48 protein-coding genes (2 of these 48 only partly in view) are annotated in these 57,671 nt (G+C 44.9%); 16 read left to right on the top strand and 32 right to left on the bottom strand.

Annotated elements, in window-relative coordinates:
• The 5 genes from IM792_RS03285 to IM792_RS03265 form a co-directional block, all read left to right on the top strand.
• Positions 1-346, top strand: the 3' portion of a protein-coding gene (locus tag IM792_RS03285; protein ID WP_194100246.1) for a cupin domain-containing protein. Its footprint begins 65 nt before the window's first position; the window shows 346 of its 411 coding nt (coding positions 66-411); its start codon lies beyond the left edge, outside the window; the stop codon is at positions 344-346.
• A complete protein-coding gene (argC, locus tag IM792_RS03280; RefSeq protein WP_194100244.1) occupies positions 324-1,340 on the top strand; it encodes an N-acetyl-gamma-glutamyl-phosphate reductase in 1,017 nt (338 codons plus the stop codon). Before IM792_RS03285 ends, argC begins: the two co-directional genes overlap by 23 nt.
• Positions 1,341-1,398: 58 nt before the next feature.
• Positions 1,399-1,719, top strand: coding sequence for a four helix bundle protein (locus tag IM792_RS03275; RefSeq protein ID WP_194100243.1), 321 nt, complete (start codon positions 1,399-1,401; stop codon positions 1,717-1,719).
• Between the two features lie 41 nt (positions 1,720-1,760).
• Entirely contained in the window at positions 1,761-2,888 is a 1,128-nt protein-coding gene (locus tag IM792_RS03270) for an aminotransferase class III-fold pyridoxal phosphate-dependent enzyme (RefSeq protein ID WP_194100241.1), read from the top strand.
• Between the two features lie 69 nt (positions 2,889-2,957).
• Positions 2,958-3,905 carry an N-acetylornithine carbamoyltransferase gene (locus IM792_RS03265; protein WP_194100240.1) on the top strand — a complete coding sequence of 316 codons (948 nt, stop codon included), beginning with the start codon at positions 2,958-2,960 and terminating at the stop codon, positions 3,903-3,905.
• A gap of 72 nt (positions 3,906-3,977) precedes the next feature.
• On the opposite strand, the gene IM792_RS03260 is transcribed toward IM792_RS03265, so the two are convergent.
• Positions 3,978-5,222 carry a sodium:proton antiporter gene (locus IM792_RS03260; RefSeq protein WP_194100238.1) on the bottom strand — a complete coding sequence of 415 codons (1,245 nt, stop codon included), beginning with the start codon at positions 5,220-5,222 and terminating at the stop codon, positions 3,978-3,980.
• 375 nt (positions 5,223-5,597) lie between these two features.
• Between IM792_RS03260 and argB the strand changes: the two genes are divergently transcribed.
• Positions 5,598-6,389, top strand: coding sequence for an acetylglutamate kinase (argB, locus tag IM792_RS03255; protein ID WP_194100237.1), 792 nt, complete (start codon positions 5,598-5,600; stop codon positions 6,387-6,389).
• A gap of 2 nt (positions 6,390-6,391) precedes the next feature.
• Complete coding sequence (gene proC, locus IM792_RS03250; protein ID WP_194100236.1) at positions 6,392-7,207, top strand: pyrroline-5-carboxylate reductase; 816 nt, start codon at positions 6,392-6,394, stop codon at positions 7,205-7,207.
• A 61-nt stretch (positions 7,208-7,268) separates the two neighbouring features.
• Here the strand turns inward: proC and IM792_RS03245 are convergent, their stop codons facing one another.
• From IM792_RS03245 to IM792_RS03235, 3 genes are read right to left on the bottom strand one after another with little or no spacing between them, the layout of a single operon-like run.
• Entirely contained in the window at positions 7,269-9,305 is a 2,037-nt protein-coding gene (locus IM792_RS03245; protein WP_194100235.1) for an alpha-galactosidase, read from the bottom strand.
• Positions 9,306-9,307: 2 nt separating this feature from the next.
• Complete coding sequence (locus IM792_RS03240; protein WP_194100233.1) at positions 9,308-11,644, bottom strand: glycoside hydrolase family 95 protein; 2,337 nt, start codon at positions 11,642-11,644, stop codon at positions 9,308-9,310.
• A 16-nt stretch (positions 11,645-11,660) separates the two neighbouring features.
• Entirely contained in the window at positions 11,661-13,619 is a 1,959-nt protein-coding gene (locus IM792_RS03235; protein ID WP_228084913.1) for an SGNH/GDSL hydrolase family protein, read from the bottom strand.
• A 253-nt stretch (positions 13,620-13,872) separates the two neighbouring features.
• Here IM792_RS03235 and IM792_RS03230 point away from each other — a divergent pair, with 253 nt between their 5' ends.
• Positions 13,873-14,790, top strand: coding sequence for an AraC family transcriptional regulator (locus IM792_RS03230; protein WP_194100232.1), 918 nt, complete (start codon positions 13,873-13,875; stop codon positions 14,788-14,790).
• Here IM792_RS03230 and IM792_RS21385 read toward each other — a convergent pair.
• The 10 genes from IM792_RS21385 to IM792_RS03180 all read right to left on the bottom strand — a co-directional run bounded on the left by IM792_RS21385 (position 14,783) and on the right by IM792_RS03180 (position 28,222).
• Complete coding sequence (locus tag IM792_RS21385) at positions 14,783-15,397, bottom strand: alpha-L-fucosidase (RefSeq protein ID WP_347343789.1); 615 nt, start codon at positions 15,395-15,397, stop codon at positions 14,783-14,785. The two genes, IM792_RS03230 and IM792_RS21385, sit on opposite strands and share 8 nt — an antisense overlap.
• Before the next feature lie 20 nt (positions 15,398-15,417).
• On the bottom strand, positions 15,418-16,065 hold the full coding sequence (locus tag IM792_RS21380) for an alpha-L-fucosidase (protein WP_194100230.1): 648 nt from the start codon (positions 16,063-16,065) through the stop codon (positions 15,418-15,420).
• Positions 16,066-16,113: 48 nt separating this feature from the next.
• Positions 16,114-17,283 carry a DUF4998 domain-containing protein gene (locus IM792_RS03215; protein ID WP_194100229.1) on the bottom strand — a complete coding sequence of 390 codons (1,170 nt, stop codon included), beginning with the start codon at positions 17,281-17,283 and terminating at the stop codon, positions 16,114-16,116.
• A 58-nt stretch (positions 17,284-17,341) separates the two neighbouring features.
• Positions 17,342-18,565 carry a DUF4959 domain-containing protein gene (locus tag IM792_RS03210; RefSeq protein ID WP_194100228.1) on the bottom strand — a complete coding sequence of 408 codons (1,224 nt, stop codon included), beginning with the start codon at positions 18,563-18,565 and terminating at the stop codon, positions 17,342-17,344.
• Between the two features lie 19 nt (positions 18,566-18,584).
• A complete protein-coding gene (locus IM792_RS03205; protein WP_228084912.1) occupies positions 18,585-20,504 on the bottom strand; it encodes a RagB/SusD family nutrient uptake outer membrane protein in 1,920 nt (639 codons plus the stop codon).
• Positions 20,505-20,516: 12 nt separating this feature from the next.
• Positions 20,517-23,810: a TonB-dependent receptor gene (locus IM792_RS03200; protein WP_194100225.1), complete on the bottom strand. Its 3,294-nt coding sequence runs from the start codon at positions 23,808-23,810 to the stop codon at positions 20,517-20,519.
• Positions 23,811-24,124: 314 nt separating this feature from the next.
• Positions 24,125-24,541, bottom strand: coding sequence for an L-rhamnose mutarotase (locus IM792_RS03195; protein WP_228084911.1), 417 nt, complete (start codon positions 24,539-24,541; stop codon positions 24,125-24,127).
• Positions 24,541-26,193, bottom strand: coding sequence for a sodium:solute symporter (locus tag IM792_RS03190; protein ID WP_194100224.1), 1,653 nt, complete (start codon positions 26,191-26,193; stop codon positions 24,541-24,543). Before IM792_RS03190 ends, IM792_RS03195 begins: the two co-directional genes overlap by 1 nt.
• A 12-nt stretch (positions 26,194-26,205) precedes the next feature.
• Positions 26,206-27,429, bottom strand: a complete 1,224-nt coding sequence (locus IM792_RS03185; protein WP_194100223.1) for an enolase C-terminal domain-like protein — start codon at positions 27,427-27,429, stop codon at positions 26,206-26,208.
• Between the two features lie 19 nt (positions 27,430-27,448).
• On the bottom strand, positions 27,449-28,222 hold the full coding sequence (locus tag IM792_RS03180; protein WP_194100222.1) for an SDR family oxidoreductase: 774 nt from the start codon (positions 28,220-28,222) through the stop codon (positions 27,449-27,451).
• A gap of 421 nt (positions 28,223-28,643) precedes the next feature.
• Here IM792_RS03180 and IM792_RS03175 point away from each other — a divergent pair, with 421 nt between their 5' ends.
• Positions 28,644-30,854: an alpha-galactosidase gene (locus IM792_RS03175; RefSeq protein ID WP_194100221.1), complete on the top strand. Its 2,211-nt coding sequence runs from the start codon at positions 28,644-28,646 to the stop codon at positions 30,852-30,854.
• 74 nt (positions 30,855-30,928) lie between these two features.
• On the opposite strand, the gene galK is transcribed toward IM792_RS03175, so the two are convergent.
• The 10 genes from galK to IM792_RS03125 all read right to left on the bottom strand — a co-directional run bounded on the left by galK (position 30,929) and on the right by IM792_RS03125 (position 40,176).
• Positions 30,929-32,092: a galactokinase gene (gene galK / locus IM792_RS03170; RefSeq protein ID WP_194100219.1), complete on the bottom strand. Its 1,164-nt coding sequence runs from the start codon at positions 32,090-32,092 to the stop codon at positions 30,929-30,931.
• A 99-nt stretch (positions 32,093-32,191) separates the two neighbouring features.
• The gene (locus tag IM792_RS03165; RefSeq protein WP_194100218.1) at positions 32,192-32,779 is read right to left on the bottom strand and encodes an LUD domain-containing protein; all 588 of its coding nucleotides are present in this window, start codon (positions 32,777-32,779) and stop codon (positions 32,192-32,194) included.
• Positions 32,776-34,158 (bottom strand): lactate utilization protein B, encoded by a 1,383-nt coding sequence (locus IM792_RS03160; RefSeq protein ID WP_194100216.1) that lies wholly within the window; start codon positions 34,156-34,158, stop codon positions 32,776-32,778. The genes IM792_RS03165 and IM792_RS03160 overlap by 4 nt, the downstream gene beginning before the upstream one ends.
• Complete coding sequence (locus IM792_RS03155; protein WP_194100215.1) at positions 34,155-34,895, bottom strand: (Fe-S)-binding protein; 741 nt, start codon at positions 34,893-34,895, stop codon at positions 34,155-34,157. Before IM792_RS03155 ends, IM792_RS03160 begins: the two co-directional genes overlap by 4 nt.
• A 12-nt stretch (positions 34,896-34,907) precedes the next feature.
• Positions 34,908-35,690 (bottom strand): SDR family oxidoreductase, encoded by a 783-nt coding sequence (locus IM792_RS03150; RefSeq protein ID WP_194100213.1) that lies wholly within the window; start codon positions 35,688-35,690, stop codon positions 34,908-34,910.
• A gap of 11 nt (positions 35,691-35,701) precedes the next feature.
• A complete protein-coding gene (locus IM792_RS03145; RefSeq protein WP_194100211.1) occupies positions 35,702-36,535 on the bottom strand; it encodes an amidohydrolase family protein in 834 nt (277 codons plus the stop codon).
• Positions 36,522-37,379: a fumarylacetoacetate hydrolase family protein gene (locus tag IM792_RS03140; RefSeq protein ID WP_194100210.1), complete on the bottom strand. Its 858-nt coding sequence runs from the start codon at positions 37,377-37,379 to the stop codon at positions 36,522-36,524. The genes IM792_RS03145 and IM792_RS03140 overlap by 14 nt, the downstream gene beginning before the upstream one ends.
• Before the next feature lie 15 nt (positions 37,380-37,394).
• Positions 37,395-38,159 (bottom strand): SDR family oxidoreductase, encoded by a 765-nt coding sequence (locus IM792_RS03135; RefSeq protein WP_194100208.1) that lies wholly within the window; start codon positions 38,157-38,159, stop codon positions 37,395-37,397.
• Positions 38,160-38,168: 9 nt separating this feature from the next.
• The gene (locus IM792_RS03130) at positions 38,169-39,833 is read right to left on the bottom strand and encodes an altronate dehydratase family protein (RefSeq protein WP_194100206.1); all 1,665 of its coding nucleotides are present in this window, start codon (positions 39,831-39,833) and stop codon (positions 38,169-38,171) included.
• Positions 39,834-39,843: 10 nt separating this feature from the next.
• Positions 39,844-40,176 carry an L-rhamnose mutarotase gene (locus tag IM792_RS03125; RefSeq protein ID WP_194100204.1) on the bottom strand — a complete coding sequence of 111 codons (333 nt, stop codon included), beginning with the start codon at positions 40,174-40,176 and terminating at the stop codon, positions 39,844-39,846.
• Between the two features lie 203 nt (positions 40,177-40,379).
• On the opposite strand from IM792_RS03125, the gene IM792_RS03120 reads away from it, so the two are divergent.
• Positions 40,380-41,246: a helix-turn-helix domain-containing protein gene (locus tag IM792_RS03120; RefSeq protein WP_194100203.1), complete on the top strand. Its 867-nt coding sequence runs from the start codon at positions 40,380-40,382 to the stop codon at positions 41,244-41,246.
• A gap of 67 nt (positions 41,247-41,313) precedes the next feature.
• Here IM792_RS03120 and IM792_RS03115 read toward each other — a convergent pair whose 3' ends face one another.
• Positions 41,314-42,864 (bottom strand): choice-of-anchor I family protein, encoded by a 1,551-nt coding sequence (locus IM792_RS03115; protein WP_194100202.1) that lies wholly within the window; start codon positions 42,862-42,864, stop codon positions 41,314-41,316.
• Between the two features lie 282 nt (positions 42,865-43,146).
• On the opposite strand from IM792_RS03115, the gene IM792_RS03110 reads away from it, so the two are divergent.
• Positions 43,147-44,130, top strand: coding sequence for an SH3 domain-containing protein (locus IM792_RS03110; RefSeq protein ID WP_194100201.1), 984 nt, complete (start codon positions 43,147-43,149; stop codon positions 44,128-44,130).
• 2 nt (positions 44,131-44,132) lie between these two features.
• Here IM792_RS03110 and IM792_RS03105 read toward each other — a convergent pair whose 3' ends face one another.
• On the bottom strand, positions 44,133-45,026 hold the full coding sequence (locus IM792_RS03105) for a pirin family protein (protein ID WP_194100200.1): 894 nt from the start codon (positions 45,024-45,026) through the stop codon (positions 44,133-44,135).
• A gap of 91 nt (positions 45,027-45,117) precedes the next feature.
• Between IM792_RS03105 and IM792_RS03100 the strand changes: the two genes are divergently transcribed.
• Positions 45,118-45,687, top strand: coding sequence for a hypothetical protein (locus IM792_RS03100; protein WP_194100199.1), 570 nt, complete (start codon positions 45,118-45,120; stop codon positions 45,685-45,687).
• 69 nt (positions 45,688-45,756) lie between these two features.
• Here IM792_RS03100 and IM792_RS03095 read toward each other — a convergent pair whose 3' ends face one another.
• The 5 genes from IM792_RS03095 to IM792_RS03075 form a co-directional block, all read right to left on the bottom strand.
• On the bottom strand, positions 45,757-46,101 hold the full coding sequence (locus IM792_RS03095) for a phosphoribosylpyrophosphate synthetase (protein ID WP_194100197.1): 345 nt from the start codon (positions 46,099-46,101) through the stop codon (positions 45,757-45,759).
• 148 nt (positions 46,102-46,249) lie between these two features.
• Entirely contained in the window at positions 46,250-46,684 is a 435-nt protein-coding gene (locus IM792_RS03090) for a c-type cytochrome (RefSeq protein ID WP_194100196.1), read from the bottom strand.
• Positions 46,685-46,761: 77 nt separating this feature from the next.
• Positions 46,762-47,607 carry an SDR family oxidoreductase gene (locus tag IM792_RS03085; protein WP_194100195.1) on the bottom strand — a complete coding sequence of 282 codons (846 nt, stop codon included), beginning with the start codon at positions 47,605-47,607 and terminating at the stop codon, positions 46,762-46,764.
• 49 nt (positions 47,608-47,656) lie between these two features.
• Positions 47,657-48,742 (bottom strand): DNA topoisomerase IB, encoded by a 1,086-nt coding sequence (locus IM792_RS03080; RefSeq protein ID WP_194100194.1) that lies wholly within the window; start codon positions 48,740-48,742, stop codon positions 47,657-47,659.
• Positions 48,743-49,391: 649 nt separating this feature from the next.
• Positions 49,392-50,501: a histidine kinase gene (locus IM792_RS03075; protein ID WP_194100193.1), complete on the bottom strand. Its 1,110-nt coding sequence runs from the start codon at positions 50,499-50,501 to the stop codon at positions 49,392-49,394.
• A gap of 145 nt (positions 50,502-50,646) precedes the next feature.
• Between IM792_RS03075 and IM792_RS03070 the strand changes: the two genes are divergently transcribed.
• The 4 genes from IM792_RS03070 to IM792_RS03055 all read left to right on the top strand — a co-directional run bounded on the left by IM792_RS03070 (position 50,647) and on the right by IM792_RS03055 (position 56,442).
• Positions 50,647-51,357 carry a LytTR family DNA-binding domain-containing protein gene (locus tag IM792_RS03070; RefSeq protein ID WP_194100192.1) on the top strand — a complete coding sequence of 237 codons (711 nt, stop codon included), beginning with the start codon at positions 50,647-50,649 and terminating at the stop codon, positions 51,355-51,357.
• 106 nt (positions 51,358-51,463) lie between these two features.
• The gene (locus IM792_RS03065) at positions 51,464-54,277 is read left to right on the top strand and encodes a TonB-dependent receptor (RefSeq protein WP_194100191.1); all 2,814 of its coding nucleotides are present in this window, start codon (positions 51,464-51,466) and stop codon (positions 54,275-54,277) included.
• A gap of 1 nt (position 54,278) precedes the next feature.
• Positions 54,279-55,076 carry a DUF4249 family protein gene (locus IM792_RS03060; RefSeq protein WP_194100190.1) on the top strand — a complete coding sequence of 266 codons (798 nt, stop codon included), beginning with the start codon at positions 54,279-54,281 and terminating at the stop codon, positions 55,074-55,076.
• A 16-nt stretch (positions 55,077-55,092) separates the two neighbouring features.
• Complete coding sequence (locus IM792_RS03055) at positions 55,093-56,442, top strand: NHL repeat-containing protein (RefSeq protein WP_194100189.1); 1,350 nt, start codon at positions 55,093-55,095, stop codon at positions 56,440-56,442.
• Positions 56,443-56,601: 159 nt separating this feature from the next.
• On the opposite strand, the gene IM792_RS03050 is transcribed toward IM792_RS03055, so the two are convergent.
• On the bottom strand, positions 56,602-57,671 hold the final stretch of the coding sequence (locus IM792_RS03050) for an amidohydrolase family protein (protein ID WP_194100187.1). It continues 2,170 nt past the right edge of the window; only the last 1,070 of its 3,240 coding nucleotides appear in the window; the start codon falls outside the window, past its right edge; the stop codon is at positions 56,602-56,604.

The raw sequence follows: 57,671 nt of genomic DNA, 5'->3' as shown, positions 1-57,671 counted from the left end.
TCCTATTTTTTCAAAAAGCGAATGCCTTAATCATTATACATGGGGCGATGATTGCCACGGCTGGACCTTTGTTGATACTGACGATTTATCCGTTAAACAGGAGCTGATGCCCCCTGATACTGCCGAACAGTTGCACTACCATGAAAAGGCAACGCAACTGTTCTTTATATTAAAAGGCAGGGCAACCTTTGTTATTGACGGTGCCGAGCATACACTGCGCGAGCAGCAGGGCATTGAAATTAAACCGGGTCAGCATCATTACATCAGTAATAAATGGGATGCCGACCTGGAATTTATTTTGTACTCATATCCATCTACAAAAAATGACAGAACAAACCTCGGTTAACATCCGTGCAGGAATCATAGGCGGTGCCGGTTATACCGGTGGCGAAATGCTACGTATACTCATTAATCACCCAAATGTTGAAATTGCTTTTGTGCATAGCAACAGCAATGCGGACAATTATGTATATGAGGTACACACCGATCTGTTTGGAGATACCGACCTGAAATTCGCATCCGAACTATTAACAGATATTGATGTGCTGTTTTTATGCGTTGGCCATGGCGATGCGCGTAAGTTTTTAGAAGCTAACCCTATCCCGGATACTGTAAAGATCATTGATCTTAGTCAGGATTTTCGTTTAAAGCCAAAGGCGACCATTGGCAGTAAAAACTTTGTTTATGGTTTACCTGAGCTTAACAGGGATGCCATACGCAAGGCTCAAAACATAGCCAACCCGGGTTGTTTTGCTACTTGTTTGCAATTGGGTTTGTTGCCGCTTGCATCAAAGGGTTTAATTACCAGCGAGGTTAATATTACAGCCACAACAGGTTCAACCGGTGCGGGGCAAAGCCTTTCAACCACCTCACACTTTAGCTGGAGAAATGACAACCTATCTGTTTACAAGGCATTTGACCATCAGCACCTAAATGAAATAGGTCAGTCGCTTGATCAGTTGCAGTCAGAGTTCACACCTACCTCAAACGGTTGGGGTGCATTGAATTTCATTCCTTATCGTGGTGATTTTACGCGTGGCATTATAGCCTCGATATATACTGACAGCAATCTTACGCAAGAGGAAGCATTGGCACTATATACAGACTATTACAAAGATCAGGAGTTTACGCATGTCGCTGATCGTAATATTGATTTAAAGCAAGTAGTGAATACCAACAAATGCTTTATTCAGGTTAAAAAACACGGCAATAAATTATTAATAATAAGCATTATAGACAATTTACTTAAAGGCGCGTCAGGCCAGGCAGTTCAAAACATGAACCTACTCTTTGGTCTGGATGAACGCGCCGGATTACGATTGAAAGCGATAGGCTTTTAAATGAGGCAAAAGGATATAGGTGAAAGGGAAAAGGTAGCTACAGGAATAAAAAAAGGTTATGAGAGATTATAAAAAACTGGATGTTTGGTTGAAAGCTCATTTGCTTACCAAACAAGTTTATACAGAGATCGTACCTAGACAATCAACTTACTCTATACCTTTAAATATAGTTGAAGGTTGTGGTAAGAATACCAATAAGGACTTTGCGCACTATCTTGATAATGCATTAGGTTCAGCACATGAAGTAGAATATACTTGTTATCTGATCTTCGATCTGGGATACATTCCTAAAGACAAGTATGATATTATTAATCAGGAGATAAATGAGGTAAAGGCGATGCTAATAGCCTTCATTAAGTTTTTACGAAACGAAAAATGACCCTTATCCTTTTACCTTTCTCCTTTAACCTTAATAGATAAATGAATCTGTTCGACGTATATCCTATCAACCCAATAAATATTATTAAAGGCACCGGCAGCCTTGTATATGATGACAAGGGCACCGAGTATCTTGATCTGTATGGTGGCCATGCCGTAATTTCCATCGGTCATACCAACCCGCATTATGTAAAGCGTTTGGAAGATCAATTGCACCAGATCGGTTTCTATTCAAACTCCATAGAGATACCATTGCAAAAGCAACTGGCCGAAAAACTGGGTCATGTATCGGGTAAGGAAGATTACCAGCTTTTCCTTTGTAACTCGGGTGCAGAAGCTAACGAGAATGCTTTGAAATTAGCTTCTTTCTACAATGGTAAAAAGAAAGTTATCGCATTCCGCAAAGCTTTTCACGGTCGTACATCATTGGCTGTCGCGGTAACTGATAATCCTAAGATTGTTGCCCCGGTTAACGAAACCGACAACGTGATATTTTTGCCCTGGTGCGATGAAGCTGCCCTGGAGCAAGCATTCGCCAATAACGAAATATCATCGGTAATAATTGAAGGCATACAAGGCGTAGGCGGCATACAGGTAGCAACCGAAAGCTTCCTGAAAAAGATCAGAACATTATGTGATGAGCATAACGCAGTATTTATAGCCGACTCGGTACAATGTGGTTACGGCCGCACAGGTAAATTCTTCTCGCATGATTTTGCCGGTGTTGATGCCGACATTTACAGCATGGCTAAGGGCATGGGTAACGGCTTTCCTATCGGTGGTATCATTATTTCGCCTAAAATAAAACCAGCCTATGGCATGCTGGGTACTACCTTTGGTGGCAACCATTTGGCTTGCGCTGCCGGCTTAGCCGTGCTTGAGGTTATTGAGCAGTATAACCTGTTGCAAAACGCAGCCGAAGTGGGTGGTTACCTGATACAAGAGTTAAAGAAATTTGAGCAGGTAAAAGAAGTTCGCGGTCGTGGTTTGATGATAGGTATTGAACTGCCTGAAGAATTAAGCCATGTGCGTAAAAATCTGCTTTTCAAGCATCACATATTTACCGGCGAGGCCAAACCGAACGTGGTAAGGCTATTACCGGCACTTAATTTAACCAAAGCACATGCCGATCAGTTTTTAGAGGTGTTTGCAACTGTTTTAAAAAATTAATTTTACTGTGCCTGTGGTGAGCAGCTCGCCACGGGCACAAGTTGTACCATATAAAAAGTCAACCCATACATGAAACTTTTCACTTCTGTTCACGATGTAACCGATGTTAATGCTCTTGTTGCCGAAGCTTTACAGCTTAAGCAAAACCCTTTTGCTCATCAGCATTTGGGTAAAAACAAAACTTTGGGGCTGGTATTCTTAAACCCGAGCCTGCGTACCCGAATGAGCACGCAAAAGGCCGCGCTTAACCTGGGCATGAACGTTATGGTGCTTAATGTTGACAAAGAAGGTTGGGCACTTGAACTAAAAGACGGCGCCATCATGAATGGCACTACCGTTGAACACATACGCGAAGCGGCCGCCGTAATGGGGCAGTATGTTGATATTATTGGTGTACGCTCGTTCCCGGGGCTAAAAGACCGTGAGGAGGATTATAGCGAAACCATTTTTAACAAATTTGTAGAGTTTTGTGGTGTGCCGGTTGTTAGTCTTGAATCAGCCACACGCCACCCGCTGCAAAGTCTGGCCGATCTGGTTACTATTCAGGAGTTAAAGAAAACCGAGCGTCCGAAAGTAGTTTTGGCATGGGCACCGCATATCAAAGCCTTGCCTCAAGCTGTGCCTAACTCATTTGCCGAATGGATGTGCAAGGCTGATGTTGATTTCACCATCGCTCACCCCGAAGGCTATGAGTTGAATACCGATTTCACTAACGGAGCTACTATCACTAACAACTTTAATGAGGCATTAAACGGCGCCGATTTTATCTACGTAAAAAATTGGTCGGCTTACGAGCCTTACGGTAAGGTATTGCCCGGCAATGAGCACTGGATGCTGAATAACCAAAAACTGCAATTAACCAATGATGCCAACGTTATGCACTGCCTGCCGGTGCGCCGTAACCTTGAGTTATCTGACGAGATATTGGACGGACCAAACTCCGTAGTGGTGCACGAAGCTGGCAACCGTGAATGGGCCGCACAGGCGGTATTAAAGCAGATGCTTGAAGCGCTTTAATTTACTGTTGAGTAAGATATTATCCCCTCCTTCTAAAATATAGAATGAGGGGATTTTTTATTCTACACGTGCTCAACTCTTATCGCCGTACCAGGCATTTATAACTTTGTTCAGGGTTAAGCCCTGTACAATTATCGAGAATATCACTATGAAATAAGTTGCCGAGAGGATAATCCCTTTATGCGCTGATGCCGGCAAGGTAAGCGCCAGCGCTATGGATATACCGCCCCTTACCCCTGCCCAGGTCATGATATTGATGCTACCATAATTTACATTGAGTGATCTGCGCAGAAAGGTTATCGGCAGCATAATACTCAGCCAGCGTGCCATCAGCAATATTACTATTGCTACACTACCTATGAGCCAGTAATTATCAATGGCCGGTATGTTGATCATTTGAAGCCCTATCATTACAAACAGGATGGTATTCAGCATTTCATCCACCAGCTCCCAAAAACTCTCAAGCTCCTGGTGCGAGCGTTCGTTTTTATCAATATTAATTGATCTGCTACCTGCAAATAACCCGGCGGTTACCACAGCCAGCGGGATTGAAAGGTGCCAATATGTAGAAATAACTGAAATACCCATAACCAGCGCGAATGATACCAGTACAATGGTTTGAAAATCGGTAATTGAACGCATCAACCTGAATGCCAGGTAACCGGTAAAAGCGCCCAGGGCAATGCCGCCAAATACCTCCTGTACAAACATTACAAAAGCTTTGTTAAAATCGGTATTCTTAACACCGGCGTCGGTTATTTCGAGCAGGGTTATAAAAAGCACCAGCCCTATACCATCATTAAAAAGCGACTCACCGGAAACAATGGTTTCGAGGTTCTTGGGTAGTTTTGATTCCTTGATAATGGCCGATACCGCTACCGGGTCGGTGGGTGAAACCAATGCGCCAAAGGTCAGGCAATACAATAACGGCACATTCAGATCAAGCAGCTGTGTAACATAATACATCAGGCAACCAAAAATAGCTGTGGATAGTAGTACACCAACTGTACTCAGTACCAGCACCGGCCTAAAGTATTGCTTAAGCTTAGCTGTATCTATCCTGAAAGCGGTTGCAAATAGTAAAAAACCGAGCATAATGTTGAGCACCGTACGCGAAAAGTCAATACTATGTGCCAATTCGGTTAAATGCTTGGCCAACGCAGGGTTCAGTTTATTGGTAATGATTATCCCTATTGAACCAACGATGGCTATAGCGATTACCCCAATGGTACCCGGTAGTTTAATAAACCTTGCATTGATGTATGAGTATACCGCGCTTAAAATAATGAGTAATGAAATAATTACAAATAGTTCCATTTAGCCTGATAGATGTTTAAACCCTAACATCATTATTGTTAAAAGGTTTAGCACGTAATACCCACGCTTTACTATATCGACCCAATACAAGCCATAAATATTGCCTAAATTATATTTTAATAGGTTTTAGCTACTTTTAATATAGAATTAACAAATCACAAGCATTTTTACTGAAATATTGACCTAATACGTAGATAATGTCAAACATACAGTTCAAAACAAGGTCATAATCTTCTAATTATCGTCATTTATTTATTGAAAACACCACATTTTATAATAAAATCATTCCATTTGTTATTTTTGCACATATATTTTTAATATTTTCAATACGGATTTCATTGTTATCACAGTGACCGTAAACAGCTTAGAAAAACATTGAGATCATTACATATAATAAAGATCGGCGGCAACGTTATTGATAACTCAGAAAACCTGCACCGCTTTTTAAAGGACTTTACAGCACTTGAGGGTGATAAAATATTGGTTCACGGAGGTGGCAAGGTAGCTACACAGCTATCAGAAACACTGGGCATTGAAGCTAAACTGGTTGACGGGCGCAGGATTACGGATATTGAAACCTTACGGGTAGTGACGATGGTATACGGTGGATTGATAAATAAGAATATTGTAGCGCAGCTGCAAATGTTCGGCACAAACGCTATAGGGCTTACCGGTGCCGATGGTAATTTTATCCGTACTAAAAAAAGGCCCGTAAAAACAATCGATTATGGTTATGTGGGTGATATTGATGCACAATCTATAAATCCTGACAACATCAGCCGATTGCTTGATGCGGGTTTTACACCCGTTTTTTGCGCCATTACGCACGATGGTGAGGGACAGTTGCTAAATACTAATGCCGATACCATAGCATCGGCATTGGCGGTATCGCTTGCCAAGCTTTACGATATAACGTTGATATACTGCTTTGAAAAGGCAGGTGTATTGCATGATATTAATGATGAGGATTCGGTGATCCGCGACATCAACCCTGAAAAATATCAGGAACTAAAGGAACAACAAATTATACATAGCGGCATGCTGCCAAAGCTTGATAATGCTTTTTCGGCCATTGCCTGCGGAGTAAGATCAGTGATTATAGGGAAGTCGGACGATTTAGGTCGTCTGCAAGAGAAACAACCATTTGGGACAAGGTTAAGTAATTAATTATGAATGCAAATCAGCAAATTGCCATTTTAGGCAGCGGTAATATTGGGTTATCATTAGCAAAGGGATTGGTTACCGCCAATATATGCCAGCCATCGCAGGTTATACTTACACGCCGTAATATTGAGGCGTTGGCGCAGTACGAAGAACAGGGTTATCAAACCACATCGGCCAATATAAAGGCCGTTAAAAAGGCTGATATTGTGGTATTGGCGGTTTTGCCACAGCAATTGAATAAACTGCTGGATGAGATAAAACCGGCCATTAAATCAGAGAAACAACTGCTGGTATCAGTAATATCGGGCGTTAGCTGTGATGATATTCGCCGTTACCTGGAATTGAACATACAGGTAGTAAGGGCCATGCCTAACACGGCCATTGCTATTGGCCAATCCATGACGTGTATCGCTACCGATAACGGTACACCTAAAAATGTTAATATTGTGCGCTCATTATTCAACACCGTTGGTGTTACCATACAGATCAACGAAGAATTGATGACCTCGGCCACGGCGCTTTGCGCTTGTGGTATAGCATTCTTTTTAAGGTCGATACGCGCGGCATCACAGGGTGGTACTGAGATCGGTTTCCATGCACAGGATGCTTTACGCATGGCCGCGCAAACCGCCAAAGGCGCTGCCGACCTGCTGTTGCAATTATCATCGCACCCTGAGCAGGAAATTGATAAGGTAACCTCACCAAAAGGCTGTACAATTGCCGGCTTAAATGAGATGGAGCACCACGGCTTCAGTTCGGCCATGATAAAAGGCATCAAGTTCTCAGCCGAAAAGGCAGGTGAACTTTACCACGAAGATTAACCTCACACCACAACTAAGATATTCATCAAGTCCTCCCCCTTCGGGGAGGATTTAGGAGGGGTTACTTGTCAGCATCAAACCTGTAAATAATAGCATCCGCAGGTAACAGCGAAACATTCATTTCACTCCTGAATGAACCTAACTTTTGCTTGCCCAATATCTCAGTAACCGTGCTTGCCGCCGGTATGCCCAAACGCTTGGCATCAAGATTCATATCGGTTTCCTTATCAGTATAATTGAACACCGCTACATAATATCTCTTGCCTATCTTATTTACAAATACCGCCGATGCGCCATCGCCAACATCGCCATCAACCGGTTTAAATGCCTTGCCATTTTTTACGATGGCTAATAATTCCGGGTTTTGCAGATACTCTCTGGCGCGTGCTTTCCAGGGGCCATTAGTTGAGTAGTCGTCCCCGGTAATTAATGTGCCTGTAATAATGCCTGATAATAAGCGGGCACGGTTGGCTCCCTCGCTTTCGGTAGAGAATACAATGTGGTCGGCATCTATGTAATCATACACATAACTTTGCCACCAGCCGTAGGTTACGCTGTTTAAGGTGTATCGGGTATCTTTTATGGATTTAAAGGCATCGCAGGCTATACGGCGTGTATGCACATATCTGCCACTGGCCAGGCTTGGCGATATAGCGGCATAGATGAGCATTTGTCCGTCTATCCGCTTGATCAAATACTCCATACCTTTACGATATGCCTGCATACCGGTGGTAACACTCTTATCATGAAAACCGGTTGACTCCACAGCTGCATGACCTAAAAAGTCGATCTTAATCATGGTAAAACCACATGCTTTAAAGTGATCTATCATGTAATTAATGCGTGCCTGCGTACCGGGATGCGTCGGGTCGATAGCACGGGCACCATCCAATTCATGATATTGATCCCCTGTCTTTGTCCAGGCTTCGCTCCAGGTATGGTCGCTGCCTTCCATTTTTCTGTCGGGGCCCGATTTAAAACCCCAGTCGGTAAACGGCGCCCAGTAGATACCCGGCTGCAAACCTTTGGCCTTACAATGGTCGGCAAACTCTTTCAGCTTTGAAAAATCGCGTTCGCCGTTCTTGTTCACCAGCATATTATCCCAGTACGAATCCAGATCGATATAAGCCGTGCTATCTATACGAAACCCTTTCAGGCTATCGGCAAAAAAGTCGGCCACCTTAATGGCCTTATCAAAGTTTATATCACCCTGAATAACACCCCAGCTGTTCCAGCCAACGGGTGTGGGTTTAGTCCATTTAGCTACAAAAGGCGGCTCGGCAGTGCGGTTAGCTTTGCCAAAATTTTCAAGCCCGGTTCGATAATCTGCAAAATCGCCAACAAATATTAGCGGCGAAGCAACCTCATTACCACTTATCATTCCGTGTGCTATTCTGTCGCGGGTTACAGCTTCTTCAGTGTATCCGGCAGTTACCTTTATGGCGTTATCATTCCCGGCAGTGGTGGTCACTCCCGTTTTCCATTGCATGTGTTCAACCGAGCCAACAACCAATCCGTTGCGTGAGGTATTATCATACACCACCCCCACCTCGGCACTGGTTACCTTCTCGCTACCTTTAAATGGCTTGGCATTATAACTGATAAAGGTATCGTTATCGAAAGGCATAAACAGTGAGTATACATCACCCTTAACTTGCTTAAAACCGCCTTCAAACGGCACCATATTATTGGATGATATGACTTTGCCTTTAAGTATCAGCTGTGTATAAAAGCTATCGGTATTATAGTTATAAAACACCTGTTGCATACTTGGTAATCCATTACCCGTTAAAGTAACTGTATGCTTTACGCCCTTGCCAAACCCGGTGGTTATAGCTGCCTTGGCGTATGTGCGGGTTGTATATTTCGCCGATGATAAGCTTTGCCCATTAACAATTACCGATGCTGATATATGCGTAAAGATCTTCTCCCCTTTTTGATAGACATCATACAAACCTGTTGTGAGGTTATAGCTGATGTATTTATTTGTACCATAAGGTATCTTTATGATTTTTGGTTGTGCATTAGCCAAAGCCGACAGCATCACAACACAGCAAATAAACGCCGCTTTTAATATATTTTTCAGGTTGATGAACATACTTAAGCCTTTACCGATTTTGTAGTGATGAATTTACCATTTACTTTAAGCTTTACCGCTTTTGGTGTTGCCGATGTTACTTTGTAGCTCACAACCTTGCCATCTTTCCAGGTAAAATTCACGGTGAAGTTGCCTCTTGCCTTAAAGCCCCTGGCTGTGCCCTCAGCCTTCCAGCTATCCGGAATGGCAGGTAACAGGTTGATATATCCTTCATGACTTTGGATCAGCATTTCGGCAATACCGGCCGTGGTACCAAGGTTACCATCTATTTGAAACGGTGGCCCGGCAGATAACAGGTTGGGATAAATACCACCACCCGCGCCATAGTTGATATCGGTACGCTCGGTTGGTTTCATAATTTCGGTAAACAGTTTATAAGCGCGGTTACCATCGTGCAGACGTGCCCAAAACAGGAGTTTATAGGCAATGGTCCAGCTTGGGCCATCATCTCCCCTAACTTCAAGCGTTTTTTTGGCAGCCTCGGCCCATTTTGGTGTGCCATCTGCCGTAATGAGTGATGCCGGGTACAATCCATACAGATGTGATATATGGCGGTGCTGCGGGTCGGTTTCCTTGTAATCTTCCAGCCATTCCATCACGCGACCATCCTTAGCGATATTTACCGCCGGGGGCAGACTTTTCAATTTTTCCTTTAATTGCGTACTGAAAGCGGCATCAATACCTAAAGTTTTTGAGGCTGTGATAACATTATTGAACAACTCGCGGATTATCTGATTATCAATAGTTGCACCTATACAAATACTGGCATGTTTACCACCTGGCAGGTAAAAACTATTTTCGGGCGATGAAGATGGCGAAGTTACCAGCCAGCCTGTTTTTTTATCTTTTGTGAGGATGCTGCTGTAAAATTGCGCCGAACCCTTGAGTATAAGGTATATCTTTTTCAGGTAGGCCTTGTCGTTACTGAAAGCATAATGATCCCACAAGTTATTACACAACCAGCCCGAACCTGCTTTGGTAATGCCCCATGAGGCACTTTCGCCGGGCTCGGTAAAACCCCATATATTGGTGATCACATGCGCTACCCATCCATCGGCATTATAATAGGCTTTGGCGGTGCGCTTACCCGGTTCTATCATACCCTCAACCAGATCGGCCAGCGGCAAATTAAGTTCCGAAAGATTGGCAACCTCAACCGGCCAGTGGTTCATTTGCACATTTACGTCGAGGTGGTAATCGCCATTCCACGGGGTTTGCACCTGATTGGCCCACAAGCCCTGCAAATTTGGTGGTAATAACCCTACCCTTGTGCTACTGATAGACAAGTATCGCCCGAACTGAAAGAACAGCACCGGCAGCCCTTTATCAGCCGCGGGATCTTTATGAAAAGCTAATAAACGCTGGTTGGTAGGCAAGTTGTCAGCCTGCTTGCTTTGCCCCAATGTAAGGTTAAGGCGACCGTATATTTTTTGATACTTAGCTACATGCTGTTGTTTTTGCAATTCATAAGGCTTTTTAATGGCAGCATCTAACAACGCGTTCAGTTTATTTTTATAGGCCGGATTTTTATAATCAGTGCCCATTGATATAAAAATAGTAACCTCATCGGCATCCTTTATCTCAAGCGTATTGTTTGCGGCACTTTGTGTGCCGCCTTTAAGTACAGCTTTTACCTTAGCTAAAAACTGCATGCCGGGTTTGTCTGTACCGCTTTTGACGCCACCCTGCATTTGCAAGGTATTATCGTTCACGCTTACCTCTGCGCGTTCGGGTCTGCTTAACGATATACTTAAATTAAGCATACCCTTTTTATCTGTCGTAAGGCGGATTACACTTACATCGGTACCAAAGCCGGTAAAATACTCGCGCGTATAGGTTACACCGTTTACTATGTAGCTTGTTGATGCCATAGCAGTTTCTAAAGATAATCCGCGCCGGTAATTGCTATACTGCGGTTCCTTTCCATCGCCATGATTAAACTTAATATTAAGATCGCCGAATGTTTGGTAACAACCAAAAGGCACATCACCCGAACCAGGGGCCTTGCACACAAAGTTTTTATCGATAAGTGCTTGCGCTTCGTCGTTCTTTCCCTCATCAAGCAGGCGGCGTATTTCGGGCAGGTATTTGTAGGCCTCGTAGTTATTGGCATCCTGCGGCGCACCCGACCATAACGTGATATCATTCAGCACGATCTTTTCGTTGCTTACGCCGCCATCAGGCATCATACCTAAGCGGCCATTACCCAGCGGCAGGGTTTCTTCCCACACGCGTGCGGGCTTATCATACCAAAGCTTTAGCGACTGCGCGTTAACTGTTGTTATGCCGAGGGAAAAGGTTAAAGAAATAAAGCATAAAGCTCTTTTATAAATTCTCATATTATAGTTATGGGGTTTATTTATTGATCAGGAAGTTGACTATGCGGCAGGCATTACCCTTGCTTTTAGCGTTTTTATCGGCACTTATCTTAATTTGTAATGTATGCTCTGCATTAGGCAAGCCGCTACTTAGCAGCACATACCACGGCAGGTGCAAAAAGCCGCTCCACTCGGTATATAGATCTACCTGTTTAAACGGCGCACCGTCAATTGAAAACGAAATAATACCTGCATCGCCACCCGAAACTATGGCTATGCCTACCGCGTTACCATTAAAGTTAAGGGTTAAGGCAGCGCCCGGTTCAGTAGCAATTAATGCCGGTACATTAACAAAACCGGGGCGTGTACCTAACCCATCAGTTGGGTGCCAGTTGGGGTCAATTCGCCATTTATCATCATGTTTTGCGTTAGTTATGCTATAGTATTGCCCACGCTCAAACGAATATTCATTAAGCGGCTTAGGCGATTTATATTTTTTAGCTTTCGCAGGTGGATCATTAAAGCAATCTGTCAACAACGATTTAATGAAGGCGAAATACAACTCCTGCCCAAATACCGCCGGGTGCAGATCCTTAAAATCATCATTCCAGTCAAACTCCTTATTAACCAGTTTCTCCTTAACACCTTTGGCTATATTGATGGATGGCAAGCCATAATGCTCGGCCACTAATTCATGGTTTCTGATCTCGACGGGTTGTTTCCCTGCGGTGTAGTCATTGGTTTTATCAGGATCGGCAAGCTCCATCATCACTATATCCATTTGCGGGTTGGTTTTGCGTGCATGGTGAATGATGCCTTCCAGCGCTCTTACCTGCGTCAAACTATCGGTTTTGTTCACCCTGTCGTTTACGGCAGCTTCAACAAACAACAGGTCAACCTTGCCGCTGTCCAACAGATCGCGCTGTAACCTGAACGTGTGCGGCAAGCTACCTAACGAGGGTATCCCGGCCATTATAAAACGAAACTCTGTGTTCGGGAAACGCTCTTTCAGATATTTATAAACCCTATCGCGCCAGCCGGGGTTAAAGGTTATCGATCCACCTAAAAATGCTACCGTTGCCTTTTTATTTGTAGTAGCGATTTTATAAAAATTATTCAGCCCATTGCGCGTTTTATAATAATCAGCATAAGGCAACACCTTTTTTACGGGGTACGAGTTGTAATAAATAAAATCAGCCCACTCATCGTTATGCTTATCGGGTACATGGTGCCCGTTCAATTGCTGCGGCCCTTCGGTTACCGGGTAAGTAGTTACCGGTCCACAGGCTGCTATGTACCTTTCGGCAAACAACAAACTATTTTCGGCAGGCGGCACAAACTTGTCTTCCAAACCTATCATATTCAGTATAGGTACCTTGAATGATGCCAGGCCTTCCAGATTATCTACGGGGTTATCATTATAAGCCAATGCTTCTGCATCAGTAAATTTATATACCTGTTTCAGTTGCTGCCATGCTCCGTTATCTCCTAAGCCTTTGCCTTTCCCTGCCGGCCAGCTTTTAATATCATAAACCGGAGTTTCGGCATAAATACAGCTTACCTTGTCGGGGTTGCGCTTGGCCCAGCCTAAAACATATAAGCCACCGCGACTAACAGCTTCCAGCGCTGCCCTGGGTGCAAGCTGAACGGCATCGGTCAGGTAATTATAAAACCTGTCCCACACCTGCATAGCATAGGGACTGCCGTACTGATCGTCAACGCTAACGTAAGCCACATAAAAACCACGCGAAAGCAGCAAGCTATCAATACCCGTATGCCAATCGGGGAATGATGCCCGCCAAACCCAAGGCCTACCCGGTAAGGCTACCCTCGGCTTTACATAGTATGCCTTATGCCCTGCAATGTTTACACGCGTTTGCGCAAAGCCTTTCCAGGTAGTAGTTTGCGCCTGAGCATACGGACTGCAAAGCACAACTATTAAAACAAGTAAAGCAAACCCGCGGTACAGGGGCATTTTTTGGCGATCGATGGTCATATTGGTTCAGATAAAGTTATGGGCAGGCGTTAATCCTCAAAATGGATAAACCACTAAATTAGATGGATTATACTATCCTTTATGCAATTATAAGCAACATCAGGCATCACCAATAAGCGATATATTCCATCTATTATTTAATTTTAACAAAAGCGGCATCAAGCCTTTGCCCGATAGGTTTAAATATGCTATAATAGCGGCACGCAGCCATAAACCCTGCGTGGCATCCCCCGCTTTTAAATCGAAATATTGAATGAACAACACCGCTTTCAAGAGAAGAGATGGCTTTGAGGGTGAAAAAATTATTAGCATTCCACCCAAAATATGGAAGGATGTTTTTAAGAAAGATCCTGACTTTTTCCAGATATATGTGGCCCAGATCGGCTACTTTCCGCGTGCATCATACCATTACCGCGAGCGGCGCAAAGGCTGCGAGGATAATATACTGATATACTGCGTACAAGGCACCGGTTACTTTGTTATTGATGATAAGCGTTACGAGGTAAATGCCAACCAGTATATTTTGGTTGCAGCCACCGATAAGTACATGCGCTACTGGGCCGACTCAGAAACACCGTGGACCATTTATTGGGTGCATTTTAACGGCATCAACATACCCGGCTTTAATCGTTTTTTGAATGTTAACAACAACAAAGGCGCGGTTACCATCCCATTTAACTCAAAGGCTATTGACCTTTGGAACAATATGTACGATAGCCTTGAAATGGGTTACAGTACCGAGAACCTGTGCAATGCCAACTTTTGCCTATATAACTTTATTGCCAACTTTTTATTCCCCGAAAGGCATATTGCCGTTGCACGTGATGAAAGCACCGATGTAATAACGCTTACTATTAACCACATGCGCGCCAACCTTGATAAAAAGCTAAGCGTTGATGATATGGCCAATCAACATAAATTATCAAGTTCCTATTTTTCTATTTTGTTCCGTAAAGCTACCGGCATGCCACCTATTGATTATTTCATCAACCTAAAAATGCAAAAGGCCTGCCAGTTACTTTTTTCGGACGAGGTGCGGATAAAAGCCGTAGCCAACAGTTTGGGTTATGAGGATCAATACTATTTTTCGCGCCTATTCAAAAAGTTCATGGGCGTATCGCCCGAGCAATACCGGTCGTCGGCAAGGCGCGATGTTGTTTCGGCTACTTAATAACCGGTAGTTTTTCGGCATCGCTGTTTAATTCAAGGGCTATTACGGTACAGTTTTCATCAGGCAATTGGGCTGGCAAACTTATATGTACGCCATCAACCTGTGTAAATTTTACCGGCTCACCGCCCAAAACTGTAGCGCTTTTTATTGTTACACCCTGTAAAGCGGGTAAATTAAGTTCACTATCAACTGGCTTAAATATGTGGATGTATATCTTGTTGCCTTTGCGGGTAGCGGCATACCTGTCATTCGGTGCATAAGGGCCTCCTTTGGTGCCGTAAATGGCTTCACCGTTTTTTGAAAGCCATGTGCCCATTTGCTTTAACCGGTCAACTTGCCGCTGCTCTATGCGCCCATCCATCATAGGCCCAACATTGAAAAGCAGATTGCCATTGCCTCCGGCAGTTTTTACCAAAGTTTGAATACACTCTTTTAATGATTTCATCTGATCGTTAGGCTTCCATGCCCATTGATTGCAGATGGTGATACAACTCTCCCATGGTTCAAGCATATTAATGTTACCTATACGCTGCTCGGGCGTTAAAAAATCACCTACCGAATTCTCATTCAGCTTTTTGCTCTCCTTACCTAACCGGTTATTTACCACAATACGTGCGTCAAGCTTTTTTATATGCTGATAAATTTCACGGCCATAAGCATTTGTCCAGGGCTTTTCCAGTATCCATCAAACCAAAGCATATCGGGCTTGTAGCGGGTTATTAACTCGGTAAGCTCGCTTTTCATGGTAGTTACAAACCTCGGCATATCGCCTTTTACGTTATGCAATGTATCATGCGGACTATGGATAGGGTAATCCGGATCGTGCCAGTCAAGCACCGTCATGTATATACAAAACGATATACCCTGCTTTTTACAGGCCTTTGCCAGCATGCCTACCATATCTTTTTTAAATGGAGTATTAGCTATATTATATGCAGATACTCCGGATGGCCAAAGCAAAAAACCATCATGGTGTTTGGCGGTTATCACCAGGTACTTCATACCGGCATCTTTAGCTGTTTTCACCCATTCATCAGCGTTAAACAACACCGGGTTAAACTCACGGTAAAGCGAATCATAATCATCTGCGGGTACTTCCTTATTCCGGCTCCAGCCAATTTCGGTACCGCGCAGGGTTACCGGGCCAAAATGTATGAACATGCCAAAACGCTTGTCCATAAAATTATGGATAGCCGACGCGGGAGTGCTTACATTGCTTTGGGCATACGCACCCATATTAAAACACAGGCATAGCAGAATGAATAGTTGACGCATAACAAAATATTAAGCCTGCACATAATTATGCGCAGGCTTGTGATCAAATTATTGTTTATTCCAAAGGGTTATCTCGCTCATGTTGCTGTAATTGGCTTCGCCGTTTGAGTTATGTTTGATGCGTAGCCTGATGTAGCGTATAGGTTGCCCCTGATTATCCAGATCAAACTTGTATGGATTTTTACCATCACCGGTACGTACAACATCCTTAAGCAATACCCAACCTTTTGAGATGGCCTCGTTTTTCCAACCCGCATCGTTAGCAGGCAAGCTGGTATCGTGCCCGTTTATATCAGTTATACCCCAAACCTCAAACTGATCAGGATTATGGCAGCAATCGCGGCCTGTTTCTTCCATCCGGCCCAGATTGTCATACAATCTGCCCAGGTCAATAGTAAGCTGCTGCGGCAATGCCCGCTCATTTGAGTGGAATATGTTTGGATAGCCTTGCGGTGTGGTGCTGCCATCCCATAGTTTATTTATTGCGGTACCGAAATCGGCATAAACATCATTTGGTAAATTGGTTTGCGCGAATATGGATTTATCACATGGCACAAAGCTGTAGATGTACGGATAATCATCAGCGGCAGCTACCTGAAAGGTATCGATAGAGCCACGCTCGGGTATGTACTCCGACCGGTATTTGATAATAGTACCTAACTTAAAATCGTTCAGGGTGATACTGTTGGCATCGGGCGCTAAACTGGTTGTTACCTCGGTACCCGCATTGCTGGTGTACATTATTTGGGTGGTGATGTTAATGGTATCGGGCGTAATAAAGTTAAGGGTTACTGAGCCGTTATCATTCAATACATAAGGTGTTACCGCATCGTAAGCCCTGTTCAACAATGTACCCTGATAGATGGGGCCGTAAACCTTTACGTTGTTCACCTCCTTAGCTATTGATTTATTGCCCTTAGCATCAAAGGAGTAAATAGTGAACGAGTAAACATACTCACGCAAGCCGCTGATCACTGTGCTGATGGTATCTTTCTTTTCAGTAACATTCACCACTTGCGAATCGGCCTTATTATTCCAATATACTACATATTTGGTTATGCTTGGGTCGGTACTGGCTTTCCATTTAAGGCCAACCCGCAGATCGCCGGGCTGCGAAGTAACATCGCCAACAGCGCCGGTATAGGTTATCTCCTTGCCATCAAAAAAACTACGGAATTCCGTATCGTTTTTGCCGCAGCCATAAATTATGGCAAACATGGCGCAGATAATTAAACAATATTTTATCGTCTTCATCTTAATTCGTTTTAATTGATTATTACTGCGGATTGCCATATAACGAAAGTTCCATTACGTGGGCTATATCACCGCCCGACCATGTTCTGTTAACCGCCAGGCGGATAAACCTAACCGTAGGCGCGTCAAACGGAACATTAAAGTTTACCCCTGCCCTAACAAATGCCTCATCCGAAGCGGTTACAGCTCCCGGTGGCGAGCCTGAAGGCGGATCAGGATAATGGAAATTGCCCAGGTTTATCCAGTCGCCAACCACCGCGCCGGCCGGTGCCGAAACAGGTAATTGCGCATCGCGCGGGTTGGCTACCTTGGTTCCCCACAAGCTAAAATCGCGTGGGTTACCGTGGCCGTAGGCCCATTCGCCAAAACGCTCCCACATTACAAAGCGGCTTAACTTGTACACCCGGCCAACATCAAACGAACATACAAACGGTGGCCTGTTACCCGGCAAGGTATGCCAGCCATCGCCATTTTCGGTACCATTCCAAAGGTTGGGCAATACCCAGTTGTAACCAATAGGCGTATCCGTGGGCAGGTTAAAGGCACTGAACAGGCCTTTGTTCAGCATTTCCTCATATAGAGGACTGATCTGTTTTTTCAGCGTATCGGATATATTGCCCCATTGATCGGTAACATATACACCAAAGTCGCGGGCATCGGTAGTATATCCTCTGATGGAATAATTTATCGTGTCGGATTTGGTAAAAAACTGATCCTGTACCTCCATGGCGTTGGTTGTCGGGTCGAACGCGGTGATGATAATGCCAACCTCCCGTTTAAGCGGATTTAACGCCTGCACATTCACCCCGCCAAAATCGGCATTGATATCTACCGATGGACGGATCAACTGATAGATAGGTGTATCCGGATGCACGGTAACCTTAACCGGGTCAGACATTACGTTGGCGCGCGATACGGTGTACAGCGTAACATCATAATCTGCCGATGCTGCAAAGCCATTCACTGTAACCGTATCGGTATAGTATGATGATTTGGTTTCGCGCTTTACGCCGTTACGAATATTGTACTGCGCAAGCACATACAATATATTCTCGGAGTTAGGCAGATCATAAGTAATATACGCCCCACCATTAAAGTTATCTACCTTAAGGTTGGTTACCACTCCCGGTTTGGTTGTATCTCCGGATATGGGACTGGTGTTGTAGCCATCATTTTTTTTGCAGGCAGCAACAACCAGCAAAACAAGGCCGGTTGTAACTGCTATATAATATTGAATTCGTTTCATGTTGTTTTGAGTTTGCCTGTTACCAATTAGGGTTTTGTACCAGATTACCGTTAACTATCAGGTTATTGTTTTTGATAGGCCACAGGTAGTTGCGCACGTTAAATACCGGCGTAAGTATGGTACGCGGGCGATAGTAGTTAAGCGGCTGCTCCTCGTAAATATTCCAGCCTTGCATGGGTCTGCTCATTACGTTCTGTATCTCTTTCCAGCGGCGTAAGTCCCACCCGGCTTGCCCTTCAAAGGCCAGCTCAATGCGGCGTTCCTGGTGAATAATCTGGCGCATACCATCCTGCGTGGCATACTTTGAGGCATTGCGCGAGTAATTGGTCCATGCCTGTACCACACCTTGCAAACCCGCGCGCTGGCGCACAGGGTCAACATAGCGTACCACTTCGGCAAAAGGCCTGCCCTGCTCGTTAAGTACTTCGGCATACAGCAAATACAACCCGGCCAGCCTTATTATCGGCATACGGAAATCTACCCAGGTCATATTCTCATCGTACACGGTTTGGTAGTTAACCAATTTTTTAGCCCAATAACCGGTAACGTTTATGCGGATGTTATCCTTTGGCCCTGCGAATGAACTACTGCTTCTTGCCTGTACATACAAAGCATTCTCCGGATTGAGCACGCCGTTGCCATACCATATCGCTCCATCAAAAGCTACATTGGCGTAAAAACGGGGCTCACGGTTAAAGTGGGCATTAACGGTTTGGTAGCCGTTACGTATGTAAAAGCGATTAGCATCATCGCCGGTGCGCAGGTTGTAACGGTTGGTATAGTCCCATGTTCTGTCCTCAGTAATAGGTACTCCGTTATTGGTATAAAATAGTTCCTGCTGGGTAATAGGCACGGCAAATGTGCCCTGGGCTATCAGGTTAGCGGCAGCTCGTGATGTTAAGCGCGGCATATTATACTCCTGCCTGCCATAGCCAAATACCGGGTTTAGCGCCCATATCAACTCGCTGTTAAGCTCCCATTTTTCGGTGATAGCGGTTTGCAGGGTAAGCACACGCCTTAGCGAATCAGTTAAAGTTGCAGGTATGTTAGCCGGAGCATTAAAGGTATGCAGCGCGATACCGTTAGCCTCACATAATTGTATGGCTGCTAAACAGGCATCTGATGCTTTATCCCACTTGGTGGCATCGTAAGTATTGGTAAACAGCGCTTGCCCATCCTTATTAGCAAGCCCGGCAAAGTCTGGGTTACCGTTAAACATGGGGCTGGCTGCTGTTGCCAAAATATCGGCCTTTACAGCAAGTGCTATAGGGCGGGTTATGCGGCCAAGTTCACGTATCTGATTTTGGATAACCACCGGCAGATCGGGCGCGGCCTCATCCAGCAAACGCACCATATAGTTTACTACCGAATCTGCCGGGTCACGCTTCACCTTTACTTCTTCTGTCGAGCTGGTAATGGGTAAATTCTTATCCGTAATTGGTATGGGCCCGTACATACGGAACAGGTAATAGTGATAGTAGGCCTTCAAAAATTTCACCTCGGCTATCCAGCGCGCTTTTTCTGACGCGGTAAGGTCTATCGGCTTATCAATATTTTCGAGCATGGTATTGCAGCGGCGTAACGCCCTAAAAATGGCCTGTCCGCCATTCTCACCATCCCAATAGTTAAGGCCGGGATTTTGCACGTTCTGCGTGCCGCGAATCAGGTTAAAGCCCGTCGGGTCGATGCCCTGGTTATCGGTCAGGTTGTTCGGAAATATGATCTCGCCCGAGCTGGTAAAGCTTGGGTCGTTTTGCGGGTATTGAAACTGCTGCAAGGTTGCATAGCACGAAAACAGGTAGTTCTCCGCCTCGTTACGGTTACGGAAAGCGTAATCAATAGTACCGATGTTCTCGGGCGTTACATCCAAAAACTTTTTGCACGATGTACCCAGCATAGTAATGGCAGCCAGGTATATTAATATTTTATATGATCTCATCTTCATCTCAGGTTATAAATTCACGTTCACGCCCAGGTTAAATACTTTTTGTATGGGATAGTTAAACCCGTTGCCACCCAGCTCAGGGTCCCACAGTTTAAAAGGACTAACCGTGAACAAATTGAGGCCGTTAAAGTAAATACGGGCGCTACGCATTTTAATGGCGCTTAGCAGTTTACGCGGCAAACTGTAGCCTATCTCTAATGATTTTAGCCTCAAGAAGCTTCCATCGCGCATCCACCAGGTACTGTTTTGGCGATTATTTTCGATCTGCGCGCCGTTAGCGCCCAGGCGTGGGTATAGGGCGTACAGGTTTTGATTTTCCTCCGACCAATGATTATCGGCATAAGCCTTTAACAGTTGGGTGTTGCCCGGCAACCATGAATCAGGACTTTGAATGAACGGACTTGTACGTGCCGGATCAATAAAGAATGACACCCTGGCCTGCCCCTGAAAGAATGCCGACAGATCGAAATTCTTGAAGCCCGAAGTAATACCAAATCCATACACTATTTGCGGCACAGTGGGGTTGCCTATAAAGGTTTGGTCGGCGCCGTCAATACGGCCATCGTTATTTAAATCGCGATACTTTATATCGCCACCCATTGGCGGCTGGCCGTTGGTGCTGAATATTTGTTGAGGCGAGTTGCGCGCCTCGTTATCATCAACAAACAAACGCTCAGCCACATAACCATACTGCCTGTTAAGCGATTGCCCTACATTGTAACGGTATGATTCGAGATAGTTAGGCTCCTCAAACTGGGTGAACTTATTTTCGGCGAAGGTGAAGTTACCACGCAGTGCAACCCACGAGTTGTTAGAAAAATTCTGCCGTCCATCAACTGATAGGTCGATACCTTTTGAATCAACCTTACCTATGTTGGCGGCAATAGCTGCCTCAAGCCCCATTGTTGACGGGATCGATGCCCTATCCTGTAAAATATTGTATTTGTGATTTTTGTATACCTCGGCAATTACGTTGAACTTTTTAAGCAGCGTAAATTCTAAACCGAGGGTGGTTTGCTGCGAGGTTTCCCAGGTAACGTTACGGTTTTCATAGTTACGAATGCTTACACCGTTACGGCCATAGCCATTATTGGTGCCAAACACAGCTGAGTTACCGCCATTCAGGTTAACATCCGACAGATAGTAGAACCTTTGCGCGCCGATAGCATCATTACCTACTAAGCCATGACTGGCCCTGATCTTCACACGATCAAACACATCATACAGATCACCCCAGAATTTTTCTTCGGAGATGATCCATGACGCGCCTACTGTTGGGAAGAAACCATAACGATGTTCTTCTGAAAACCTTTCGGAACCATTATAGCCAAAGTTGAACTCGAGGAAGTATTTGCTTTTGTATGAGTATGTTGCCCTGCCCGCAAGGGTAAGGTTACGATATGGTAAAGAGTATTGTAAGGTTGTTGTATTGGTACGCGGGTCCTTAGCGTCCGAGTATACCTGTTGTTGCCTGGTACCTATCAGCGAGCCGCTTACATTATGGTTTTTGCCGATGGTTTTGCTATAATCAACCACGCCTTGCAGGTAAATAAAGGTGTTGATATTATCGCTGCCCAAATTACGATTGTAGGTAAGATATTCAGTAGCTACGTTATTGCCTGTAGGCTGCGGGTTTAACCATTGCAGGGTGTATTGGTTGCTTGCCTTATCATACGATGCCACATTGTAATAAAATGGCGAGTAACTCATATCCGAGGTATAATACGAGTACCTGTTGGTGCTGAACAAGCCGTGAAAGGTTAAGCCGCTGGTAATAAAGTTCAGGTTTTGATTCAGCTCCAATTGCGCCAGCATGCGCGATTCCACAAAATTTTTGTGACCACGCAAAAGGGCGGCATAAGGGTTTATCTGCCCGATGGAATTATTGGCCGGCGAACCACCCGAACTTAACGTATTACCAAACAGAATATGCTGCGCGTTCATATTAGCCTCGTCCGGCTCGTAATAAGCCGGGAACAGCACCGGGCTGGTGTGCATGGCAACATTGTACAAGTCGGTTGAGAAAGAGGCATCGTTGGTCAATGGCCCATTATAATCATTGAACGTACCCGATAAACGCACTACTAACTCCGTTTTATCGGTCAGGTTTACGTTAACGTTAGAGCGTAGTTGGTAGTTGGTGAACTTAACATTGTTGTTATTATTGTTGCGAATATCGGTACGCAGAATACCATTATCATTTGAATACGAACCGGCAATGTAGTACTTGGCCACACCTCCACCGCCGCTTATGTTAAGGTTGGCGCGTTGTGTGCTGGTGCGCTTTTTGAACAACAGGTCGATCCAATCAACAGCCGGATAAACAAAGGCGTTACTGCCCGGCGCGTTGTTCAAGGTAGCCTGGGTATTCAGTATCTTGTTCTCGGTAAAGGGTCTTGGTGCAAGCGGATCGCGGGTAATGGTAGCCTCATTAAACAGGCGCATGTAAGTGATCGGATCCGCCAGCTCAATGGTTTTTACTGATTGCGACATAGAATTCTCCAGCCTGAAATTGATCTGTGCCTTGCCAACCTTACCCTCTTTGGTTTTTACTAAAATTACGCCGTTACCACCACGCGCGCCATAAAGGGCGGTCGCGCTGGCATCCTTAAGTATCGAAAAGCTTTCAATATCATCAACCTGCAAACGGGCCAGATCTGAAGCGGTAAGCTCCACGTTATCTATCAATATCAACGGATCGCGCTTGTAACCAAAGGTGGTAACCCCGCGAATAAAGAAGGTAGCGTTATCCTGTCCCGGCTGTCCGCTTGGTGTGTAGGCTATAACACCTGCCACCTGCCCCGCCAGCGCGTTGGTAAGGTTACTTGATGGTATTTTGAGGTTACCGGGCTTTACCGTAGTAACCGAACCTACCAGCGCCTCACGACTTTGCTTGCGGCTGTAAGCGGTAACCACAACCTCCTCGGCAAGGGCAACATTCTCTTTGATGATAACTTTGTAGGTACGCTGATCAGCCGATACCGTGACCTGCTGATCCTGATAACCTACAAACGATATCTTTAAAACAGTGCCTACTTCAACATCCAGCACAAACTTACCATTGGCATCTGTTGATGTTGCTTTGCCGTTTTTGTTTAGCGCCGTTACGTTAGCACCGGCAATAATTCCGCCGGTTGTATCGGTAACGGTACCGGTAATGGTTACACGGTTTTGTGCGATACTACTTTGTGCCGATGCCATCAGCGCCGCGAAAAGCAGCAAGCCACAGGCAACAGGCAATAGTTTTTGAGGGATCTTTAACACCAAAAGGCGTTTGCTCAACTTGTAAAGTTTACTCATAAAAAGGGTGAATAATTGGTTAAAAAACGCAATAAAACGCCTGTGCAAGCTTGTAGCCCACATTAGGGTGGCATTACCGGTGGCAATGCCTTTACATTAAATTGTTGTTATTTATTTTGGCTTATAAAACAAATGTATACCAACTACTTAGCGGGGTAAATGACGTATCCTTTTATTATAATGGATTATTCGATTATGGTAAAAGCATTTTCCATATCAGTTAAAAATCAAGCTAAAATTTTAGCCATAATTAACACAAATCGATTGCGTAATTAAATGCTAAAAGTGCTAAAACGTTAAACATTGAAAAATTATCAGGGAGTATGGAAAACCTCGTCCATATTAGTCCAAACCTGGTGTTTAGCTAAAGCCTGGGCTAAGGGCAGTTGAGTGGGGGCGGTTTGTTTCCACCATTTTTGGGTAAGGCTGTCGGCAGCCATTTTTTTCATATCGGCATCAAAATCATTGCCTGTATATTCAAAGTAACTGAACAGGTAATATTTATCCTCAATTTTTTGCAGGTAGATAGAATAGTTATGAATGTTGCACTCCCCTATCTTTTTAACAACACCCGGCCACGGCACGGCGTGCAGCTTTTTGTAATAAGCTATTTTATCGGGTTTTATACCGGTAACCATACCATAGCGAACAACTTTAGCTGGTGACTTATCGCAACCTGCAAATAACATCAGCAAACCAATCGCTATGCTATAAAAAACACTTTTAATCATTATCTGAATAAATAAAACAGTACCGACATAATGAGCAGCAACAGCACCGACAGTACTTTGTAATTACCTATCCCCTTCCAGCTATGGCCTTTAAGCGCATCGAATGGCGAATTCCAGTAAAGCTTTTCGCTATCAATAGTATGCTGAACGGGATAGATGTACGAGAATATCACCTGCATCAGCACGCAGGCAGAAAAAAGATAAAAGGCCATCATCATAAATGGCACCTGCCCTATAGTAGATGCAGGCATCAGTTTTGAGGTTACAAACACCACAACACCTAATAATGAGCCCAACCACAAAGTAAGTTTTGATGATGTAGCTGATGCCTTTTTCCAGAATATGCCTAACAAAAACACACATGTTATTGGCGGCGCAATGTGGGCGATGATGTCATTCAATCCGTTAAAAATGCTTTCGTAATTATTGAGCAATGGCAGCATTAATAATGATACCAGCATGGCTACACCAGCCGCTATTTTGCCGGTTTTAACTAATTGCTTATCAGTTGCCTGGGGTTTGTATCGCTTGTAAATATCATAACTCACCAGGGTTGATATGGAATTCAGCGCACCCGATATCTGGCTCATTAAGCCCGACAAAAGCGCGGCGACTAAAATACCTACCAGCCCTTTGGGAATAAGCTGCGTTATCATCAAAGTATAAATGCCTTTACTGTTCACTACCTGCTTACCATCAACCACAGTTTGTAGTGCCGATACGTTGAGCAAACCTTTTTGCGACAGCGCATAGGCAAACAATCCCGGTAATACGAAAATGAATACAGGCAGTATCTTGATAAACCCACAAAACAAAGATCCTACACGGGCGTGATCCTGATCCTTAGCGCCCAAAACACGTTGAACAATAGTTTGATCGGCACACCAATACCATATACCCAGCACCGGGTAACCCAAAAACACCGAGTACCAGGGCATACCGCTACCGTCGCCATGCGGCCGCATCATTGATAGTTTGCTCATTTCGCCCTGCTGCTGCAAAACATCAACCATAGGCTCCCATCCGCCCATTTTTATCCAGGCTGCCACGCACATAATTACGGCTCCGGCTAATAAAACAATGGTTTGTATAGATTCTGTAACCACCACCGCCGTTAAACCACCGGCAACGGTATACAGGGCGGTAAGCAGCGATATAATAATGACGCTGGTATACATATCAACCCCGAACAAGGTTTGTAATACAATGCCACCGGCTAACAGCGAAAAGGCGATGTGTATAATGATGGCTGAAATGACAGACACAAAAGCCAGCCAATCGCGACTGGCACGATCATACCGCTTTTCCAGAAAATCAGGCAATGTGGTAACACCCGAACGGATGTAGAAAGGCACAAAGAACAGCGCTAACAAAATAAGCGTAAAGGCTGCCATCCACTCAAAGTTGCCGTTAAGCAGCCCGGTATCAAACCCGCTTTGGGCCAGGCTTACCAAATGCACACACGATATATTGGTAGCAAACAACGCCAGCCCTATAGTTGGCCAGCGCAACGTTTTACCGGCCAAAAAATATTCGCCCGCCGCGCCCTTGTTTTTGTTTTTATGCTGATGCCGTATACCCGACCATAAGCCGATAATAACTATACCCAAAATATACAGCCCCGTAATAATTATATCTGCTGAACTTATCATGCTATCGGTTTATTATGCTTTCAGGTCGCAGCTGCTGCCGGGTGCCTGTGGTGTTTGGTATAATCCGTTCTCGATAAGCACCGGGTTAACAAAGTACTTTTGCAGGTGCGGAATATGCTCTAAAAATAAGGCTTCGTGCCCCAATTTTATATGATTAAATAAAACCAGATGCTGATGCAATTGCCCCATATCGCCAACATGCGGCACCACAGGTATACCGTACTTTTTACAAAGCAGGCTAACTGTAATAAATTCACTAACCCCACCCACACGCACAGCATCTACCTGAATAAATGAGGCGGCACCTGTTTGCAGGTAATTTTTAAATATCACCCGGTTGGGCACGTGTTCACCCAATGCCAACCTAACAGGGGCAATAGCTTCGGCCAGGGTTTTATGCGCCAATACATCATCAGGGTGCGTAGGCTCCTCGATCCAGTATGGGTTCATACTTTTTAGTTGATTACAAATGCTGATGGCCTGCGGTAAATTCCATTGCTGGTTGGCATCAAGCATTACCTTTACGGCATCTCCGGCTGCTTCGCGTACAATGTGCGCTCGCCGTATATCACGCTCAGCTTCAGCTGAACCAACCTTTAACTTCATAGCGGTAAATCCTTCATCTACAGCCTTTAAACAATTTTCGCGCACTTTATCATCGCTGTAATTGAACCAGCCTATCGAGGTATCATAACCGGGGTAGCCAACGTTGGTTATCAACTCGCGTTGCCGCAAGCCGGTTTGTTGTTCGGTTATTAACTTTATGGCATCCTGCGTGGTCAATTCATCTTCCAGATAGGTGAGATCGAGCGTGTTAACAATTTCTTCGGGAGAGAGATCGATCAACAGTTTCCATAATGGCACGCCAAGCTTTTTAGCCCACAGATCGTAACAGGCATTAGTTACCGATGCCAGCGCCAAATGCACCACACCTTTGTGCGGCCCCAGCCATCTGAATTGCTGCTCGTTAGCCATTTGATTGAATAGCGAACCAAAATTCTGCATCAATACCTCAATGTCCGATCCTTTTAATTTTTCAGCATAAAATTTGGCGGCAGCACAAACCAGTTCGTTCCCTTTGCCGAGGCTAAAGGCTAAACCGGTACCTGTTAGTCCGCTATCATCATGCAATTGAGTTACAGCGTAGGAGTATACCGGATCGCGATGTATGGCATCGCTACCGGCATTACCATCTAACTGATAGCGAACATCCTTTACCTGAATATTTTTGATCATAAAATTTACGTTAAAGGGATTAATTACTACGACGATAACCCAGCTCGGCGCCGCCGCTTACGGGTAATATGCAGCCGGTTATAAACCGTGAAGGCGCCGAAACCAGGAACAAACAAGCATCGGCTATAACATCGGCATCGGGGCAATAACCTAACAGGTGTATGCTATCCAGATATTTTTCGATAGATGCCGGGCTGGGCTGCTGCTCGCTCCAGCTGCGTAGCATAGGTGTCCAAACACCGGCGGGGGCAATAGCATTTACCCTGATACCATGCGGGGCGTAATCAATAGCCATTGAGCGTGTAAGCGCGCTGATAGCACCCTTAGTTGCACTATAGGCAGCATGTATTTCCTGCCCTATCTCACCGGCCATGCTGCCTGTGTTCAATATATTACCCTTATTTTTTATAAGCTGATTTATGGCATAGCGCGTGGTGTTGAATATGCCCTTCACATTCACATCAAAAAGGCGTTGCCATTCGTCGTCGGTTGTTTCGTGCAGGTTTTTTGAAGGATCGGATATTCCGGCATTGTTGTGCACTACATCAATTTTGCCGAATCTTGCCACGGCGGCATCAACCGCCTGCGCTATCTGCTCCATTATTGATACATCAGCATGCAGGTAAAGTACATCATCACCAAATAAAGTGAGCGATGCCTTCGCGATACTTTCCCTGTTGTTTGACACGATGGCCAGGGCTGCGCCTGCCGCGCGGTACACCTTTGCGCATTCAAAGCCTATACCCTCGGTACCGCCGGTTAAAAAAACTACCTTATCTTTTAATAACTGCATTAAATGCTTGTTTAAATATTATTGTTCATCCCGAAAATGCCAACAAGGTAGTAGCACGGCAACGCCATGATAGCTTTTGAAATAATACTTACCTGATTATTATTGGTTTGTTAAACTGGTTTGTTGACGATCTCAAAATAACGGCCCGCCATGAGTATTAAGAATAGAGAATACTTTTTTTTTGATGGACTATACCATTCCATAAAAAGGGAATTTTCAAACAAAACGGTATATCACAGTTAAAAACATGCCCAAATAATCCATTCATTTTATAGAATTATCCATTTTATAACTGTGCTGCAGGTGTTAGGTTTGAGCATGCCCGATGCCGTCATCGGCCTAAGTAAATGCTTGTCAAAAGCAGCCAACCAATTATCCGTACAAATGACATTAATTACCTATTAAATATTATTTTTATAGAATGAATGCTAACCAACCAATTATCAACTTAAAAACCTTTACTACGTTCGCGCTTGCCCTTGGCTTATCGTGCACGGCGTGGGCGCAAAACATTACCATCCCCGTTGAAACCAAAAACAATGCACTTGTTTTACAGATTGACGGTAAAAAGGATATAGGTACCATCTACCTCGGCAAAAAACTGAACGATGCCGCCGCTTACGCGCAAATACCATCAGTATACAAGCAAACCGCCGACTATACCGATAACACATCAAACTCCGCTTATTCAACTTCGGGTTCGCGCGGTTATTTTGAGCCTGCCGTTACCGTTACCCACTCCGATGGTAACAACTCGCTTGATTTGCGCTATGTAAGCCACAAGGTTACTAAGGTTGATAATAATGTGTCGCTGCTTAGTGTGGTGCTTAAAGACCCGGTTTATAATTTTGAGGTTACGCTATACTATAAATCATACTTTAATGAGGATGTGGTTGAACAGTGGAGCAGCATTAAGCACAGCGAAAAAGGCAATGTGGTGTTACATAAATTCGCCTCGGCTAATTTGTACTTAAAGGCTGCAAAATATTACCTTACCCAATACCACGGCGAGTGGGCCAAAGAAATGCAACCCGAAGAAAGCCTGATAACCCACGGTATAAAAACCCTGGATACAAAGTTGGGTACTCGCGCCAACCTTTTTCAGCCCTCAGTATTCATGATCTCGATAGATCAGCCCGCTACTGAGGATGAAGGAACTGTACTATATGGTTCGGTTGAATGGAGCGGTAACTTCCGCACCGATCTGGAGCTTGATAACATGGATAATTTGCGTGTTATTGCCGGTGCCAACAACTATGCATCAGCATATACCTTAAAACCGAATGAGGTTTTCACTACCCCTGCCTTTTTATATACCATGAGCGATAAGGGTAAGGGCGATGCCAGTCGTAAATTACAGCGCTGGGCACGCAATTACCGTGTGCTTGATGGTAACGGTAACCGCCTAACCCTGCTTAACAACTGGGAGGCCACGTATTTTGATTTTGACGAGCAAAAGCTTTTTGAATTGATAAAGGACACCAAGAAGCTGGGCGTTGATATGTTTTTGCTCGACGACGGCTGGTTCGCCAACAAATACCCCCGCAATGGCGACAATGCCGGCTTGGGTGATTGGCAGGAGAATAAAAAGAAACTGCCTAATGGTGTATCATCATTAGTTAAAGAGGCTACTGCCAATGGCGTTAAGTTTGGTATTTGGCTTGAACCTGAAATGGTGAACCCTAAAAGTGAGCTTTACGAGAAGCACCCAAATTGGGTTATTAAACAACCTAAACGTGATGAGCATTACTTCCGTAACCAATTGGTGCTTGATCTGGCTAACCCCGAGGTGCAAAATTTTGTGTTTGGTATAGTTGATGACCTTTTCACCAAAAACCCTGAACTGGCTTATATAAAATGGGATTGTAACGCGGTGATATTTAATGCTTATTCGGCGCATCTTAAAAATCAGTCGCACTTTTATATTGAGTATATGCGCGGGCTGTACAAAGTATTGGAGCGCATACGCGCCAAATACCCTAAAGTACCTATGATGCTTTGTTCGGGCGGTGGCGGCCGGGTTGATTATGCCGCGCTTAAATACTTTACCGAGTTTTGGCCAAGCGATAATACTGATCCGTTAGAGCGTATTTTTATACAGTGGGAATACTCCTACTTCTACCCTGCCATTACCAGCTCAAACCACGTAACCGACTGGGGTAAGCAACCTATAAAATTCCGTGTGGATGTAGCCATGATGGGTAAGCTTGGTTTTGATATTGTAGTAAGCAAGCTGAGCGGCGATGAACTTAAGTTTTGCCAGGAAGCTATTAAAAACTACAATCAGCTAAAGGATATTATTTGGCATGGCGAGCAATACCGCCTGGCCGATCCTCGCAAAAACAGCGTAGCATCAATTATGTATGTTGATGAGGCTAAAAGCAGCTGTGTGATGTTCAATTACCTGGTGAATAACCGTTATGATGAGGGCAGCAAATTACCTGTTAAACTTAAAGGGCTTGATGCCGCAAAACGCTATACTTTAAAGGAGATAAACTTGTATCCGGGTAGCAATTCATCGTTGGATGCTACTAAAACCTACAGTGGCGAATTCCTGATGACCATTGGTTACAACCCTGATGTTAAGGCAGGCCGCAACAGTGTGATATTACAAATAAACGAGGCTAAGTAAAACCTCGTACCTTATAAAAGTAAAAGGCCGAATGCATTACGCATCCGGCCTTTATTATTTGTTAGTTAAGTGGGTTATGCAGCAACAACAGGCTTTGATACTATTGATGTACCATCGCCGGTTAATACCACATAGGTGGTAAGTGGTTTGCCCATAGCGGCCTCATATTTAGGCGCGAGGTCTTTGGCTATGTTATCAATGGCTTCTTCTTTGATCAGGTTGATGGTACAACCACCAAAGCCGCCACCCATCATACGGGCACCTAAAACATCAGCATTATCTCTAACAGCATCAACCAAAAAGTCGAGCTCAGGGCAGCTAACACTATACTCCTGCGATAAGCCATGATGCGTAGCGAACATTTTTTTACCAAATGCAACTAAATCGCCATTACGCAGATCATCACAACCGGTAAGCAGGCGATCATTCTCCTCAACCACGTATTTGCAACGGGTAAAGGTTGATACATCAACCGGCTCTACCAACTCGCGCAGCATATCCATAGTTACATCGCGCAGGCTGTTTACTTGCGGGTATTTTTCTTTAACCAGGGCAACACCTTTTTCGCATTGTTTGCGGCGCTGATTATATTCGGTTGAGGCCAGATTATGCTTTACGTTGGTATTGAATAATACCAATGCATAACCCTCCATCTCGATAGGAACGTACTTATACTCTATGCTACGGCAATCTAACTGAATAAGGTGATTAGCCTTGCCGAACAAGCTGGCAAACTGATCCATAATACCACAAGCTACACCGGCATAGTTATGCTCGGCCCATTGTGCGGTACGTGCCAGTTGCTCGCGGGTTAAACCCAAGCCGAACAACTCATTCAGCGCGAAACCTACCGCGCATGATATACCTGCCGATGATGACATACCGGCACCAATAGGAATATCGCCATCAACAGCAATGTTAAAACCGGATACTTTTTTACCGCCATGTATCAGACCATCAGTAACGCCTAATACATAGTTTGTCCATGAATTTTCGGTTTGCGGGGCAATTTCAGCTAAGGGCACTGTTACGGTTTTATCAAACTGTACCGAGTGCATTACAATATCACCGGTATTATTAGCGCTGATGGCAACTGTTGCGTATTTGTTTACCGCAGCCGGCAATACAAAGCCCTCATTATAATCGGTATGCTCACCTAAAAGGTTGATACGGCCCGGCGACTGCACCACCAACGGCTCCGCCTCAAAAATTTGTTGGAAAATATCTGTTACGGTCATATAATTGTGTTAACTGTCAAATTTACATTAATTTTTAAAATATAAAAATTTAACAGAAATATTTTTTACAATATCCTATAAAAAATTGATTATGAAATATTAAGCCAGATCATTTATCAGGAAAACAGTTAAGCTGCGTGGCCCATGCGCGCCAATAACTAATGATTGCTCAATGTCGGCAGTTTTAGAGGGTCCGGCAATAAATGCAGCGTAACCATGATCACCATCGCCAATTAATTGGTAAGCCTGCTGCATAAGCGGTACTATGCTGTTTTTATTTAGTAAGATAACCAAATGCTGCGTGATAAATGGCAAGGCCCGTGCACCCAACAGATCTTCAGTAACCCAAACGGCACCGTTTTCGGCAACCCCAAAATGGCCTTTTATAATGGCTACATCCACATTTTCCAAAGTATGCGGATCAGCTGGTTGAATCAATGTTGCGTACTGCGCGAATTCAGGCATCGCGGTTATCCATCGCTCAGCTTGCGGAAAAGCGGTTTCCAGTTGTTGCTTAACGTCGGCTAAGCTATCAGCGGTATGTAATTTCCCGCCAATAAATTCCAATACCTGCTTAAATTTTTCGGCGGCATCTATCTGCTCATAATAGAAATCAACATCAGCGGGTAAAGGCTTCAATTCAGGCTGATTTTGTTTGATGGCGTTCAGTATAATTTCGCGGCTCATGACTTCTCTCCTTTCCGGTTCTTTTTGTACCAGTCGGTAAACGAGCCTTCGGGCGGTGCTGGCATATCGCGCTGTTTGTACCACGGGTTAAGACCGTTATTCACAGCGAACGGAATAAACTTCAAGGCCAGTCGCCCTGCTTTACCCGAAAAGTTAAATATTGCCGGTGATGATAAAGCCAGTGTCATGCCTTTCATCATGGCTGTTTTAGTTTTGGTTGAGTAGCCATTTTTTACGATCACCTGTCGCCATTTATACAACTGATCGTGAATATCTATTTTAACCGGGCAAACGTTTGAGCACGACCCGCACAGCGTTGAAGCGAACGGCAGATCAGAATATTTTTTCATATCTAGATTTGGCGCCAGTATAGAGCCGATAGGCCCTGCCACGGCAGTATGGTAGCTATGCCCCCCACTGCGGCGGTAAACCGGGCAGGTGTTCATGCAAGCCCCACAGCGAATGCACTTTAGCGAGTTACGGAAATCCTCACGACCTAACTGTATACTGCGCCCGTTATCAACAATAATAATATGCATTTGCTGGCCGGGGCGCGGCTTTTTAAAATGACTTGAATACGTGGTGATGGGCTGCCCGGTAGCGCTGCGGGTAAGCAGGCGTAAAAATACGCTGAGGTGTTTGCGCTGCGGTATCAGCTTTTCAAAGCCCATGCTGGCTATGTGCACATCGGCTAAGTGTGCGCCCATATCGGCATTGCCTTCGTTGGTGCAAACTACAAACTCGCCGGTTTCGGCAATGGCGAAGTTTACGCCTGTTAATGCTGCACGGCGGGTTAAAAAAACTTCGCGCAGGTGTTGGCGGGCAGTTTCGGTCAGTATCTGCGGGTCAGATTCACCGGCCGCTGTGCCCAAATGCTCGTGGAATATGTCGCCTATTTCTTCCTTCTTTTTGTGGATGCAGGGTAATACGATATGGCTCGGCGGCTCTTTAGCCAGCTGAACTATGCGCTCCCCCAGATCAGAATCAATTACTTCCACACCATTATCCTGCAAAAAATCATTCAGGTGGCATTCCTCGGTAAGCATTGATTTGCTTTTCACCATGCGGTCAATACCCTTTTCTTTCAGGATTGATAACACGATGGCATTATGCTCTGCTGCGTTAGCAGCCCAATGCACTTTTACTCCGTTGGCTAAGGCTTTATCCTCAAACTGCACCAAATAGTTGTGCATGTTTGATAGTACGTTATGTTTTATTTGCGATGCCGTTTCGCGCAATAACTCCCAATCGGGAATACCATGACTGGCGCGGTCGCGCTTGGCGCGTACAAACCACAGGGTTTCATCGTGCCAGTCTACCCGCTTTTCATCGTTATTAAAAACCTGGGCTAATTCCGCATGATCCTTTACTGTACTCATACCATGGCAGCATTTAAAATTTCGGCAATGTGTACAACTTTAACCGGGCTTTTTTGGCGTTTCAGGATGCCTTCCATGTGCATCAGGCAGCTCATATCGGCAGCGGTAATGTATTCGGCGTTGTTTTTAATATGATCGGCCACCCTATCCTTACCCATTTTTACAGAAACAGCTTCCTCAGCAACGCAAAAGGTACCGCCAAAGCCGCAGCATTCATCGGCACGTGTTAAGGGTACCAGTTCAATGCCGTCAACCATTTTAAGCAATTGCTCGGGTTTGGAGAAAGCGGGCGCGGTAAGCTCCGTCATTTGCGCGAGTTTTAGGCCGCGTTGCCCGTGGCAGCTTTGGTGCACACCTACCCTGTACGGAAAGCTGGCTTTGATGCTATCCACTTTCATTATATCGGTCAAAAACTCGGTCAGCTCATAAATGTTGGAGCGTATGTTTTTAGCCTCGGCGGGTACTTTATCTGAGTGTAAATGATCCTTAATGTGCAGCGTGCAACTACCCGATGGCGAAACGATGTAATCGTACCCCGCAAAATTCTGCGTAAATAATTCGTTGGTTGAACCGGTCAAGTGCTCATAACCTGAATTAGCCATTGGCTGCCCGCAACAGGTTTGGTTAAGCGGATAACCCACTTCCAGCCCTAATTTTTCAAGCAACTCCAAGGTAGCGATAGCCACTTTAGGATAAAACTGATTGATATAACACGGAACAAATAACCCAACTTTCATCGGCACAATTATTTATGATATAGCCCTATCTAAATGCACATAACCACCATCAACATAGATCAACTGCCCGGTGGTATGGCTTGATACCGACGACAGCAGGAACGCCACGGTATTACCTAACTCCTCGGTAGTGGTCATGCGGTTACCCAGCGGTATTTTTGAGGTGATCTCTTTTAATTTTTCTTCCGGATTGTCCAGCGTTTGTATCCAGCGTTCGTAAAGCGGAGTATAACATTCGGCAACTACTACGGCATTTACACGGATGTTATGCGACAGCAGTTCAACCGCCCACTCACGGGTAAGCGCGTTACGGCCACCGTTTGATGCCGCGTAGGCTGATGTCCCCCCCTGCCCGGTATCGGCAGTTTTGGAGCTGATGTTTACAATGCTACCCTGGGTTTTAATTAAATGAGGCACAGCATAATGCGCCATCATATAATAATGAACCAGGTTTTTATGCATTGATTGCATGAACTTTTCGTAATTGCCGTTTTGCAGGCCAACACCATCATTCTCACCGGCATTGTTTACCAGCCCATCAATACGACCAAACTCGGCAACAACAGCATCAACGGCTTGCTGGCTGGCTTCCGGGTTTGACAGCTCGGCCACAACCTGGAAACCTTTGCCCCCTGCCGCTTCAATTTCGGCAAGTGTTTTCAGGTTCTCGGTTTCTGTGCGGCTTACAATGGCTACGGTGGCGCCCTCCTTGGCTAATACCAAAGCAATGCCCTTGCCTATGCCCCGGGCACCGCCGGTTACTATAATTACTTTATCTTTAAGTTGCAGATCCATCAAGGTCAGCTTTATATATCTAAATTATAAAAATTGGCAGCGTTACCTCCCCAAAACAAATCCTGTTCATGCGGGGTAAGTTGCTGCACATACGTTTTAAGGCTTTGTATAACGCGGTTATAACCACCGGCTAATAAACTCACCGGCCAGTCTGACCCATACATCACCTTGTTAGCACCAAACGCGGTAAACACCACATCCAGATAAGGAACAACATCTTCCAGTTTCCAATGATACCAATCGGCCTCGGTACAAAAACCTGATACCTTGCAATATACATTATTGTACAACGCAATGGCTTCAATATCCTTTTTCCATTCATCAATTTCTCCGGCCTTAATATTGGGTTTAGCCAAATGGTCAACCACAAACTTTTGCTCCGGAAATTCGGTTACCAATTCAATAGCTTCCTTTAGTTGGTTATTACCGATGATAATATCATAAGTAAACCCATATGCCGCCAGTTTTGATATGCCTCGTTTAAACTCCGAGGTAAGCATAAAACCACCCGGCTCGGGCTGTACAATATGCCTGAAACCTTTGATCAATTTATATTGCTGATAATGGGCTAATCTTTCTTCAATATTATCTGCCCGTAAATCAACCCAACCAACAATCCCCTTAATAAAAGGAGTTGTTTTTGCCTGATCCAATAAAAATTCGTTCTCCGCTTCACTCTGATCAGCCTGTACCGCAATGCAGCCATCAATATTGTTATACTGCAATAGTTCCAATACATCGGCAGGTAAAAAATCGCGCTGAATTACCGCCATGTCGTCGGTTATCCAGGCCTCCTTTACCGGGTTATACAGCCAGAAGTGCTGGTGCGAATCAATTTTTTTCATACGCCACCACTTGCTGCCTTGCTGAACCCAGGCCATCAATGCCCAACTCCATCACATCACCTGGTTTAAGGTATACAGGCGGTTTAAAGCCAAGGCCTACACCCGCTGGCGTTCCGGTTGAAATTACATCGCCCGGCAGCAAAGTCATGAACTGACTTACGTACGATACAAGGAACGGTATATTGAATATCAGGTTCGATGTGCTGCCATTTTGCATGATTTCGCCGTTTACCTTAAGCCATAGTTTAAGGTTATTGATATCGCCCAGTTCATCGGACGTAGCCAAAAAAGGCCCCATTGGCGCGAATGTATCGCAGCCCTTGCCTTTATCCCAGGTACCGTTACGCTCCAGTTGAAACTCACGTTCAGATACATCATTATGCAGCACGTAACCGGCTATGTAATCAGCCGCTTCGGCTTCTTCAACATACGATGCCTTTTTGCCTATAACTACGGCCAACTCTACTTCCCAATCGGTTTTTACAGAGTTTTTAGGGATCACCACATCATCAAACGGACCAACCAATGAGGTGGTACTTTTAAAGAAGATAACCGGCTCGGGTGGTAGCGGCGCATCGGTTTCGTGCGCGTGATCGGCATAGTTAAGGCCTATACATACAATTTTTGATGGGCGTGCTATCGGGCTACCCAGGCGCTCGCTGTCGTCAATTTTTTCAAGCTTATCCTGATTATCTTTCAAATAAGCAGCTAATGATTCAATACCACCTGCTTCAAAAAACTGTTCGTTATAGTCAATCCCAAATCCGGCAGTGCTGTAATTAACACCATCAATTTGTACACCGGTTTTTTCGTGACCGGCGGCACCGTATCTTATTAATTTCATATATGCAGATCAGATCTAATTATTTAATGTTATAAAACCACCATCAATAGGGTAATCGGTGCCGGTTATAAAGCCCGATTCATCCGAGCATAAATATAAGGCGAGCGATGCCACCTCATCCGGTTTGGCCATACGGCCGATGGGTTGACTTTTTGATAGTTTTTCAAATATCTCGGCCTGGTTATCAGGGTAGTTCTTGGCTATAAAACCATCCACAAAAGGGGTGTGTACCCTTGCCGGCGATATGCTATTGCAGCGGATGTTAGCAGCCAGATAATCGCGGGCTACAGATAAGGTCATGGCGAAAATAGCGCCCTTACTCATAGAGTAAGCGAACCTGTCAGTAATACCAACGTGCGCGGCAATTGAGGCCATGTTTAATATTGCGCCAGCACCGTTTTGCTTCATCAGCGGAACTGCTGCGTACAAGCAATTGTAAGCACCTTTTATGTTCACCTGGTAAATACGATCAAAATCAGCCTCGCTGGTATTTTCCAGATTACCTACATGGGCAATGCCCGCGTTATTTACCAGTATATCAATTTTGCCTATGCTGCTGAAAATTGCTGTGATAGCAGCCTGATCGGTTACGTTACCGGCATGAGCTTGCGCTAAACCGCCAGCCTCATTTATTTCAGCAACCACACCGGCAGCTGCATCGGCATTAAGTTCGATGATATGTACGGCGGCACCTTGTTTGGCAAACAACAATGATATGGCCTTGCCTATACCGCTGCCGCCGCCTGTAATTACCGCTATTTTATTTTTTAAACTGAACATGGTTATAATTTATAATGATACCCCTCTTTTCCAGGGTATAAAATCGTCCTGACCTAATTTTACAGCTTTTGGCATGATATTTCCGCTGGCTACATCTATTACATAGTTAAGCATACGCTCGGCAGCCTGCGCTATGGTTTCTTCCCCTTCAATGATGGTACCACAGTTAATATCAATAATATCGGGCATGCGTTTGTACAAGGCAGTATTAGTAGCCACCTTGATAACCGGCGTTACCGGGTTACCCGTTGGCGTACCTAAACCGGTGGTAAATAACACAACATTCGCTCCCGAGGCTACCTCGGCGGTTGTACTCTCTACATCACTGCCCGGTGTGCATAGCAGGTTAAGGCCTGGTTTGGTTACCTTCTCTGGATAATCAAGCACTGCTGCTACCGGCGATGTGCCACCCTTTTTAGCCGCACCTGCTGATTTGATGGCATCGGTGATCAATCCATCCTTTATATTACCCGGTGATGGGTTGGCATAAAAGCCTGAACCATCAGCCTCGGCGCGGGCGTTGTAAGTACGCATCAGGTGCATGAATTTTTCGGCCGTTGGTACATCAACACAACGGTCGCTCAGCTCCTGCTCAACCCCGCACAACTCCGGAAATTCGGCCAGAATAACGCTCCCGCCCAAGCTCACCAATATATCCGACAAATAACCCAGCGTTGGATTAGCCGATATACCCGAAAAACCATCAGAACCGCCACACTCCAAGCCTATGCAAAGCTTTGATAGTGGTGCGGGTTGTCTTTCAGCTTTGTTGGCTTCAATTAACCCGGCAAAGGTTTGTTTTAGGGCTTGCTGCAATAAGGTGCTTTCGGTACCCAGTTGCTGTTGCTCTAAAATATATAACGGCTTGCTAAAGTTAGCATCGCGTTTAGCTATCTCATTACGTAAAATACTGGCCTGCGCATGCTGGCAGCCTAAGCTTAACACCGTTGCACCTGCTACGTTAGGGTGTGTTATATACCCTGCAAGCAGTCCGCAAAGCGCATCCGAATCAATACGTGTGCCGCCGCAACCCATATCATGATTGATGAATTTTATACCATCAATATTAGCAAACAGCTTGTTAGCCGTTTTATTTTCAGGAGTCAACTCCAGGTCGGCCTGTAATATTTCTTCAACCGATTGGCCGGTGCGATACATATCAACCAGTTTATCAACCTCGCTGGTATACCCTCGCGGCTTGGTAAAACCCAGCTTTTCGGTTAGGGCTTCTTTCAGCACGTTGATGTTACGGTTCTCGCAAAATACCAGCGGAATAACCAGCCAGTAATTGCCAGTACCTACCGAGCCATCGGCACGGTGATAGCCCATAAACGTGCGCTCCTCAAACGCAGATACATCCGGCTTGTGCCATTCGGTTTTACGGTCACCTAACTGGTATTCGCCCGCGGCATGTATCACATTGTCAACCGTAATGGCTGTGCCTTTTGGTATGGGTTGATTAGCTTTGCCAACCAGCACTCCGTACATAAATATTTCATCGCCCACATTCAGATCGCTAATGGTAAACTTATGTTTGGCAGCAACCGGGGTAGCAAGCAAAAAAATGTTACCGTTAAACTGTACAGGCGTATCAACAGCAAGGTCGGTTAAGGCAACCAACACATTATCGGCAGGATGTATTTGTATATAGGTTATATAATTACTGTCGGGCATTTTGGTGTTTTTACTTCAATTCAAATATCTTATCCATCAGCATCCATTTTTCGCCGGGTTTTGCCTGCGGCATGGGTTTCTGGAATTCCCACATCAGGTTTTCCCACTCCTGTACTTTTGGATTATTTGCGTCAGCTTCTGCCTTCGCTTCAAAACTAAAGTTATCATCGGCTTCCACTATCATGAACAGTCTGCTGGCAAAGCGGTATATCTCCATGTTGATGATCCCGCTGCCGGTAATACTGTCTAACACTTCCGGCCAAACTTTTTTGTGCCAATCGTCATAAGCTGCTATCAGGCCGGCATCGTCATACAGATCAATAGTAAGGCAATATTTTTTCACGTGTTTTGTGGATGGTTTAATAATAACCCCGATTATTAAGGGAGGTTTTATAAAAGTAACATTACAAATAAAGGTAAAGGCCTAAATTAAAAGTTATTGTTTTTTGTCCTATTATTAAGCGATATTGTATCGCACAAGGTTTAGTTTTTGTTTAGCAAGTATTTTACGCTTATTTTATACCTTTATGAATCTATCATAACGTAATGAAACCCCAACTATTAAAAGTATCTACCAATATTGTGCACTCCTTTAGCGCCCGGCGCGATACGGAGCCCGATGTAAACAGCCACTGGCATTACCACCAGGAGGCCGAACTGGTTTATTTTAAAAGCGGTAGCGGCACCCAGTTTATAGGCGACAGTATTGAACATTTTAAAACCGGCGATGTGGTGCTGGTTGGCGCTAACCTGCCCCACTACTGGAAGTTTGATGACGAATATTTTGCCGAAGGCCCATCAGCAGCTGATGTATTTGTGGTGCACTTTAACGAGAACTTTTGGGGCGATGTATTTTTGAACCTGCCCGAGAATAAGGCCATAAAACAAACGCTTGATAATGCCAAACGCGGCATCAGGCTTACTGATGATGTGGATGAACAGATAGGCAGGCTGATAGAAAAGATCATACACCATGAAGGGCCTGCCAAAATAATGCTGCTGATGCAGGTACTTACCGAATTGGGCAGCCACCCGCAGCGGCAGGCACTGGCCTCAATGGGCTTTCATTATAACTTTCAGGAAGCGGAGAAGAATCGCATCAATGCTATTTATAATTATACCATCGCTAACTTCAAAAACAAAATCAAGTTAGATGAGATAGCCGCCATTGCCAATGTGAGTCCTAACTCATTCTGCCGTTTCTTTAAATCGCGCAGCCATAAAACTTACTCGCAATTTATTAATGAGATACGGGTTGGCCACGCCTGTAAACTACTAATCGACAATCAACTCAACGTTAAGGAGATATGTTACGAAAGCGGCTTTTATAACTTTGCCAGCTTTCATAAATACTTTAAGCAAATAACGGGTAAAAGTCCGTTAGGATATCAGAAAACCTTTGTGCGCAACTAAATATCCGTATACAAAAAATGCCCGCATTACACGGGCATTTTTCAGTTATATATAAGGTTTAAGTATATTAAATTGTGTTCGGGGTGTAAACCTTTACTACACCATCGTTCTCGCTGCTCACTACTAACAAGCTCTTTTTGGTAGGGCTGTTTTTAGCCGGGATGAATAATACACCTTCGGGCGCATCACCACATTTAAAGAATTGCAGGAATGATGGCTTGGTTGGATCGGTAATATCGTAAACCGCAACAGCATCAGCACGTTCCATGCCTACAAAGGCTACGGTTTTGTTGCCAACCTTACCAACGGTTATACCTTCAGGCTCAACTGATTTATCGTCGCTACGGCCATCATCATAAGCATTGGCTGCAATGGCTTTAACATCAAGCTCGTTCTTGCTATCAAAAACCTGGGCACCTGTATTACCATTCCATACGCTGAAAGAACGTGCACCGAATGAATATAGCGCTTCGTACCTACCGTCGCCATTAGCATCGCCAAGGGTTTTAGTTACGTTTAAACGACCTAATTTTGCTTCCGTTTGCAGGTCAGCAGCGTTAGGGAAAGCGGCGGGATCAAGCGTTAATTTACCTATACGCTCAGCCTCAACAAAGGCATCGTACTCACGTGCGTCACCTTCGTTTGCGGTGAACAGGTATGGCGTACCGTTCGACTCATATAAAGCGATACCATCAGGCATATAAACACCTTTAACATTCCATTTAGCTAAGGCCATGCTACCGCCATCTTTATCACTTACGTTGATCTCGTTACCATCAGTATTATAATCTTTAAAACCAAGCGGAAAAATATCGGTAATGGTTTTTGTGGTCAGGTTGATCTTGGCTATACCGTTGTTCTCCTGTAATGTTACCCAGGCAGTTTTTGAATCAGATGATATGGTGATGTATTCCGGCTCGATGTTTTTGGCAAAATCATTAGTAACGCCCGGGCCAAAAATACGGAAGCCTTTAGCGGTAAGCTCTGCTTCTTTGCTTGCAAATGATGCGAAATTACGGGTAGTTACCGCGTAGTTATTGTCAACCTCGATAATTGATATTGAACCTTCCGGATCATTGGTAAAATCGGTATTAGGTTCGCCCTCGTTAGCAGTCAGTATGAATTTACCATCAGGTGAAAAGGTAACCATATCAGGCAACGCGCCTACGTCTACCTTTTTGATCTCGGTATAATCGCTGGTTTTAAAAACAGCAACCTTACCGTTGGCCTGCTTATCGGTTGATTCAATAGCGGCAGCAAGTTTACCATCAAAAACCGCCACACTGTTTACCGCGCCGCCGTAAGGCTGCATGCTAATAGAGTGGATCAGTTTCATATTCTTCGGATCGCTGAAATCAAGTACATCAATGCGATTAACATCGCCCTTGGTTTCATCGTTATTTACAACGAATAAACGGTTGGTTGATGGATCGAACGCTGATATCTCGGCAGCGCCTACGTCGCCAATATCAATTGAACCGATTTCGGTAAAGGTAGCCGGGTCCTCATTCACAAAGAACTCCTCCTCCGGCTTCTCAGTACCCGAATCAGATTTTTCTTTTTTACAGCTTACAAAGCCGATAGCTAATAATGAGATAAAAAGTAAAGGATATTTCATAGTTTGAACTTAAAGTTAAACACCAAAACTATGCGCGCATTGTTAAGCTAATTACCTCTGGGTATTAAGGTTTTGTTAACCCATGTTAACAGCGAAATAACCGTGTTTACACGGTGCCATAAGCGTGTTTTTACTTTGGCAAACGGCCATTTTTTGAGTATATTAGCATTACAATTTACAACCGGTTATTCTGCCCCCTTTTTCCCAAACGTTACCAACCCAAACTTTATATCATTACTCGCAGGGCTCGCCCTGCTTTTTTTACTTATTATCTTACACATCATGACCACTAAACTCGGATTCACTAAAATGGATATTCAGGAGTTTGAAACCTGGATAACCTCACTAAAGGTTGCACGCACCATACTTACTGTACAGCAGCATCACACCTACAACCCCGCGTATGCTCAATTTAAAGGGAACAATCACTTTGAACTGCAAAAGGGTATGAAAGATTACCACATTAACCATAATGGCTGGGCTGATATCGGGCAGCATTTCACCACCTTTCCGGATGGAACGATACTTACCGGGCGCTCGCTCGAAAAATCACCGGCCTGCATAACCGGTCAAAATGCCAATGCTATTTGTATTGAGCATTTGGGTAATTTTGATACCGGTAAAGACAACATGACCATTGAGCAGCGCGATACCATAGTACGCATGACGGCCAAGCTTTGTACCCGCTTTAGCTTACCGGTAAATACCAACAGCGTTGTATACCACCATTGGTTTGACCTGAGCAGCGGCCAGCGCAACAATGGTAGCAAGAACAACAAAAGCTGCCCCGGTACCGCGTTTTTTGGCGGCAATAAGGTGAGCGATTGCCAGGATAAGTTTTTGCCCTTGGTATCAATAATCACTCAGCCTACGGCACAACTAACCGGGCAGATCATTAAATACGCTATGGTTACCGCAGATACATTGAATATACGCACCCAACCCGATGCCAACAGCCCCAAGGTTACCGACAGGGCAGCCGTTACGTTAGGCGCGGTATTACGTGTTTATGAGGAAAAGAATGGCTGGTACCGAATATCAACAAGTCAGCAACAATGGGTGGCGGCTAAATATACGGTTGATGCTAAGCTGGCCACCGTATCAACCAATACCCTGAACGTGCGCAGCGGACCGGGCACATCATTTGATAAATCGGGCGCGTTCGCTAAGGGGCAGGAGTTATTTACTGTTGAACAGCAGAATAACTGGAGCCGCATAGCTATGGACAATAAATGGGTAAGCAACGTTTTTTTAGATTTTAAGTAAGCTTACTTAAACTTTATCCCCCTTGGTTCGGGCGGTAAGGGTATAAAATCTGTTTCACCGGGCACAGGGGCAAACTGTTGATCGCGCCATTTTTGCTTGGCCTGGTCTATCAGTTCCTGGCTGGTGGCTACAAAGTTCCAGTATATAAAACGGTCTTCGGGGAATGGCTCTCCGCCAAAAAAGTAAATGGTTGTACCCGCTGCCATTGTGAACTCGCATAGCTGGCTATTTTTAGCCACCAATAACTCTTTAGGCTGATAGGTGGTGCCATCACTTGAAATACTACCTTCTAAAATATACAGGCCACATTCGCCATAAAGCTGATCGCTAATTTTTACAGCTTGCTCACTATCGCTTTTTAGTTCTAAAAAATAAAGCGGACTATAAACCGGTACCGGCGATGTTTTACCGGCAAACTCACCGGCAATTAATTTATAATGCACTCCATCCTGCTCCCATTCAGGCAAGTCGGTGTTTTCCGCATGGTAAAACTCGGGCTCCATTTGTTCCAGGTGTTTAGGCAGAGCGACCCAGATCTGCAAGCCGTGCAATTGCTTTTCGGATGCGCGGAGATATTCGGGGGTACGTTCGGAATGGGCTACGCCTTTACCGGCAGTCATCCAGTTTACCTGGCCGGGTTTTATCTCCATCTCGGTACCCATGCCATCCTTATGTATCATAGCACCCTCGAACAAATAAGTTAATGTTGACAGGCCAATGTGCGGATGCGGAGCGATATCAAAATTTTGATATTCACTTAACTTGGCAGGCCCCATATGATCGATAAATATAAATGGCCCAACCATACGCTTACTACTAAAAGGCAGTAACCGGCCTACTAAAAAGTTACCAATATTGCGGGGGCGTTCTTCAATAATGAGGCTGATGTTTGACATGGCGATGTTGTATAAATGCACCTGCAATTTACCAATTTATCAAAAGTGTTTTTAGCAGATTTTTGTAATATTGGGTTCAGAGGCAAGTATCATGCTTACACAAAGCGAACTTATTAAACACATATCGGGCACCATCGGCAAAGCACGGGTATTATCGCTCACACAACTCATGCGCGAGCATAAATTCCCGTTGCCCGAATTGATAGATGTTACCTTTCATTCGGATAAAAATATCGCCTTCAGGGCATCATGGCTGCTTGAAAATTTACTGATAGCTGATACTGAGCACTATTGTGATGATCTGCCCTATCTGCTTCAACGTTTCCCTGAAGTTAACTACCCCAGCAGTCAGCGGCATTTTGCCAATATCATGATCAGGCTAACAGGCTCAAAAGCTCTGGCAAGCATAAAGGCAATGTTAGCTGAACAAAACCTGGAACCTATAGTTGAAAAGCTTTTTGATTGGTTGATTGACCCGCAAATACTGGTCGCGGTTAAAGCATCATCGGCAGAAGCATTGCTTAACATGAGCAACCGTTATGATTGGATAGCCGACGAACTGGCCAACCAAATGGAGTTTTTAATGCGCGATGGCACAACCGCCATACAAGCACGCGGCAAAATGATATTGAATAAACTCAACAGCCGTAAAATAAAATAGCGACGGATGTTATGCCCGTCGCTATTTTATTAATAAAGCCCTTTTATTTTTCAGCTTCAGTTTGAAGCATTAGGCTTTAGGTCTGTCCTCGCCGTGCAAATGCTCACTCACCTGGTTGTGGTGCAGCTTGGCGATCAGCCCGGAGGTGGCGTTATCGGCATAAACACCATAGGCATTTACCAATACGCCTTTTAAGTTATATTTTTCGGAACTGATGGCGTAAACAATCGATGTATCCGATGGGTTACTGGCACCCTCAAAACGGTAAAATTCATCAATCTCAAACTCATCGGGCAGCATTTCAATGCCACGTTCCTTATCATTTACTGAGTCTTCATCCATACTCAGGTTAGCAGTATATCCTCTTTTTAACAGATCGTTAGTGGCATCCACTAATGTTTCGTAGTTTTCCATGGCAGTGTATGTTTAGTGATAATATAGCAACCTGGTTGATGGCCGCTTTATATATACTATAACCTGTTTAACACGCCCGTTGTTTTAGTTTTTTACTACTAATTAATGATCCGTATACGAAATTATCTACGTAGGCAAAACTTATTGCTTAATCTTTTTTCTTGTTAGCAGGCTCAACTTCGGGATGAGCATTGCCACGGTGGCAGCTATTGCAGTTCACGCCTTCTTCGGCCATCATACCCAGCTCATTCTTTTTAGCGTGGAAATATTTTTTGTTAAGCATGGCAGTCATTTTATACATGCTGCGGGCCATCTCCTTTTCGGGCTTGGCATCATTGGCCCAGTCCATTTTTTTGGTTGCTGTATCGCGCACGTGGCAAAAGCTGCAACGTACACCCAGGGCATGCTCCCACTCCTCCATTACCTCGTGCATTTGGTCTTCGGTAATGTTTTTGGGTAATACCTTCAGGTTCTTGAATTTCTTTTCTTCGGCGGGAGCTTCTGTTCTGAACGACATCATGGAGGTAGCCGCCACAACCGACAGTAAACCAATGGTGATAAATGCTTTTTTGCTGATAAACATATTATGGTGTGATTGAGAAGTAAATATAATAAGCTACCCGCAATTTTAAGCCCGATACCATAAATATACCAATACTGTTACAATGACTGATGTTGAGCTAATAATTGCAGACTTAACTGCCATAGTTTTTCGCGCGCGGCAGCATCATTAGCAATTGACGATACCTTTGCCGGTTTACATTTCTTGAAGTATAAGCCGCTTTTAGCGTGCAGGGTATTTTGAGTAGCCAGGTATACCGATGTTTCCGCGCCTTGCTCGGCCGAGATCATGAACGGACGGGCAAGCGAAAGCAGGAACCCCGCAATACCCTTAGTGCCAGTACCGAATGATGTATTTACCACACCCGGATGCACCGCGAATGCCGTGATACCTTTATCCTTATATTTTTCGGCGATTGATTTAGTGAAGTAGATATTGTAAAGCTTGGCAGTACCATATACTTTCATGGGTGAATAAGCTGCTTCGCAATTAATATCGTTAAAAGCAGGTTTGCCAATTCGATGCGCTTCTGAACTAAGGCTGATCACTCGCGCCTGCCCTTTCTCTAACAAAGGCAACAAATGCTGAAACAAGGCAAAGTGGCCTAAGTGATTTACGGAAAAAGTCATTTCAAAACCATCCTTACTCAACTCACGCTGCGGAAACATGCCCCCGGCGTTGTTGATCAATACATTAATGGCAAACAGTTTACTTTTCAGTTTTTCGGCAGCGGTATAAATACTGTGCAAATCGGCCAGGTCGCACTTAACACAAAATATTTCCTTGTTGCCGGTTTGTTCGGTTAGCTGCCGCACCAATTCATCACCTTGTACTACATCCCGAACTAAAAGATATAAGCCATGTCCTTTTTTTGCGAGAGCCAGGGCTGTTTCTTTACCAATACCTGATGTTGCACCGGTTATTATTGTAGTTATTGCTGCCAATGGATGGATGTTAAATTGTGATAAGTAAATATAAAGGCTATCTGCCTGTTTAGCTTGCCTGAGCCAGCTTTTCGTTTTCGAGTATATGTAGCAGGGCTTTTTCGGCAGTGGTAAGTTCTGATGCCTTTACATCTTTTTCCTCATCCAAATGGCTGATGTATTTTGATAAGGTACCATCCTCATAGCTCTTAATTACCGATGGATGCACATAGTACTTTTTACATACCGTACGGGTGTTACCTAAAACAACTGCCACTTCATCCAACACACTAACTATCTTCTTTTTACACTCCGAAGCATTATCAAACTCCCCCGCTTGCCTAAAAGCGAACAGCGCACTCACACTACCTGCCCAGGTACGGAAATCCTTAGCGGTAAAATCCTCACCAGTAATGTTTTTGAGATAGGTATTAATATCGCCCGAATCAATGGTGCAGCGGTTGCCATCCTCATCGTAAAACTGAAAAAGCTCCTTGCCCGGTATATCCCGGCATTGCTTAACCAGCCTTGCCAGTCTTTTGCTTTGTAGTGATATTTTTTGATAGACGCCCTTTTTACCCTTAAATTCAAAACGCATATTCGAGCCTTCAATTTTCACATGCTTATCCTGCAAGGTAGTAAGTCCGAATGAACCATATAGCTTTTTGTACGATTCATTACCTACACGTATGCTGGTCAGCTCCATCAGCCGTACAACCAGAGCCACCACCTTTTCGTAACCCAGATTACGGCGGGCAAGGTCTTTATCTACCTGTTCACGTATAGTTGGTAAATGCGCGGCAAAGGTTTGCAGGCGATAGTATTTTGATTGATTACGTATCTTATTCCATTCCGGGTGATAGCGATATTGCTTACGGCCCGCGGCATCAACACCTGTAAATTGTAGGTGTCCGTTTTCGTGAGGTGATATCCATACATTGGTGTATGCAGGCGGTATAACCAATTTGGTAAACCTCGTTATCAGCTCCTTATCCTTAACTAATGCGCCATCTACATCATAATAACTCCACCCCTTACCCGATTTCTTACGTGTGTACCCGGGCATAGTATCAGCCACATATCGCAAGCCCACAGCCTTAGCGGTCACCTTTGGGTCGCGACCAATTTTTTCGAGTTTTTGTTGAAGACGGTTCATTGTTAGTTTGATAATGTAGTAACAATGATGGGGTGGTTAAGTTTGGAGCTTCTATTATTGAACTGATTATAATACTTTACACCAGCACAAACCGTAAATAACCTCTATTACCGGCATCAGAAATGCCCGGAGCAGCAGAAGCCTTGCCAAAGCAGAAACTTTCACCGGGCAGGGCGTAGCCGGCGATTTTTGTTTCTTTTGATCGCTCAAAAGAAATTCAGGACAGGTAATGAAGCGATTTTAGATAGTGCTTTGATTAAGGGTTATACTTTAATGAAAGTTAGCCTGCTCTTGGCCGCAGAGGCCAGTTACTTTGTCTTAGACACAAAGTAACCAAAAGTCAAGGCAGAAAAAACCTTCCACCCACAGGCCATACTCCTTGGCCCGGTTTTCTGCCAGGCCTACGCTCTTTTTATTGTACTTTGTGTCATTTCGACGAGGTACGAGAGAGAAATCTGTCGCTTGATTATTAACGTGTGCAGATTTCTCCTCCGTCGAAATGACAAAATTGAAATAAAAAACACGTCATTGCGAGGCACGAAGCAATCTCTTTAGGACATTCTTCAAGACAAGTCGCTCGAGGATTGTTTCGTTTCTCCAATGACGCGGATATTAAAGTCCTCCCCTTCGGGGATGATTTAGGAGGGGTTTACTCCAACTCAATATTTAACTGCGCGGTAAACAACAAACCGTTATTTTCAATACGCAAACTATGCTTTTGCGGGTAAAGTATAGCCAAACGGCGACGAAGATTTTTTAGTCCGATACCGCTGTTGTCCTCTTTGTTTTCTGATTTTATGAAGCTGTTGATCACTGTAAAATGCAGCGTATTGGTTTGCTGATTTACTTTTAATTGTATCAGGATGCTTGCGTTTTCGTTTTCTTCGGTGCCGTGTTTAAAGGCGTTTTCAACTAAAGCGATGAGCAGCATGGGGTCTATCATGTTGTCTCCGTAATTTTCGTCAAGTTCGGTAGCTACTGATACCTCATCGCCAAAGCGAAGCATTTGCAGATCGATGTAGCTTTTCAGGTATTCTACTTCTTTTACCAATGGCACCTTGTTATCGTCGCTTTCGTAAAGCATATAACGCATCAGTTGCGACAGGTTGATAATGGCGGGTTCCATCTGCTCCGACCGTTTGCGGGCCAGCGATGTAAGGTTGTTCAGTATATTAAATAAAAAGTGAGGGTTGATCTGCGAGCGTAAAAAGTTCAGCTCGGTACGCAGGTGCACTGTTTCACGCTCCTTTAAAGCCTGCTGGCGTTCGGCATTATTGAGCAACACCAAATAACAAAAGCTGCACAACACCGCTATAAAGGGTGACAGTATGGGTATAAAAGCGCCAGGCCCTCCCCAGCGTGGCCCAAAGTGTTGTTGGGGTGGCTGATCCATGCCCGATGGCGGCTGCATACGGCGCATACCTTCTTCGGCGTGGCGTATGAACTCCTCGTTGGGTTTAGGTGGTTCGCTGCGGGTGGTGTACCAGCAAAACCAATAGGCTGCAAACAGTACCAGCAATCCTAAAATATATAAAAACCAGCCTTTACGCTGCAATAGCGGATAAACGGCATACGTATGCAGGTAAAAAACCACCAACAATAAACTGTTAAGAATTACCACATGGGTTATAAAGCGGTACCTGATAGCCTCGGGCACGTTTAGGGGCGAAGTAGCCAACGGCAGCAACAGCAATAAAACCCATACCAACAACGGAAGCATCTTATACACACCGGGTTTCAACGTAATATTATTATCCATTATCCAAATAAACCTATAATGATTTGCAGATGCTAACATACTCGACGAAAGGCAGCATTGTAGCGACGAACACGTTAAATAATGTTAAAACATCTGTTTATGTGCGCCAAACGCTTTTACTTTGGCTTATTAACTTTTTGTAGGTATGCGTTGTATAATTATTGATGATGAGCCACTGGCCCTTGAACTGCTTGAGGATAACATTAAATATGTTGATGGTTTACAATTGGTGGCAAGCTGCCGCTCGGCAGCGCAGGCTATGCAGGTAATGCACGAGCAGCAGATAGACCTGATATTTTGCGATATACAAATGCCCGGCATCACCGGTTTGCAACTCGTTAAAAGTATGGTGCAAAAGCCGCTGGTTATATTTATTACCGCCTACAACCAATTCGCTGTTGATGGCTTTGAGCTTGATGTGGTCGACTATCTGCTTAAACCGGTACCGCTTGAACGCTTTTTAAAAGCATGCAGCAAGGCTCAAACCATCTTTGATCAGCAACGTCGCCTGGCTAATGATATAGCCGGCAAAAACCGCGATCATCTTTTTGTATATGCCGATTATAACCTGGTACGTTTAAGTCACCACGAGATAACGCATATTGAGGGATTAAAGGATTACGTAAAACTATACCGCGAAGGGCAGCCCAAGCCCCTACTGTCCCGCATGACCATCAAAGCGTTGGAGGAGCAATTACCTGCTGATCGTTTTTATCGTACCCATAAGTCATTTATCGTTAACCTTGATCATGTACAATCCATACGTAAAGGGCGCATTAAGATAGGTACTGCCGAAGTGCCTTACAGCGACAATTATCGTGATGTTATCGGCAGAATGACGGGAAAAGCCGTTTAAAACTGCGGCACAAGGGGCTTATTCGTCTACAAAAAAAGCTGCCTTATCTCATTTATTTTATAGTAGTACTGCTTAACTGCAACTTAGGGCATACCCTGATAAGTTGATGAAGCAAAAACTACTATTGATCTCCATTTTTTACGCCTTAGCCACCACCGTTGCTTACGGGCAGCAAACTACTAAGGATAAGCTAAAGAAAACCAAGATCGACCATTTCTTTACCTGTTCGCTCGACCAGTTCATGGATACCATTGCGAACAGGCTCGATATTACCATCGTGTTTGAGCGCGATTCGCTCTCCAGGATGGATGTCAATGAGCATTTCTTTAACGAATCTATGCAGGCGGTGCTCAAACAGGTTTGCCGCGAAAACGATCTGCAATACTGGATAGAGAATGACGGCACGGTTTATATACTGCAACAGCCCGACGATCTGCCCCGGTTACAGCAATTATACAAACTACAGCAAACAGCCCGCAATTTTACCCCAAAACGCATACCCGAAGCTAAACATGCGCCAAAGCATTTCATGTTCGCGCTTAGCGGGCGAGTTACCGACCAAAAAACAGGCGAGGCTTTGCCGGGCGCTACCGTAAAGGTTAGAGGTACCGAGCTGGCCGGACAAACCAATACCAGCGGCAACTTTACTATTCTGAATATACCATCAGATACATCGGTAGTTGAGGTAACCTTTGTGGGCTATCAACCCGATTATTTCAGGCTGGATAGCAGCAGCGTTAAAAGGCAGGTAAGCTATGGCCTGTTCCCGGCCATGAACAATACCATTAGTGAGGTAAACATTACCGGTCGAAAGAAAGGAGTGTTGAATACCGATAGCCGTAAAGTAAGCGTACTGCAACTTACCCCTGCCGCGCTTAACAAATTACCCAACATTGGCGAGCGCGATATTATGCGTGCCTTCCAGCTGATGCCTGGCGTAAGCGCTACTAACGAGTCATCATCAGGCGCTTATGTGCGTGGCGGTACGCCCGATCAAAACCTAGTGACCTTTGATGGCTTCACCGTTTACCAGGTTGATCACTTATATGGCTTTTTCAGTGCCTTTAACAGCAATGCCGTACGAGATGTGGAATTATACAAAGGCGGTTACTCGGCCAAATACGGCGGTCGCCTATCCAGCGTGACCGAAATACGTGGTAAGGATGGCAATAAAAAGGAAGCCAACATAGGCGGCGATCTGAGCTTACTGAGCACTAATATTTATGCCGAAACACCTATCGGCGAAAAATCATCGGCATTGGTAGCCTTCAGGCGATCATATCAGGGACCGCTATACGACAAAATTTTTGGACAGTTCAATACTTCAACTGCCAACAATGGCCCCGGAGGGAGTGGTGGCCCTACCGGCGGAGCGGGTGGAGGAATGGGAGGCGGACCGGGCGGGTTCGCCAACCAAACCACCCCATCATCCTACTTTTACGATCTGAATGCCAAGTACAACTACGCCATCAATGGCTCAAATAATATAAGCTGGAGTTTTTATAACGGCGCCGATAAGCTGGATAATAGCCGGGAGATGACGCTTCCATCCTTCCAAACATCATCGGGCGGGTCGCTTAACATTAACGATAATACCCATTATGGCAATACCGGCAGCAGTTTAAAATGGACTACATCGGCAGGGCAATTATTTGGCTCTACAGTGGCCAGCTACTCGGGCTTTTTTAGCGATCGTAACCGTGGTACTACAGGTACTATTACTGATAGTAATACCACAACTACTATTAACAATGGCATCCTCGAAAAAAATAAGCTGCGCGATTTCAGCCTGAAATCAGACTGGGAATGGCAGATAGTATCACCATTAAAAGTCAATTTTGGCGGCTTTGCAACAAGGCAATCTATTGATTATACCTATGTTCAAAATGATACTACCTCGCTGATCGATCAGCACAACAGCGGTATAACAGCAGGTGGTTTTGTTGAGCTGGAGATAGACCCTAATGATAAACTGCATATTCAACCGGGTTTCCGTACCACATACTTTACGCCAACGGCTAAAATGTATTATGAGCCGAGGCTGTCATTAACCTACAAACTTACCGACAGGATAACTGTAAAAGGCGCTACCGGCCGCTATTATCAGTTTACCAGCAAAGTAACCCGTGAGGATGTTGCCGGCGGCGACCGAAACTTTTGGGTACTGGCCAATGACCAGAACATTCCGGTTGGCAAAGCCGATCACTTTATTGGTGGCATTGGTTACGAAACCAACGACTGGCTTTTTGATGTAGAAGGCTATTACAAAAAGCTTAGCGGATTAACCGAATACTCTATACGCCAGCAAGGCGGCGGCATGGGTATGGGTGGTCCGTTTGGCGGCGGCAATACCACTACCACAATTACCGAGAACTTTTACAACGGATCGGGCTATGCCAAAGGCTTGGAGTTCTTGTTACAGAAAAAAGCGGGCATGTACAACGGCTGGTTAAGCTATACCCTTGCCGAAGCTAAAAACAAGTTCGACAACTATGGCACCGACTATTTCCCGGCCAATCAGGATATTACCCATGAGTTTAAGGCCGTGAACATGTATCACTGGCAGCGCTGGAGCTTCGCGGCAACATTCATATTCAGCACCGGGCACCCGTATACCGCGCCGGTGGGTACTTATACCATCAACACATTGGATGGTAACAAGATCAACTACCTGTCAGTAAGTGCTAAAAACGGTGAGCGTTTGCCTGCCTACCACCGCCTCGATCTATCAGCCACTTATGATCTGTTACGTACCGATGGCAGTAAGAAAGGCAGCCTGGGTTTCTCTTTCTTCAACGCTTACAACCACGTTAACACCTGGTACAACGAGTATTACATACGCAACAACCAGGTGATCACCACGGTGGTAAAATACCTGGGCTTTACCCCTAACGTTACGCTAAGCCTTAATTTAAAATAACATGAAATTTAAACACATATACGCCTTTATACTATTGGCCGTAGCCCTGTTCGGTTGTAAAAAGGAGGACAATACCGTAGTGGCCAATCGCGCGGTGGTAGTGGCCTACCTGATGCCGGGGCAAGCACCATCGGTTAAAATATACCAGCAAAAGGCTTTTGATGATACGGCATCGTACGGTGCCTTGGTTTCGGGCTTAAAGCTTACGCTTTCAAACGGTACCGATTCGGTATCGTTAAAGGAAACTACTACCGGCACCTACACTTACAGCGATGCAGCCTATATACAAACAGGTAAAACTTATGGCTTAACATTCAGCTACAATAACGAAACCGTTACGGCAACTACAACCGTGCCTGTAAAAACCACGGGCTTTACGGCATCGGCAACAACCATTGTAGTACCTGTTGATGATGACTTCCCGAGCGCGGGCACTACCGACTCGGTTGCCGTGGTGTACCGATGGAATAACCCCGACTCGCTGTACCATGTGCTCGTATTTAAAAATGATGAGCTATACCCTTTTATTCTGGATGGCAGACGGGGCAATGCGCAAGCCAACTTCACCATTAACGGTAAGCAAGCGGCCGGGTACGATCTGTATTACCGCACACTCAATTACAAAGGCACCTATAAGGTGATACTTTTCACGGTTAACAAGGAGTATAATGATGTTTTGAGCAGCAACGCCAATACCTCATCGCAACAGCTTACCAACCCGCCGGGCAACATTACCAACGGCTATGGCATATTCACCGCCATGCAAGCCGACACTATACAATTAACAGTGAATCAATAAAATCACATATCATATCATGATAAAGCATCTATATAAAATTTTAATACTGACCGCGCTAACCGGTTTCACATTGGCGGGCTGTAGCAAAAGCACGCAATATGATCTACCTGAAGTAACAACCGTGCAACCCGTTTTCGAGGCCGCTACCGGCAAAGTGTGGTCGGGTGGTAATGTACCGGGTGATGATTATTATATATCGGGCTATGGTATTTGCTGGAGTACTACTAACTCTACTCCTACCATCTCCGACTCAAAAACATCCGAAACATTGAACAGACTGGCGTTCGCAAGTTCTATATCTGATATTACCGCCGGTACAACCTGTTATGTGAGGGCCTATGCCGCAAACACCACAGGCACATCGTACGGTGAGGTTTACACGATACAGATACCCGCGGCAAGTACTATTGATGCGCAGGTTACTACCCTTGCGGGTAACTCGGCGGCGGGTTTTGTTGATGGCACTGGCACATCAGCATCATTTAACTACCCAATGGGTGTTTGGGCCGACAACACGGGTGATATTTACGTAGCCGATTCATACAACAGCGCTATCCGTAAGGTAACATCAACAGGCGAGGTTACAACGTTTACGGGTAAGGGATCAATCGGCTACCTGGATGGCAGCCTGACCGATGCGCAGTTTTACGCCTGCTCGGGTATTGTAGGCGATAACAACGGCAACTTTTACGTGGCCGACCGTGGCAATAACATGATCAGGAAGATAAGCGGTAATACCGTTACCACTTTTGCGGGCACCGGTGTGGCGGGCAGCGAAAACACTACAGGCATATCAGCATCATTCAATACCCCGGCAAGTATAGTACTATCCTCAACAGGTTATTTATTTGTGGCTGATAATGGCAACAGTTTGATACGCAGAATTGACCCGACCGCCGTAGTAACCACCTTTGCAGGCAACCTTACTACCGGACTGATAAATCGTGCAGGTACCGATGCAGCGCTTAATAAACCTAATGCCATGGCTATTGATGCATCGGGCAATATTTACGTGGCCGAAACTGCTAACCATGATATCAGGAAGATAGATATTAACGGCAATGTAAGTACCATAGTTGGCAGCCCTGAAAATACAAGTGTTGTTGGCAACCCTACCGGCTTAGCTGTTGATGCCAGCGGCAACCTTTACATAAGTGATGCAACCGGGCGAATATTAAAGCTGGGTACAGATAATGTACTTAGCGTAATAGCAGGTTCAGCAACGGCGGGTTATGCTGATGGTACCGGAAGCAGCGCTTTGTTTAACAGCCCGCAAGGGTTAACTATTGACGCGATAGGTAACTTATACGTTGCCGATTATGCAAACCAGCGCATCCGCAAGATCACCTTTACTACACCTAATTAATTAAAATTCGAGGTAAATCTACATAAAGTTTAAAAGGCCCGTGTTTATGCTGCATAAGCTACAAACAGGGGCTTTTTTATGTGCTGTGCACAAGCTTATGTACAACAAAAAATCCCGGCTACTTACGTAAACGGGATTTTTGTTTTTTGCTTATGCAGATCAATCACAATCCTGTGTGCCGTATAAATACGTTTCGGTATTGTTTACAGGCAGGTTAAGCATATCGCCACCGCGACCCATTTGCCACCAAAAACGCAGACGTGGTTTTTCACGGTTACCTATTTCATTCATCGAGTCGGCATCGTACAAACGGCCATTCAGCATAACATACTTTATGCTTTCGCTGTTGCGGATGTCTTCTAAGGGGTTTTCATCCAGCACCACCAGATCGGCCAGTTTGCCCGGTTCAAGCGAGCCTATCTCCTTATCCATACCCAGGTATGATGCGCCATTAATGGTAGCGCAACGCAAAGCCTGCATTGGCGACATACCGCCTTGTGCCAGCATCCACAGCTCCCAATGGGCACCTATGCCTTGCATTTGGCCATGCGCGCCCAGGTTAACCTTGGTACCGCCATCAGCAATAAATTTGGTAGCCTTTGATACATCGATATGCCCGTAATCGCCATACTCAGATGTAGAACGTCTGCGCGAACGCGCGTCAACCATTGATGGCGGGGTGAATGATAACAGTCGGTCATTTTTCCAAACCTCAGTACGGTCATACCAGTAAGTTTCGCCAAATTGGGTACCATAGCTTACTATAAGGGTTGGCGTATAACCTACTTTGGTAGCGTTCCACAGGCTGCGTACATCTTTGTATACGGGATAAACGGGTATATTATGTTCAATGCCCGTATGCCCATCTATCACCTGTGTCATATTGGTAAAGTATGTTGAGCCACCTTCGGGCACTACTTCCATCTGCAACTCGCGGGCAGCCTCAATTACTTGCTGCCTTTGCTCGCGGCGTGGTTGGTTGTAGCTTTTAACCGAGAACGCCCCTACCGCCTTAAGTCGGCGCAGGTTTGAGCGGGCATCATCCAGGCTGTTTATTACGGCCTTAAAATCGCCATCAGCACCGTAAAGTATGGTACCGGTTGAGTAAACCCTCGGCCCCACCATTACCCCCGAGCGCAGCATTTCATTTTGGCTAAATACCATCTCGGTATTGCTTGATGGATCGTGCGAGGTAGTTACACCAAAGGCCAGGTTGGCGTAGTAACTCC

The organism is Mucilaginibacter sp. JRF (assembly GCF_015223065.1).
Taxonomy (GTDB): domain Bacteria; phylum Bacteroidota; class Bacteroidia; order Sphingobacteriales; family Sphingobacteriaceae; genus Mucilaginibacter.
This window is presented reverse-complemented; position numbering and strand designations above follow the sequence as displayed.

Bases quoted from the DNA above. Each gene is read 5' to 3' on its own strand.
- argC (WP_194100244.1), top strand. From the start codon at position 324: ATGACAGAACAAACCTCGGTTAACATCCGTGCAGGAATCATAGGCGGT.
- IM792_RS03275 (WP_194100243.1), top strand. From the start codon at position 1,399: ATGAGAGATTATAAAAAACTGGATGTTTGGTTGAAAGCTCATTTGCTT.
- IM792_RS03270 (WP_194100241.1), top strand. From the start codon at position 1,761: ATGAATCTGTTCGACGTATATCCTATCAACCCAATAAATATTATTAAA.
- IM792_RS03265 (WP_194100240.1), top strand. From the start codon at position 2,958: ATGAAACTTTTCACTTCTGTTCACGATGTAACCGATGTTAATGCTCTT.
- IM792_RS03260 (WP_194100238.1), bottom strand. From the start codon at position 5,222: ATGGAACTATTTGTAATTATTTCATTACTCATTATTTTAAGCGCGGTA.
- proC (WP_194100236.1), top strand. From the start codon at position 6,392: ATGAATGCAAATCAGCAAATTGCCATTTTAGGCAGCGGTAATATTGGG.
- IM792_RS03245 (WP_194100235.1), bottom strand. From the start codon at position 9,305: ATGTTCATCAACCTGAAAAATATATTAAAAGCGGCGTTTATTTGCTGT.
- IM792_RS03240 (WP_194100233.1), bottom strand. From the start codon at position 11,644: ATGAGAATTTATAAAAGAGCTTTATGCTTTATTTCTTTAACCTTTTCC.
- IM792_RS03235 (WP_228084913.1), bottom strand. From the start codon at position 13,619: ATGACCATCGATCGCCAAAAAATGCCCCTGTACCGCGGGTTTGCTTTA.
- IM792_RS03230 (WP_194100232.1), top strand. From the start codon at position 13,873: ATGAACAACACCGCTTTCAAGAGAAGAGATGGCTTTGAGGGTGAAAAA.
- IM792_RS21380 (WP_194100230.1), bottom strand. From the start codon at position 16,065: ATGCGTCAACTATTCATTCTGCTATGCCTGTGTTTTAATATGGGTGCG.
- IM792_RS03215 (WP_194100229.1), bottom strand. From the start codon at position 17,283: ATGTTTGCCATAATTTATGGCTGCGGCAAAAACGATACGGAATTCCGT.
- IM792_RS03210 (WP_194100228.1), bottom strand. From the start codon at position 18,565: ATGAAACGAATTCAATATTATATAGCAGTTACAACCGGCCTTGTTTTG.
- IM792_RS03205 (WP_228084912.1), bottom strand. From the start codon at position 20,504: ATGAGATCATATAAAATATTAATATACCTGGCTGCCATTACTATGCTG.
- IM792_RS03200 (WP_194100225.1), bottom strand. From the start codon at position 23,810: ATGAGTAAACTTTACAAGTTGAGCAAACGCCTTTTGGTGTTAAAGATC.
- IM792_RS03195 (WP_228084911.1), bottom strand. From the start codon at position 24,541: ATGATTAAAAGTGTTTTTTATAGCATAGCGATTGGTTTGCTGATGTTA.
- IM792_RS03190 (WP_194100224.1), bottom strand. From the start codon at position 26,193: ATGATAAGTTCAGCAGATATAATTATTACGGGGCTGTATATTTTGGGT.
- IM792_RS03185 (WP_194100223.1), bottom strand. From the start codon at position 27,429: ATGATCAAAAATATTCAGGTAAAGGATGTTCGCTATCAGTTAGATGGT.
- IM792_RS03180 (WP_194100222.1), bottom strand. From the start codon at position 28,222: ATGCAGTTATTAAAAGATAAGGTAGTTTTTTTAACCGGCGGTACCGAG.
- IM792_RS03175 (WP_194100221.1), top strand. From the start codon at position 28,644: ATGAATGCTAACCAACCAATTATCAACTTAAAAACCTTTACTACGTTC.
- galK (WP_194100219.1), bottom strand. From the start codon at position 32,092: ATGACCGTAACAGATATTTTCCAACAAATTTTTGAGGCGGAGCCGTTG.
- IM792_RS03165 (WP_194100218.1), bottom strand. From the start codon at position 32,779: ATGAGCCGCGAAATTATACTGAACGCCATCAAACAAAATCAGCCTGAA.
- IM792_RS03160 (WP_194100216.1), bottom strand. From the start codon at position 34,158: ATGAGTACAGTAAAGGATCATGCGGAATTAGCCCAGGTTTTTAATAAC.
- IM792_RS03155 (WP_194100215.1), bottom strand. From the start codon at position 34,895: ATGAAAGTTGGGTTATTTGTTCCGTGTTATATCAATCAGTTTTATCCT.
- IM792_RS03150 (WP_194100213.1), bottom strand. From the start codon at position 35,690: ATGGATCTGCAACTTAAAGATAAAGTAATTATAGTAACCGGCGGTGCC.
- IM792_RS03145 (WP_194100211.1), bottom strand. From the start codon at position 36,535: ATGAAAAAAATTGATTCGCACCAGCACTTCTGGCTGTATAACCCGGTA.
- IM792_RS03140 (WP_194100210.1), bottom strand. From the start codon at position 37,379: ATGAAATTAATAAGATACGGTGCCGCCGGTCACGAAAAAACCGGTGTA.
- IM792_RS03135 (WP_194100208.1), bottom strand. From the start codon at position 38,159: ATGTTCAGTTTAAAAAATAAAATAGCGGTAATTACAGGCGGCGGCAGC.
- IM792_RS03130 (WP_194100206.1), bottom strand. From the start codon at position 39,833: ATGCCCGACAGTAATTATATAACCTATATACAAATACATCCTGCCGAT.
- IM792_RS03120 (WP_194100203.1), top strand. From the start codon at position 40,380: ATGAAACCCCAACTATTAAAAGTATCTACCAATATTGTGCACTCCTTT.
- IM792_RS03115 (WP_194100202.1), bottom strand. From the start codon at position 42,864: ATGAAATATCCTTTACTTTTTATCTCATTATTAGCTATCGGCTTTGTA.
- IM792_RS03110 (WP_194100201.1), top strand. From the start codon at position 43,147: ATGACCACTAAACTCGGATTCACTAAAATGGATATTCAGGAGTTTGAA.
- IM792_RS03105 (WP_194100200.1), bottom strand. From the start codon at position 45,026: ATGTCAAACATCAGCCTCATTATTGAAGAACGCCCCCGCAATATTGGT.
- IM792_RS03100 (WP_194100199.1), top strand. From the start codon at position 45,118: ATGCTTACACAAAGCGAACTTATTAAACACATATCGGGCACCATCGGC.
- IM792_RS03095 (WP_194100197.1), bottom strand. From the start codon at position 46,101: ATGGAAAACTACGAAACATTAGTGGATGCCACTAACGATCTGTTAAAA.
- IM792_RS03090 (WP_194100196.1), bottom strand. From the start codon at position 46,684: ATGTTTATCAGCAAAAAAGCATTTATCACCATTGGTTTACTGTCGGTT.
- IM792_RS03080 (WP_194100194.1), bottom strand. From the start codon at position 48,742: ATGAACCGTCTTCAACAAAAACTCGAAAAAATTGGTCGCGACCCAAAG.
- IM792_RS03075 (WP_194100193.1), bottom strand. From the start codon at position 50,501: ATGGATAATAATATTACGTTGAAACCCGGTGTGTATAAGATGCTTCCG.
- IM792_RS03070 (WP_194100192.1), top strand. From the start codon at position 50,647: ATGCGTTGTATAATTATTGATGATGAGCCACTGGCCCTTGAACTGCTT.
- IM792_RS03065 (WP_194100191.1), top strand. From the start codon at position 51,464: ATGAAGCAAAAACTACTATTGATCTCCATTTTTTACGCCTTAGCCACC.
- IM792_RS03060 (WP_194100190.1), top strand. From the start codon at position 54,279: ATGAAATTTAAACACATATACGCCTTTATACTATTGGCCGTAGCCCTG.
- IM792_RS03055 (WP_194100189.1), top strand. From the start codon at position 55,093: ATGATAAAGCATCTATATAAAATTTTAATACTGACCGCGCTAACCGGT.